Below are 57,671 nucleotides of genomic sequence, written 5' to 3' on the forward strand. Positions count from 1 at the left end.
CTTTCAACCGCATTTGTTGTGTACATAATTTTTCTAACAGCACTTCCGTAATCGAAAAGTTTAGCTTTTAATTTACTTTGTGCCCGACCGAAAGCCGGCTAAACCCAAAATTAAAACAAACAAATCCGCTCCGTTGGATATTAGATAAAAGCAAAATAATTATCATCTGACACAAAAACAAAAAATACAACGCAATATTATAAAACAAAATTAAATATGCGTACACAATTCGACATACCATTTTTTGGTAATGTGATATTATAATGTCACAGGGACAAACCCCTGATGCTTAAAAGACACGGGATGGTAAGGTTGACTTTTTTATTTAACAATGATAACAAAATCACTGAAATACCTATAATAAGAATACGACCTAACAAGGCTCAGCCACGAAAGCAATTTGACGATGCAGCCCTTATTTCATTATCTCAGTCCATAACAGAGAACGGTATCTTGCAGCCGCTTACTGTAAGAAGGGCAAGTCAAACCGAATACGAGCTGATTGCCGGTGAACGCCGTCTGCGTGCGTCGGTTATGGCAGGACTAAAAAAAGTCCCCTGCATAATCGTTAAGTGTTCTGACAAAGAGTCTGCGATCTTTGCTCTCCTTGAAAATCTACAGCGTAGCGACCTCGGCGTGTTCGAGGAAGCTCGCGGGATTTCAAGACTTATCCGAAGATTTGGCCTTACTCAAGAGGAGGCGGCTCAGAGGCTTGGCAAAACGCAATCTACCATTGCAAATAAGCTAAGACTTTTGCGCCTTACATACGAAGAACAGGAGCTTATTATCAGTGCAGGTCTTACGGAGCGCCATGCCAGGGCATTGCTCCGCATAGATGATGAGGGCAAAAGGCGAGAAGTCCTCAGCAAGGTAATAGCGCTTAATCTTAACACCCAGCAAACCGACACTCTTGTAAGCGAAGTTTTGAATGACTGCCCTAAGCATATTAAAAGTATGGGACAAAGCAAAGCGGTGATAAAAGATGTGAGAATTTTTGTAAACACCATCAACAAAGCGGTAGATACTATGCGTCTTGCAGGCATTGATGCTAAGGCAGTTAAAAGTGAAAACCCTAACTATATCGAATACACAATTAAAATCCCTAAAAAAAGTGCAAGCGATAATAAATCCGCTTAAATTTTCTAACAAGAGGGTGCGAAAGCATCCGTTCCACTCATACCCATTTCCTTATCTAAACCCCTTGCAAACAGCCGTACAGCGTAAAAACTGTACGGCTGTTTGCGTGTGTAAATATTTGAGCTATTAATTAAAAGTTTGGGTAAATTATGTTTTAGCTGAACTTTCGGTCGGGCAACAAAGTAAAGTAAAACCTAAAGTTTCTGTACCGAATATAAAAGTTTGGTCAACCTTTTCAAAGGTTGTGGGTGTGGGCAACGCACACAGAACAGTAAAAATGAACTCATTTTAATAAAAATAAACGGTTGAATTTATATCATAGAATAACTAAACTTTAGATTGTGCAAGACTTTAAAACAAAGGTTAAGACTAATGAGTGGCAGAAAGTAAGAAAGTCGCATTTTAGTAGTCTTAGAGAAAAGATATTCTAAAGAATGCGAAAGTTTTTGTGTGTTGCTAATTTGCCCTTGAAAAGAGGCAAATTAGTAGTTTAGTAGCGTGTCTTTCCTTTTTGTTGCTGTCGCATTGGCTATTGCCATTATGTTCAAGTAGCCAAACGGCAAGGCATTTGGCTATTGTTAGATTGCGTAAAAGGAAAGCATTTATGGCTCTTTCCAAACCCGCAACCCTTTAAAAAGGGTTGACCTAAATTTTGAATTTATTAAACAAAACTTTGTGCGCTAAACCATATTTAGAACATAAACATTTTTTGACATTATTATAAGTCGGTGTTAAAATTATATTAATTAATAGAAAAGGAATGATTTGTATGTCTAAGGGTGATATTGCTAAGCAAAATTTTTTGAACGGATACAACTGCTCACAGGCGGTTTTGCTTGCGTTTTGCGAGGATTTCGGACTTGAAAAGGAAACAGCATTAAAAATTTCCGAACCGTTTGGCGGCGGTATGGGCAGAATGAGAGAGGTTTGCGGCACTGTTACGGGTATGTTTATGGTGCTTGGTCTTGCCATGGGAAACTCAGATGCCAAGGACGGCTCAACAAAGAAAAACGTTTATAAATCGGTTCAGGAGCTTGCAGAAAAATTTAAACAGGACAACGGCTCGATTATTTGCAGAGAGCTTTTGGGTATTCAAAAAGCCAATAAAGAAAGCTATGTGCCGTCGGAGCGAACTACCGAATACTATAAAAAGCGCCCTTGTCCCGAACTTTGCAAGTATGCGGCAGATATTCTTGAAGAATATCTGAAGGAAGAAGACCTCATTTAAACAACTGTTATTATATAAAATATATGATTTTGTGAATTGTCAACCAAAATTCAATTGTAGGTTGACAATTCAGCAAAACCGAGTTATAATATTGTCAACTTAATAAACCAAATAGGTTGACAGTAAGGAGAAAGAACAATGTTAGAGGTAAAATCAAAGGCAACATCAAAAAGCAAAGCCGCTTTGCTTGATTTAGTATTTGTGGCACTCTTTGCCGCTGTAATGACAGTTTGTGCGCAAATTCAGATTCCGTTCGGAGAAGTTCCGTTTACACTTCAAACTCTCGGTGTATTTATTGCAGCGTCATTACTCGGTTGGAAAAGAGGTACACTCAGCGTACTCGTTTATGTACTCCTCGGTCTTGTAGGTGTTCCTGTGTTTGCAGGTTTCAGCGGAGGTATAGGTGTACTTTTCGGACCGACAGGCGGATATATTATCGGCTTTATTTTTACAGCTTTAATTGTAGGTCTTATGACAGAAAAACTCGGCAGAAAACTTTGGGTTGAAATTGTGGCAATGATTGCAGGTCTTGCTGTTTGTTATGCATTCGGCACAGTATGGTATATGTTCCAAATGAAAATGGGACTTGTTGAGTCACTTTTACTGTGCGTAGTTCCTTATCTTATTGCTGACGCACTCAAAATTGCATTTGCGTCTGTATTGGTGAATCGTCTTGACAAGGTTATCAAGCTTTAATCTGCGACCGCACCATAGCCTTTGCATACAGTATTTTGTAGGCAAGGGGTACAGTGCCGAATTTGTGGAGAATATGACGGCTGTTATTGAGTATCTCAATAGTGAAAATCCGCAGGTGACATTGACCGAAACCTGTAATGATATTCTTTGCAGTAAATGCCCGAATAACAAAGCTCAGCTTTGCGCCGATAATAAAAAGGTGGCTGGCTTCGACAGAGCGTGCCTTGAGGAATACGGCTTGAAATTCGGCGATAAAATAGAGTGGCTTACACTTAAAGATATGGCAAAAAACAGGATAATTGCACAAGGAAAACTTGGCGAGGTCTGCAAAAATTGTCAATGGAAATGTTATGATATTTAATTAGCTTACAACATCCCCATATAAAAAATTCCCTGCTCGGTTTGGGCAGGGAATTTTGTCGTTTGTGTGGGTTTTAACTTTTGTGTTGTGGTAATTATGGTTTAGCGGACTTTAAGTCGGGCAACAAAGTAAAGCAAAGGTCAAACTTTCTGCCCGAAATGAAAAGTTTGGTCAACCTTTTCAAAGGTTGTAGGTGTGGGCAACGCCCACAAAACTTTATGCTACCGCAAATTTTGATAGCCAAACGGCTTGCCGATTGGCGACTTGCACACAATAGCGTGAGCTTTTAAAATTTCGAAAGAAATAAAGAGAAGATATTATTATTTACTCCGTCAGCGCATAGCAATGACGGAGTTTCTTTCATTATTTCCTATATTTAAAGGCTATTGCCTGTTTTTCAAACTTAGATTTAGCACGCAACCCTTTAAAAAGGGTTGACCTAAATTTTATTAGCCTTAGCGGTAAGTCTTTCAATTTCCACTGCAAACACATCTGTGCGTTCAAAACCGCCTTTTATATAGCTTTCGCCCTCATTTATAAAATCGGGTGAATACTTCTTTACCAATAGTCGCAGAGCTTTTTCTTTGTCTCTAACAATTTTTGATGCAATGCCAAAAGCAACGGCGCTCTCGTATCCTGTTGTGAATTTTTCGGAAATCACATCGGATTTTGTAACAACAGTGAATGAAACCTTGCCCGAAAAGCGCATATTTTCCTGCTTGTGACCTTCATTTTTGGCGCAGTGAAAATAAATTTTTCCGTCATCGTAAACATAGTTTACAGGCACACCGTATGGGTAGCCGTCAGCACCGACAGTAGATAAAACTCCGTAACTGCCTTTCTTGAGTATTTCAACGGCTGTGCTTTCAGACTGCGCCCTGTCAGACCTGCGAATATCATAAGCTTTCATAATCAATCAACTCCGAGATTGTTCATTACCATACCTGTAATCATTTTTGGATAAAAATAAGTTGACTTTTGCGGCATTTTTTCGCCTGCGGCGGCAACATCTCGAATCTCTGTTACTCGTGTTGGGTTGAGCACAAACGAGCATTGGAACTTGCCGTTATCTACGCCCGAAATAGCCTCTGAGAAGAGTTTTGTGTATGTGAGGTTAATTTGCTTTGCCATATTTTCTTTGTCTATGCCAAAGATTTTTTCAAGAATAAGTGTGTGCAGAACCGAAACATCGAGCGACTGCGAGGCTTTACTTACATCAGGGAGCATTTGGCTCATTACATTAATATCCTTGAGGGTGAGCAAGAACCATTCGCCCTTGCCGCAGTAAAAGCCGAATGCCTTTTCGCCCTCGTCATACAGCTTTTTCAAATCCTCCTCCATGGTGTCTGTGCCCTCTTTTTCGTCAATGTAGAAAAATTCAGAGCATTTTTCAAGAACAGCCTCTTTGTCAAAATTCGGAAGATCTCTTACAAGGCGGTGGGTAGGGAATACCACTAGTCCCGGATGCTCCATATCCACAAGGTAAATCATCTGGAAATCCTGCGGGTCGCCCGGCTTTGAAATGCCGTTTTCTCTGCAATAATTTCTGTAATTAAGTGCAGTTTCATATCTGTGGTGGCCGTCTGCAATGTATAGCTTTCTGTCGGCAAAATCATTAACAAGTTTTGCAATAATATCGGGATCGGTTTCAATCCAAAGTCTGTGTGTAACGCCCGTTTCGTCGGTAAATTCCATGTCTGCTTTCGACTTTGACTGTTCGTCAATGGTAGCGAGGGTGGTGTGCTTTTCGTCCATATAAAGGGCGTAAATCTGACTGAAATTGCAGTTTGTGGCTTTCATAAGATTTAAACGATCCTCTTTAGCCTTAGAAAGAGTAAATTCATGCGGTAAAATAATGCCCTTAGAAAATTCCTCAAGCTGAACTCTCGCAATAATGCCCTTGATGCTTTTGCGTGAGTTTCCGACAGAAAATTCCTCCTCATAAATATAGATAGCAGGCTTGTCCTCAATTTTAAGAATACCCTTTTCCTGCCACATTTTGAGAATGTCGTTAGCGCAGGCGTATGGATTTTCGCCCTCTTTTGGGAGTTCAAGACGAATAATGTTGTATTCGTTTTCCTTTATAAAAGAAAGTCTTTCCTGCTCGCTTATAATGTCGTATGGAGGACAGCAAAGAGAAGAAATTTCGCCTGCCTTTGCTGTGTCGTATCGCATACCTTTAAACGCTTTAATAACTGCCATGGCTGTTACCTCCGATTAATTTTATTTTATCCTTAATAGGAAAACAGATTTTGTGTGTATAATTACTACATTATAATATATTGTATCACTAAAATGTAGAAGTTTCAATAATTTAGTTGCAAAAAGGAGAATAATTATATACTGATTGAATAATACCGTATCAATAATTTGTGTAAAATAGCGCAAAAATATTGACAACCCCAATATCATATGGTATAATATCAATTGCGTAAAAAGAATATGCGCCAATAGCTCAGTTGGTTAGAGCTACCGGCTCATAACCGGTCGGTCCGGGGTTCGAGTCCCTGTTGGCGCACCATAAAAAGAACACCTTTCGGTGTTCTTTTTTTATTATACAAGCAAAGCGACAACAGGGACTCGAAGGCGAGCGTAAAGAAAACAGTCCGGTGGACTGTTTTTAGCGAGAGCGTTGATGAAATTATAACTAAGAACAAGCCGCATAAAACGAGGTAGAAATTTAGAATAAAACAAGAATACTGTTGGCGCACCATAAAAAGAACACCTTTCGGTGTTCTTTTTTTATTATACAAGCAAAGCGACAACAGGGACTCGAAGGCGAGCGTAAAGAAAACAGTCTGGTGGACTGTTTTTAGCGAGAGCGTTGATGAAATTATAACTAAGAGCAAGCCGCATAAAACGAGGTAGAAATTTAGAATAAAACAAGAATACTGTTGGCGAACCATAACATTAATAAAACAGCAAAAGGGCTGTCCCATTACGGGACAGCCCAAAATATTACGTTATATAATATCAATCAAAGATGACTGAATTACATCTCAGCAATAGCAGCCTGAGCAGCAGCAAGTCTTGCGATCGGCACACGGAATGGTGAGCATGATACATAGTCAAGACCAATCTTGTGACAGAACTCAACTGATGATGGGTCACCGCCGTGCTCACCGCAGATACCTACGTGGAGCTTGTTGTTTACTGGCTTACCGAGCTTAATAGCTGTTTCCATGAGCTTGCCAACACCTGTCTGGTCGAGCTTAGCAAATGGATCGTTCTCGAAGATCTTTGCATCATAGTAAGCATTGAGGAACTTACCTGCGTCATCTCTTGAGAAACCAAATGTCATCTGTGTAAGGTCGTTTGTACCGAAGCAGAAGAAGTCAGCCTCTGTTGCGATCTCATCAGCTGTAAGAGCAGCTCTTGGGATCTCGATCATTGTACCAACTTCGTACTCAAGCTCGATGCCTGCAGCTGCGATTTCAGCGTCAGCTGTTTCAACAACCATCTTCTTAACATACTTAAGTTCCTTAACCTCGCATACGAGTGGAATCATAATTTCAGGCTTAACTGTCCAATCAGGATGAGCCTTCTTAACATTGATAGCAGCACGAATAACTGCCTTTGTCTGCATCTTAGCAATTTCAGGATATGTAACTGCAAGACGGCAGCCACGGTGACCCATCATTGGGTTGAACTCGTGGAGTGAAGCAATGATAGCCTTGATTGTGTCAACGCTCTTGCCCTGAGCAGCTGCGAGCTTTTCAATGTCAGCTTCCTCAGTAGGAACAAACTCGTGGAGTGGCGGATCAAGGAATCTGATTGTAACCGGGTTGCCCTCAAGAGCCTCATAAAGAGCCTCAAAGTCGCCCTGCTGGTAAGGAAGAATCTTCTCAAGAGCAGCTTCTCTCTCTTCTACTGTATCTGAGCAGATCATCTCTCTGAATGCAGCGATTCTGTCCTCTTCAAAGAACATATGCTCTGTACGGCAAAGACCAATACCCTCAGCGCCAAGCTCACGAGCCTTTTTAGCGTCAGCTGGTGTATCAGCGTTTGTTCTAACCTTAAGCTTTCTGTACTTGTCAGCCCAGCTCATAATTCTGCCGAACTCACCTGCGATTGTAGCGTCAACAGTTGGAATAACACCGTCATAGATGTTACCTGTTGAACCGTCGATTGAAATGTAGTCACCCTCGTGGAACTCTTTGCCTGCGAGTGTAAACTTCTTGTTAGCCTCGTCCATGTTGATGTCGCCACAACCTGATACGCAGCAAGTACCCATACCACGAGCAACAACAGCAGCGTGAGATGTCATACCACCACGAACTGTGAGGATACCCTGTGAAGCCTTCATACCTGTGATGTCCTCAGGTGAAGTTTCAAGACGAACGAGAACAACCTTCTCGCCCTTTGCGTTCCAAACCTCAGCATCTTCAGCTGTGAATACAACCTTACCGCAAGCAGCACCCGGTGAAGCACCAAGACCCTTGCCGATTGGTGTAGCAGCCTTAAGAGCAGCAGCATCAAACTGTGGGTGGAGAAGTGTGTCGAGGTTACGAGGGTCGATCATAGCAACTGCCTCTGCCTCTGTTCTCATGCCCTCGTCAACGAGGTCACAAGCAATCTTAAGAGCAGCCTGAGCTGTTCTCTTACCGTTTCTTGTCTGGAGCATATAGAGCTTCTTGTTCTCAACAGTGAACTCCATATCCTGCATATCTCTGTAATGATCCTCAAGAGTCTTGCAAACAGTCTGGAACTGAGCAAATGCCTCCGGGAATGTTTCAGCCATCTGAGCGATTGGCATTGGTGTACGAACACCTGCAACTACGTCTTCGCCCTGTGCGTTTGTAAGGAACTCACCCATGAGCTTCTTCTCACCTGTAGCAGGATCTCTTGTAAATGCAACGCCTGTACCGCAATCGTCACCCATGTTACCGAATGCCATTGACTGTACGTTTACTGCAGTACCCCATGAATATGGAATATCGTTATCACGGCGATATACGTTAGCTCTTGGGTTATCCCATGAACGGAATACAGCCTTGATAGCGCCCATAAGCTGCTCCTTAGGATCGTCAGGGAAGTCAACGCCGATTTTAGCCTTGTACTCTGCCTTGAACTGTGAAGCGAGCTCCTTAAGATCGTCAGCGTCAAGCTCAACGTCCTGTGTAACGCCCTTCTTAGCCTTCATTTCGTCGATAAGCTCTTCAAAGTACTTCTTACCAACTTCCATAACTACATCAGAATACATCTGAATAAATCTTCTGTAGCAGTCCCAAGCCCAACGAGGATTGTTAGACTTCTTTGCAATAACTTCTACAACTTCTTCGTTAAGACCGAGGTTGAGGATTGTATCCATCATACCAGGCATTGATGCTCTTGCACCTGAACGAACTGAAACGAGGAGTGGGTTCTCTAAATCGCCGAACTTCTTGCCGGTGATCTCTTCCATCTTGCCGATGTACTCGTTGATCTGACCCTGAATTTCTTCGTTGATCTCTCTGCCGTCCTCATAGTACTGAGTACAAGCCTCTGTTGTAATTGTAAAGCCCTGTGGTACAGGAAGACCTAAGCTTGTCATTTCTGCAAGGTTAGCGCCCTTACCGCCAAGGAGCTCACGCATGTTAGCATTACCTTCTGAGAAAAGGTATACCCATTTGTTTGCCATTTTGGTAATCCTCCTAAAATAATAATTATACGGCTGTGGCGAAAGTTGTGTTTAAAATATCAAAATTCGCCCGCTTGTATAAGCCTACACATAATTATAACAAAGTTTGTTGAAAATAGCTATACATTTTTTAAAATTTTTTCCTATAAAATTCAATTTTATACTTCATCAATATTGTATAAATCGTTTAAATTTAGCCATAATGTTGTTTTTTTGTAAAATACTCTTGAAATTTGTATTTTTTATGCGATAATATTAATATGCCTTGTTGTGCGTGCATATTACGGCAGGTGTGGCAAATAACAGAATAACAAGGAGATTACATATGAGTAATTGTGCGATTATTCTTGCGGGTGGCGAAGGCAAGCGCATGAAGAGCGACAAGCCAAAAACACTTTCACTCGTACTTGGTAAGCCTATGCTTGAGTGGGTTATTTCTTCCCTCAAAAAAGCAGGTATAGATGATATATGCATCGTAAAGGGCTTTAAAAAAGAATGTATTGATGAATTTGTGTCAACACTTGATTTTAAGGTTGAAACGGTTTATCAGGCTGAGCGACTCGGCACGGGTCACGCAGTTATGATGGCAAAGGACTTCCTTGAGGCTCACAAGGGCGACAGCGTGGTAATCCTTAACGGTGACGCACCGTTTATGGACAGCAAAACTATTGAAAAGTCACTTGCGCAGCACACAGCAACGCAGTCAAGCGCAACAGTAATTTCCGCAATGGTTGATGACCCGACAGGTTACGGCAGGATTGTTCGTGACGAAAACGGCAATGTAAAGTCAATCGTAGAACAGAAAGACGGCAGTGAAGAAATCCTTAAGATTAAGGAAGTAAATTCGGGCGGTTTCTGGTTTGACGCAGAAAAGCTTTTGTCTGTGCTCGGCAGAATTTCATCCGATAACAATGCAAAGGAATATTATTTGCCCGACGCATTAAAGCTTTTGCTTTCTGACGGCTGCAAGGTAGGCGCATACACAGCAGAGTGCAGCGACACAGTGCTTGGCGCTAACGATCCGGCTCAGCTTGATGAGCTTAATAATATTGCAAAAGACAGGGGATATACCTGTTAAGTAAATAGAGAATATAACTTATAGAGTAAAAAGGAGCGATTACAATGAATTTTCACGGAAAAGACATTAAAATCTTTACCGGAAGCTCAAATGTAAATGTAGCCAAAGGAATTGCAGGCAGCCTTGGAGTTCCGCTTGGTAAGAGCGAATGTACTCAGTTTTCTGACGGTGAAATTGCTGTTTCTCTTCAGGAATCTGTAAGAGGCAGCGACTGCTTTATCGTTCAGTCAACCTGCACTCCGGTAAATGACAATTTAATGGAAATGCTCATTATGATTGATGCTATGAAGCGTGCGTCTGCTGCAAGAATTACAGCAGTTATGCCTTACTTCGGTTATGCAAGACAGGACAGAAAAGCTAAGGCAAGAGATCCGATTTCGGCAAAACTTTGTGCGGACATCATCACAACAGCAGGTGCCGACCGTGTGCTTACAATGGATCTTCACGCAAATCAGATTCAGGGCTTCTTTAATATCCCTGTTGACCACCTCTATGGTTCTCCTATTCTTGCTAACTATATGAGAGAGAAAATCGGCGGAAACTTTGACGAATACATCGTTGTTTCTCCTGACCTCGGTTCGGTTACCCGTTCAAGAAACTTTGCGTCTAAGATTGGCACAGGTCTTGCTATTATTGATAAGAGAAGACCAAAGGCAAATGTTTGCGAGGTTATGAACATTATCGGTGACGCAAGAGGCAAAAAGGTTATCCTTGTTGATGATATGATTGACACAGCAGGCACACTTTGTAACGCAGCAAACGCTATAGTTGAAAAGGGCGGTGCTACTGAAGTTTATGCTTGTGCTACACACGCAGTTCTTTCAGGTCCTGCTATCGAGAGAATTAAGAACAGCGCAATCAAAGAGGTTGTTCTTCTTGATACAATCCCTGTACCACAGGAGAAGATGATTGACAAGTTCACAATTCTTCCTACTGCTCCTACATTTGCAGAGGCTATTGCAAGAATTTACAATGACAAGCCGTTTACACCTGCATTTGGTTAATGAAATAAAAATTAAATAGCGATTATACAGGCGGGTTTCAAACAACCCGCCATTTCGCCGTTAAAAAGGTTTTGGGCTGTAACGACAAACAAACTAAATTTATATATAAACACAAACCATAGTTTATTAGCAGTTATTCAGACTGCACGAGGTATGATAAGAAAATGAGTTTTTTTAATTTAACATTTAACAATAACGAAAATACAGAAATCGTTGATAAATTTATTGACGAATACGCTCAATGGCACAATACGGGAAAAACTCCCGATATGGGCTCTCTTGATGTAAACTACACTCTTGAACTTCAGAAAAAAAGACTTGATGAAAATAATGTCAGAAAAGAAGTTGTGTTTGATACAAAAGAAAGCTCGTTTAAGCAGGCGATCAAATGCTTTACCGTCACCGACAGAGGCGACTACAAAAGTGATGTTGCCTGTAAAGACTATAAGGTAACAGAAACCTTTTTTGTAAATAATAAAAAGAAAAAGAAAAGAAAGAATAAACGCAACTTTTATGCTACCATCACAAGACTTTTAAATCAAAATGCAGGCGGTACGGTTGCGTGCCCAAACTGCGGCGCTATCAGTGATGTGCAGGACTTACTTACAGGCTGTAAAAGCTGCGGAACAAGATTTATTATTGACGACTTATTTCCTAAGGTTACAAACTTTTATCACATTAAAGACGAGGTAGACCCAATCAGAAAAATACTAAAGCCGTCAATGCTTATATGCGTTCTTGGTATGATAGCCACCGTTATGAGCTATTCTTTGATTTCTAATATTAATAACGGAAACATAGTGCAGGGCAGCGATGACTTTGTATTTCAGATTGTGCAGTGCGTAATTGTAGGATTGATTTATGGCACTGTTTCGGGTTATATTTTGTGGGCGGCTTTTATATTCATATGGATGATGATTGGCGCAATAAAAAGCCTGTTTTTGCTCGGCCCTCATGTAAGGGCAAAAACTCAGCTGCCAAAGGTTATGCGACAGATTGACCCTAACTTTTCGTATGAGTTTTTCATAGGTAAGGTTATAAACCTTATGAAACTTATGATATTCAGCGATGACTACACCAACCTTGCGGCTTATGACGGCAAGCCTATGCAAAACACCTTTAAAGACATTGTGGACATTAGCTATGACGGTACGGTAAGGTATAATACGCTGAAAACAGACGGTAACTACTGCTATGTAGATATTACCGTATATACAACAGTAACAAAGGTTGACGGCGGCGCTCTCAAAAGTTCAAAGGAAAAATTCAGGGTTGTTGTTTGCAAAAATATACACGCAATAGCAAATGCAGGTTTTTCTATAAAGAATGTAAACTGTCGCAGTTGTGGCGGCAGCTTTGATGCCACAAGAGAGCATAATTGCCCATATTGCGGCACACCGTATCACCTTGGCAATGACGATTGGGTTGTTGTTGATTTTAAGCGAGAATAATAATTTTATATAAGGAAGGTATTTATGTTTGGTAAGAAAAAGAGTTTTGGCGGCGGAGTTGAGCTTTTAGTAGTAGGACTCGGAAATCCCGACAAAAAGTATGAAAACACCCGTCACAATGCAGGTTGGCTTGCAATAGACGCAATAGCCGATAGCCTTGACTGCAAGGTTGACAGGGTAAAATTTAAAAGCTATGTAGGCGAGTGCAATATAGCAGGCAGAAAAGCAATGCTTATGAAACCTACCACATATATGAACAACAGCGGTCAGGCAGTGGTAGAGGCGATGAATTTCTACAAAATTTCGCCTGAAAATGTGATAGTATTATTTGACGATATATCCCTTGATGTAGGCAAAATGCGTATCCGTTCAAAGGGCAGCGACGGTGGTCAGCGAGGTATGAAAAGCATTATTTACCTCAGCGGAAGTGATATGTTCCCACGCATCAAAATAGGAATCGGTGCAAAGCCTACACCGGAGTGGGATTTGGCAGATTGGGTACTTTCAAGATTTTCCGACGATGAACAGAAGAAACTTGCGCAGGTATTTGAAAATTCCGCAAAAGCCGTTGAGCTTATGGCAGACGGAAAAATTGACAGAGCAATGAATTTGTTTAATTAAGTTTTCAACATTTTTATAATAAAATGTTGAAAACTCGGGTCTTATCACGCCTTTAAATTAAAAGGTTCTATGTAAGATGGGATAATATTAATAAATTATGGTTTAGTGAAATTTAATTCGGGTAAGAAAGTTAAAAGTTTGGTCAACCTTTTCAAAGGCTGCAGGTGTGGACAGAGTCCGCAAATACTTTATGCTAACGCAAATTTTGACAGCCATACGGCTTGCCATTGGCGGCTTAAACACAACGGCGAAAGCCTAAAAATGCGACAGCAACAAAGAAAATCCACGCTACTAAGCTACTAATTTGCCACTTTTCAAGGGCAAATCAGCCACACACGAAAACTTTTGTATTCTTTAGAATATCTTTTCTCTACTGATACTAAAGAGCGACTTTCTAACTTTTTGCCACTCATTAGTCTTAACCTTTGTTTTCTGCTAAAGTCTTGTTTAATCTAAAGTTTAGCCGTTCTATGGTATAATCACAACTGCTTGTTTATATTGCAAATCAGTATATTTTTATCATATTATGGGCTCTGCCCAAACCCGCAACCCTTTAAAAAGGGTTGACCTAAATTTTAAATTTATAAAAATTAACTTTGGCAATAAACCCAAATCCCCCTAACTTTTGACAAATAACAAATTAAAATAAGCAAAATAAAGCAAGATGAATTATGAAATTTTTAGTTGATGTTTTTAAAAACAGTGAGGTTTTTAACTCACTTGAAAAAGCCGTTGTGCGTGGCGGAAGTGTTTGTGCTACGGGACTTTCTGCAATTCACAAGGCACATATTATCTATTCTCTGTGCTGTCGCAAGAACACTACTGCCTTTTGTGTTGCCTCCGATGAGCGAGAGGCGCAAACCATTTGCAATGACCTTGCAAGTATGGGTATGCGTGCATATTTTTATCCCGAAAGAGATTTTAATTTCAGAGATATGCAAAGTGCATCGAGAGAATACGAACACGCAAGACTTAAAGTTCTGTTAAAGCTGATTGACGGCGAGTGCGATGTTGTAGTGAGCTGTATTGACGCCGCATCACAATTTACTGTTCCAAAGGACTTTTTGGCAGAATGCGTTTTAACGCTCAAAGAGGGGCTTGAAATCAGCATAGAAAAAGCCGTTCGCACCCTCACCCTGCTTGGATACGAGCGTTTTGATGCGGTAGAGGGCAGCGGTCAGTTTTCCGTAAGGGGCGGCATACTCGATTTCTTTATGCCCGATGCCGAAAACCCTGTTCGTGCGGAATTTTGGGGCGATGAAATAACAGACCTTTCCTTTTTTGATATTGATACTCAGCGAAGAGGAGAAAAAGCAGGCGAAATTCGCCTTTCACCGTCTGCCGAAGTAATTATTGAGGACAAAACGGCACTTGCCGATAAAATAGAAAATTTTGCAAAGGGTGTGCGAGGTAAAAAAGCGCCGCAGGTTAAAGAAACCTTGCTTTCCGAGGCGGACAGCATAAGGTCGGGCGCAATGCTTTCTGATACCGACAAATATATTCCGCTTATCTATGATAAAGCCGAAACGCTTTTTGATTATTTGAGCCGAGATACACTCATTTTCACTTCTGAATACAACAACATTGCCGAGCGAGGCAGAGCAATGGATTTCAGAAACGAAGAAACCGTAAAAGCCGCCTTTGAAGACGGTGTGCTTTGCCGAGGTCTTGATAAGTATTCGCTCACCTTTTCTGAGTGTGTAGATATTTTTACCTCTCATGGCATTGTTATGCTTGAGGGATTTGTGCATGGTTCAACCACAATTCCGCTCAGAAAAATAGTATCATTTTCTACAAAACAGCTGTCTGTATGGAACGGCTCATACAAACAGCTTGAAGAGGACTTAAACGGAATGCTTACCGCCGAAAGCTGCGGCGTTGTGCTTGCAGGAACAGATAAGGCGGCAAAAAATCTTTGCGAGTCGCTCAGAAATGACGGTATTCCTGCTCAGTATGCCGACAAATTATCGGAAGTCAAGAAAAACGCTTTGTTTGTACTTCCGGGTACGCTCAGCGCAGGCTTTGAATATCCGCTTGAAAAATTCTTTGTTATTACTCAAGGTCACATTTCATATGTGCCGAAAAAGAAAGCCCGCAAAAAAACACCAAAGGACAGTCAGGCTATTTACAGTCTTGCCGAGCTTTCGCAGGGTGATTATGTAGTTCATAGCGTGCATGGAATCGGTATTTTCGGCGGTATCCGCAAGATAGACACCCATGGCATTGTAAAGGATTACATCAAGATTGAGTACGCAAAGGGCGATGTTCTCTATGTGCCAGTAACTCAGCTTGATATGGTAGCAAAATACATCGGCCCGTCAGAGAATAACCGAGTTCGACTTAACAAGCTCGGCTCGCAGGATTGGCAGAAAGCAAAGTCGAGGGTAAAAGCCTCTGTAAAGGACATAGCAAAAGAGCTTATTGCACTTTATTCGGCAAGAATGAAAGCAAAGGGTTATGCTTTTTCGCACGATAATGAGTGGCAGCACGATTTTGAGGCTAAGTTTGAGTACGAAGAAACTCCCGACCAGCTCAGATGCTGCGAGGAGATTAAATCCGATATGCAGAAAACCTCGCCGATGGACAGACTTTTGTGCGGCGATGTTGGCTTTGGCAAAACAGAGGTTGCGCTCAGAGCGGCTTTTAAATGCATAGCGGATTCCAAGCAGTGTGCTTTGCTTTGCCCGACAACCATTCTTGCGTGGCAGCATTACCAAACCGTTTGCAAGCGCTTTGAGGGCTATCCGATAAGAATTGAATTGCTGTCACGATTCAGAACGGCAAAACAGCAGAAAGAAACCATTGAAAAGCTCAAACGAGGCGAGGTGGATATGGTTGTAGGCACACACCGCCTTGTGCAAAAAGATGTGGAGTTCCGTGACCTCGGACTTGCGATTATAGATGAGGAACAGCGCTTTGGCGTGGCACAAAAGGAGCGCTTTAAGGAGCTTTGCAAAAATGTAGATGTTCTTACTCTTTCGGCTACACCTATTCCACGAACCCTCAATATGGCAATGAGCGGTTTGCGAGATATGAGCGTCATTGAGGAAGCACCACGAAACCGACAGCCTGTGCAGACCTATGTTCTTGAGCACGATGACGCAGTCATAAACGAGGCTATCCGCAAGGAGCTAAGGCGAGGCGGACAGGTGTTTTATCTACATAACGATGTTGCCACCATTGAATCGTGCGCATCAAGAATACTTGACGCAATACCCGAGGCGAAAATCGCAATAGGACATGGCAAGATGAAAGAGCACGAACTCAGCGAAGTATGGCGAAAAATGCTTGAGCAGGAAGTAAATGTTCTTGTTTGCACTACTATAATAGAAACAGGAGTTGATTTGCCGAACGCAAACACGCTTATCATAGAAAACGCCGACAGAATGGGACTTTCTCAGCTCCACCAGCTCAGAGGCCGAGTGGGCAGAAGTAACCGTCGAGCCTATGCGTATCTTACCTTCCGCAAAAATAAGGTGCTCACTGAAATTCAGCAAAAGCGACTTGCCGCAATTCGTGAGTATACGGAGTTTGGCAGCGGCTTTAAAATCGCTATGCGAGATCTCGAACTCAGAGGCGCAGGCAACATTATGGGCGCACAACAGCATGGACATATGGAATCTGTCGGATACGATATGTATCTTAAATTGCTCGGTGAGGCTGTAAGCGAAGAAAAGGGCGAAGCACCCGAGTCGGCAGATCTCGATTGCCTTATTGATATTTCAGTTAATGCACATATCCCCGAAAGCTATGTGGAAAGTCTTACGCTCCGCCTTGATGTGTACCGCAGAATTGCCGATATACGCAATAAAGAGGACAGCTTGGATGTAAAAGACGAGCTTAGAGATCGTTTTGGCGAAATCCCCGAATCTGTGCTCGGACTTATTGACATTGCGCTTATCAGAAATTGCGCCAATGCAATGGGCATTTATGAAATAAGGCAGACGGAAACCAATGTGCTGTTGTTTGTTAAAGAGATAAAATCGCCTAAGGTAATTGAGCTTTTGTCAAGGCTCAACGGCAGGGCAATGCTTTCGGCAGGCAACAAACCGTACATAACAATCAGGTGCGGCGGCGGTTCGTCACTTGAAATGCTTAAAAAAGTATTTAAAATCTGATAGTTGGCTGAAAATTTTGCTGAAAAAGCAATAAATTTTAGAAAATATATGGACAATGCAAATTTTTTTGTGTATAATCATAAGGTACGCACCCTATCGTTTTTTTGGGTGAAATAGAATATTTTAAGGACGGTAAATATTATGAAACCATATGCAAAGATCGGTTCATTATTGCTTGCACTGATTATTGCCGTTGCAGCGGTTGGCTGCACCCCAATCAGCCTCAATGCAGAATGGGCTTACAAAACAGATAAAGTAGAATTGCCAATCGGCGTTTACAGCTACTCACTCAAAACAGCTTACTCACAGGCTAAAAACTATGCGTCAAAGCTCGCATCTTATGACGAGGCATCTGATTCATGGCTTGACCTTGAAATCACAGACGATGACGGTGACAAGGCTGTTGCAAGAGAGTGGATTAAAAACGAGGCAGACAAAATGTGCTTAAACTACATTGCTGTTGACAACCTCGTTGAGGAGCTCGGCATTGATATGAGCGGCGCTACTGCCGACTCAGCAAAGAAATCTGCCGAGGAATATTGGACAGTAGGCCCTTACGCATCTTACGGCTACTATATGCCATACAAAGACGAGTACGAGCCTTACGGTGTATCTTTTGAGAGCTTTGAGTACTGCACAACACTTTACAACACAAAGTATTCCGCAATCTTTGACAAGATTTATGGCGAGGGCGGCTCAAAAGAGGTAAAGGACGATGAATTTATTTCATACTTTACAGAAAATTATACAGACTATAAGTACATAAAAGCAAATCTTTATAAGTCAACAACAGACGAGTCAAATAAGAGCACAGATGTAGCGCTTTCTGACGAGGACGCAAAGAAGATTACAGACGAATTTGACGGTTACGCAAAGGAACTTAATAACGGCACTTCATTTGACGATGTTGTAAATAAGTATAAGACAGCAAATTCAATTACAGATGACCCTGTAACAAAGGCTGTTGAAAACCTTAAAAGCAGTTCACTCGGCGGTGAGCTTAAAACAGCTCTCGGCGAAATGAAAGCAAACGAGGCAAAGACCGTTAAGGTAGGTACAGGCAATACAGCAGTTTATTACCTTATCTATAAGGGTGACATCAACTCAGACATTGACAGCTATGTTTACGATTCAACACAGCGCAACAAATTGCTTGCAGATATGAAAAAAGACGAGTTTGCAAAGTATGTTGATGACCTTGCTCAAAAGACAGATTGCGAAAAGAACCAGTCTGTACTCGACCAGTACAAGCCTGAGCTTTACTTTGTAAAACCTGAAAGCTCATCAGCAAGCTCAAGTTCTTCAAGCTCATCTTCTTCAAAGTAAAAGTTTAAAAATCAAAATGCCACACAGCCTTTGTGTGGCATTTAGTGCAAATATTTACACTGATTAATATAACTTCTTTAATTTTGCGAAAGGAGTCGACAGTATGAAAAGAAAAATAATTGCTTTAGTATCAATACTTGCGCTCAGCTTTTCGGCATTCGCATTTTCTGTAAATGCGGTGGGCGAAGAGGAAAGCGGCGGCGAAATCATTGAAACCGAGCCTGCGCCTGACCCTGAGCCGACATACGAGCCTGAGCCCGAGCCCGAGCCGACATATGAGCCTGAGCCTGAACCAACATATTATCCCGAGCCGGAGCCGACTTATTATCCTGATCCAGAGCCGGAACCGACAGAGCCATATGTTGAGCCGACATACAGCTACTCGGATACAGACGATAAGCCATATTACAGCAATGACGGCAGTGAATATGTGGGTGGCGGACAGTCAACCTATACAGTGCCCGAAACCACAGCACCGCCTGCTCAGATGTACTCGGTAAGCAGAGATACTATTGATGATAAAACTCTTTCAAAGAACGATTGGAACGATATTTCTGCAAACCTTAAAAACGCATCTTTGCAAGACAGTGACGGCGATGACTTCAGCTTTATTAAAAAGAACACAAGCAAGTCGGACAACGGTCATTGGATGTTATATGTGGGTATTGCTTGCGTAGTGCTCAGCATTGCAGGCATAGTATTCTTTATTGTGTCAACGGTAAAGAGTCGTGGCAGATATAACTTTGCCGGTGCGACAGGCAAGGCAGTCAAATCACTTAAAAGAAAATTTGATACCGCAGATGTAGAATTGCCAAAGCATACTACTCAGAAAGCAAATAAGGGCGGTACAAGATTTAAACATTAATAAAATTTAAGCCGATACTGCATTTTAGCGGTATCGGCTTTTTAGTTTGTTTTTTATTAAAAGTTGTGGTGAATTATGGTTTAGCCGACTTTCGGTTGCGCAACAAAGTAAAGGAAAAGCTAAAATTTCCGTCCGAAGTTAAAAGTCTGGTCAACCTTTTCAAAGGTTGTGGGTGTGGGAAAAGCCCACAAATGCTTTAAATTGTTGCAAATTTTTGATAGCCAAACGGCTTGCCGTTTGGCGACTGAAACATAACGGCGAAAGCCATTAAATTGCGACAGCAAAAAGGAAAGATATTCTTAAAATTAAAGCCGTCATCGCATAGCGTTGACGGCTTATTTGTTGATTATTTCTTTTTAAAAGGCTGTCGCTTATTTTTCAAACTTAGTTTTAGCACGCAAACAGCTTTGCTGTTTGCGTCCGATAATTTGAAGTAAGGGAAACTTTTTATGGGCTCTGCCCAAACCCGCAACCCTTTAAAAAGGGTTGACCTAAATTTTAAATTTATTAAATTAAAATTGCAGGTTTTCACATACTTTTATAACTCACTTTTACTTACTCAGATTTTTCTCCAATTCATCAAGGCTTGAGTTGAATTTTACAGTATCGCTGTTACTGAATGATAAATTAAGCTCAAAGCGGTCGCTTTCCTTTTTTACAGGTACCAATATATGTACGGTATCGGTAGTTTTGGGATTGATAAAATGATAAAGCGAAGCGTCATCTTCAAGATAGGTAGAGTATATGTAATCGCTCGGCGTGAGAACCAAAGCGTGGTTTATCTCGTAACTTATGCCGTCAGAGCTGTTGAGCGAATATTTGTCGGTTATTTCCCTTAATGTGCATTGCTGTTCGGTATTATTGCAAAGCTCAAGTGTAAAATCATAAAGGTTGCAGTCCTCATAATCACTTGCATTAAACTCGGCATCAACATATTTGTCTTCATAAAAGTGTTTGCGTATTTCACTTTCACTCGGCTTTGTGATTTTTGTAATTTTCGCATAGCCAAAGTCTGTTTTTGCCTCGCCAAAAAGGTCTGCCTGACTGCTTTCTCCGCCCTTTATAAATATAATCGAGCCGTATTTTCCGTCTGCCGTACTGTATTTGTAGGTGATTTTTATCGGAAGTAAGTCCTCGTAATTCTCACTGTATCTGAAAATCTTAAAAGTTTCTGTACTGTGCGGATTAATTGTTATGCTTGACGGGGAATTTCCGTCATTAATGTTAGTAAATGTGTTATTATTAATGTCGCTGTTTGAGGTAACATTAAAGTCCGAAAAGGATACTTTCTGCTCATTGTCGGACGAATTTTCAATTTTAAATGTCAATGTATATTTGCCGTATACTTCAGTTGTGTCAATACTTCTGTCGAACTCATAACCCGTCAGCATAATATTGCCAAAAAAGGTTTCTGCATTTTCGTTTATATGGTAGTTGTTGTAATCGTAATTATAATCGCTTATGTTAATCACATCTGTTTTCGGTGAGTCCATAGAGTTGGCGATTGACGAGATTATTACAATTACAATACCTGCAAGAATAATTGTGCCGATTATGCAGGCAAGCACAATTTTTCCTGCTTTTCCGCTTTTGTTTTTAGGAGCATTTTGTGTCGGTATTTTTGCATAGACATTTCTCATTTGAGGATTGACAAAACCGCCCTGCTGAGGTGGAATAGGAGTATTGTAAAAATTACCCTGTTGTGGCGGAACAGCGGCATTAGCAAAATTATCTTGTTGAGGTGGAATAGCGGTATTATTAGTATCACCCTGTTGTGATGGAACAGGAGCATTGGCAAAATTATCCTGCTTAGGCGGAATAGAAATTGCGCCGTTTTGTGGCCCCGCTGTCGGCTGAGCAGTTGCTTGGCTTCTGTTTGTATTTACTATGTAAGGATTTTGAGCCTGAGCGTTTTCGGTTGGTTGTGGCTCGGCAGGAGCACCGCACATATTGCAGAACTTGCCGACAAATTCAAAACCGCAGTTTTTGCATTTCATAACTGTATTCTCCTTAAAATTTTTAAACATTATATAATGCTATAATAAATCAAATATAAACAAAAGTCAATGTAATTTTAGAATATTTTGCTGTCAATTTTACAAAATTATTGTTGAAATATTTTGCCCGCTGTTGTATAATTTTATTGAAATGTATTTTATAAAAATGCAAAATCGTTAAGTTTTTGCATTAAATAACAGAAAAAATATGAAATAACGGGAGTTTTAATTATGAGAGGATTGTATTCTTCAAAAACTAAAATTCGTCAGCAAATATTCACCGAAGTTGCCCGATTTGCATACGAGGGCGGAGATTACTCAAAATTTGAGAGCCTGCCTTATAAAATCATTCCGGGCGAGATTTCCACTTACAGAGAAAGCGTTTTTCTTGAGCGAGCTATCGTGGGTGAAAGACTGCGCCTTGCAATGGGACTTAATCTTCTTTCGGCAGACGAGCAAGCGCCTATTTCAACAGGCGTTGAGGAGAGTATGATAGACGAAAAGGTGTACGAGCCGCCGCTTATCAATATTATAAAGTTTGCGTGCCACAGCTGTCCCGAAAAGCGTGTGTTCGTAAGCAACGGCTGTCAGGGCTGCCTTGAGCATCCTTGCACCGAGGTTTGCCCTAAGGGCGCAATTTCGATTGTGCATGGAAAATCTTTTATTGATGAAGAAAAGTGCATTAAGTGCGGCAAGTGCCAAAGTGCGTGCCCTTACAATGCCATTATTAAGCAGGAGCGCCCATGTGCGGCGGCGTGCGGAATGAAAGCTATTCATAGTGACGATCATGGCAGAGCAGATATTGACTATAATAAGTGCGTCAGCTGCGGTATGTGCCTTGTAAGCTGTCCGTTCAGCGCCATTGTTGACAAAAGCCAGATTTTCCAAACAATAAAGGCTTTACAGAGTGATACTCCCGTTTATGCCGCAGTTGCACCTGCCGTTGCAGGTCAGTTTGCAGGCTTGCCGTCAACCAAAATCAGAAACGCATTCAAGGCGCTTGGCTTTACAGATGTAGTAGAGGTTGCTGTCGGCGCTGACCTTTGCACTGTTGAAGAGGCAAAGGACTTTATGGAAGAAGTGCCGGAAAAACAACCGTTTATGGCTACTTCGTGCTGTCCCGCATGGAGCGTTATGGCAAAGAAAACTTTTCCCGATATTGCGCCGTATATTTCTATGGCGCTCACTCCTATGGTACTTACAGGCAGACTTACAAAACAGGATCATCCGGGTTGCAGAGTAGTATTTATAGGCCCTTGTGCGGCTAAAAAACTTGAGGCGAGCCGCAGAAGTATAAGAAGTGACATTGATTTTGTACTTACCTTTGAAGAGGTTGCAGGAATGTTCACCGCCAAAGAGGTGGATTTTGCGGCACTTGAAAACGATGAAGAGCCGCTTTCTTTCTCAAGTGCAGACGGCAGAGGCTTTGCCGTAAGCGGCGGTGTTGCAAAAGCGGTTGTAAATGCAATACACAGAATGAACCCCGAGCGTGAAGTAAAAATTGCAAACGCACAGGGACTTGACGAGTGTATGAAATTGTTAAGAATGGCAAAAGCCGGCAAGTATAACGGCTATTTGCTTGAGGGTATGGCGTGTCCGGGCGGTTGTGTGGCAGGTGCAGGCACAATAAATGTTCCCGAAAAATCCGCCGCAGAAAATCTGAAGAGTAAAAAGAGCAGTCCATTTGAAACCGCCTGCGAATCTCCGTATGTTGACATTTTGCCTGAGCTTGAAAACCTTTATAATGAATTTTCGCATAAAAATAAGGAATAATTTATGGCAGCGCACCAAACTTTAGATTTATAAATTTAGGTCAACCTTTTTTAAGGGTTGACCTAAATTTTGAATTTATTAAACTAAACTTTCTGCACTAAACCATAATTTATCCCAACTTTTGATAAAGAACCTTTAATTTTTAATAATAAATTTATCAAAAGCGCAGTAAAGCACATAAATCATTGCGATTGCTATGCTGAACAGCAGAATAAATACAGGTGTAAATGCGGTAATTGAGTTCAGCGATTTTTCAATGAGAAACCATGGGCGAACGATATCCCACGAATTTACTCTTGCGTATCTGCCGATATAAATTGCAAACGAACTGAGTAAAATCGTAATTGTACAAAAAGCAACACCCGTCACCTTTCCGAAACGCTTATTTATTATTTTATGAATAATTCGCATTGACATCATTCCGAACAGCAACCCGAGTATAACCGTAACCGTCAAGTTCAGCACCATAAGCCAAGCGGTCACATTCGTTCCGATTTTTTCATATTCAAGATAAGCGGAGTCTTTAAAATAGCTTGTATATTTTAAATCCGTCATCATATACGGCGAATTTGGAAAGAATAATAACCACAAAAATCCAAATATTACAGCAGGAACAGCTTTTTTCTTACTGTAATAATGTTCGCAGAGCATTGCCGCAAACAGTGGAATTACAGCAAGAATATCATTCCATACAATATACCACCGATGCGGTTCTTTGGCATAAAATGTATACATAGCCGTTGAAATTATTATAAATATAAAGGAAAAATAAGCAAACTTCGCTTTGTTTCCCACAAATACAGACTTCATATTGTCACCGCCTTGCATAATAAGTTATTATATCACGTTTTCACTGCGGTATCAATAAAATTTTGCAAGCAAAGTTAAAAGTTATTGTCTTTCGGTGTTTTATATGCTAAAATAATTATAATTATTTACGAAAAGAGCTGATAAGCTGTGAAAAAAGAAAACAAAGCTTTTAAAATATTCAGAGTTATAATTACCTTAATTGCCATTGTATTTTTGTTGTTGTTTGTATCGTGCGCTCCGTGGGGAATTGTCAACATCGGCAATCTTGTGGGCGGATTGCTGTGTGTATGGCTGATTTTTGTATTCGGCACACGCAATAAATACAAATCATTAAAAGAAAAACTCAAGAAAAATATATTCGGCAAAATTGTTCTGTACGGCATCAATTTTTGCTTTACAGCACTTCTTTGCTACGGTTTGATTGTTACGGGTCTAATGACATTTGCCTGCATACAACAGCCAAAACAAAATGCAACCGCAATCGTACTTGGCGCTCAAGTTACCGAGAACGGCCCGAGTATGATGCTTACAGGCAGAATAAACAGCGCCGTAAAATATTTGCAGGAAAATCCTGATGCAAAAGCTGTGCTGACAGGCGGACAGGGCAGCAACGAGCCGATAAGCGAGGCTCAGGCTATGTACGATTATATTGTCGGTGCAGGGATTTCGCCCGACAGACTTTATATAGAAGACAAAGCGGTAAATACAGGCGAAAATATTGCATTTTCCGAAGAAATAATTAAAGCAAACGGACTTAATGAAAACAAAGCTATAGTTACAGACGGTTTTCACCAGTTGAGGGCGCAGATAATTACAAAACAACAGGGACTGAGCGGAAGTGTCGGCTCGGTAAATGCCGACACCTTCCCGCTGTTTGTCCCTACATTTGCCGTTCGTGAATGGTTTGCCCTGCCGAATCAGGTTCTATTTCGGTAGCCACCACTTCTGAAATGTTCTCACTTGGCTGATATACTGCATTTCTGCGTGAATTTACCTCATATGGATAGATTTCGCTATCCGTAACATCTACAATCGGCGAATGTTCAAAGCCGTTGTTGCGTGACGGCAGTTCAATAGGGTAACGCTCGTTGCGCTTGCTTTCCTTTTTGTTCATAAAAAATAACCACCTTTCTCAGGTGGTTATATTTTTTGCAGTTTTTTAAATTTTATGTGTTAATTATTCGGAGCGTCAAGGGTAATAGTCATACTATCATCATCTTCGCTATATGAAATAGTTAAATCATAGCCGTCTTTATCCTTTGCAGAGTAGTGAGTATCATATTCGCTTACATCTTCTGTAAAGCCAAGTTCTTTGCATTTATCTGCATATGAATTGAAATAATCTGAAGATACACCAAATGCCTCAACACCAAATGAGTCTTCATCATCAGAGAGGTATTTCTTGACTATCTTAACATCAGGTTTTGGAATTTTATTGCCAAGCTCAGTTGTTGTCCAATAATATGCATCCTCAGCGTCTTCTTCCTCAGAATATTTTTTGCTCGAAAAATCATAATATACAGTATAAATTTTTTGGTCATCACCTACATATTTTATGGTAGCGATGTCAGGTTCTACAAGATTATAGTGATTTATATTTGTTACATAAGAATAACCTTGATAATAGTAACAATTTATATTCTTAGCCATTTCACCGGAATCAACAAGTTTGTTGCTTTCGGCGTGCATAGATATATCTGTTCCTTCTAATTGCTTCATATCGTCATCACTGAATGAAAATTGTTTTTTTACATCAGAGAAGAAGGTTTCCTTTTGTTCATTGGTTACAGAATTCTTCTGTTTAAAAGTAATTTCAAAGTCACTAATCAGAAATTTAGAATTGTTGGTGTAATTAAGCAAGACATATTTCTTGCCACTTACAATTCCCTCGTCAACATTCCAGTCGATGTCTTCAATTTTAATAGTTTCTTTGCTTTGTGTCGGTTTTTCTGTTTCAGAAGCGACAGAGGCACTTTTGTCAGCATTACTTGTGCTGTTTTGTGATGTTCCTGTTTCTCCATTATTGGAACAGCCTGTAAAAATCATTGTACTTGATACCGCTGCAATAACGGTAATGAATGTGCATAAAGCCTTTTTAACGGTATTTTTCATAATTATTTCCTCCTTAATGTAAATCCGTTGCCATTATTATATAAAAACTGAAACGAAAAAGTGTATGCTGTCAGCATACACTCAAAACTTTTTAAATAAACTTTTCACATTTTAAATAGCAATTAAACCAAACGGTCTGAAAAGCACAATACTTTGCAGACCGTTTTTATATTGAAATATTAAATTCAAACTCACATACTCTCCGGACAAGAGATATTGAACATTGTGAGAACATTCTTGATTACAACCTTTACGCTTTCGCAAAGTGCAAGTCTTGCCTGAGTGAGGGCCTCGTCCTCGCCCTTAACTCTGCAAGCGTTGTAGAACTTATGAAAAAGTGTAGCAAGCTGTGTTACATAGCGTGTAATCTTTGTTGGGTCATAGTCCTTTGCGGCGCTTTCAATCTCATTTGTATAAGATGCGAGGTGGTGGATAAGCTCCTTTTCCTCCGGTGCGGTAAGAAGTGCAAGCTCCGCATTTGTGCATTTGCGTGGTGTAATGCCGTCTTTTGCGAGTGCCTTAATAATACTGCAAATTCTTGCGTGTGCGTACTGAACATAATATACAGGGTTTTGGTTGTCCTGCGCAACGGCAAGATCAAGGTCAAAGTCCATCTGAGTGTTAGCCTCACGAGTGTTAAATAAAAATCTTGCGCTGTCAACAGGTACTTCTTCGAGCAAATCGCCAAGCTGAATTGCCTTGCCTGTACGCTTGCTCATTCTTACGATTTCACCGTTTTTAACGAGCTTTACAAGCTGCATAAGCACAACATTGAGCTTGCCGCCGTCATAGCCGATAGCGTCCATTGCACCCTTCATACGCATTACATGGCCATGGTGGTCTGCGCCCCATATATCAATAAGAGTTGTAAATCCTCTGTCAAATTTATTCTTGTGATAAGCAATGTCGGCGGTAAAGTAGGTCGGATTGCCGTTTTTACGAATAAGCACATCGTCCTTAAGCTCAAGGTTGTCAATGTATTTCTGAGTTTTGCCCTGCTTTAAGAGCTTTTCTGTAAGCACCTGCTTGTTTTTGTACCAAACAGCGCCGTCCTGCTCATAGGTGAGTCCCTTTTCTGTGAGCGTGTCAACAACCGCCTTTACAGCGCCGCTTTTGTGGAGTTCGCTCTCAAAGAACCACTTGTCATAGGTAATGTTGTATTTTGCCATATCACTCTGCATTTTGCTGATGTTCTTAGGAAGAGCAAAGTCTACAAGAGCCTTTTTGCGCTCCTCAGCCGATACATTTACAAGGCTGTCGCCGTTAATGTCGGCGTACTCCTGCGCAAGCTCTGTGATATCTGCGCCCTGATAGCCGTCCTCCGGAAATACAATTTCGTCACCCTTAAAAATCTGAAGATAACGAGCCTCAAGTGAACAGCCGAATTTCTCAATCTGATTTCCTGCATCGTTTACATAAAATTCACGCCATACATTGTATCCTGCCTTGTCAAGAACAGCGGCAAGACAGTCGCCGAGTGCGCCGCCTCTTGCGTTGCCCATATGCATAGGGCCTGTTGGGTTTGCCGATACAAATTCAACCATTACCTTTTCGCCCTTGCCAAAGTCGGAGCTGCCGTAGGTTTCGGGATTTTCGAGAACACTGTTTACAACAGCCGAGTAAAACTCCGAACCGAGGAAAAAGTTGATAAATCCGGGGCCTGCTGTTTCAAATTTCTCACACATTGTACCCTCAAGGTCAAGGTGCGAGGTGATAGCCTGTGCAATTTTGAAAGGAGGCATACGAAAAGCCTTTGCGCCAGCCATTGCGGCATTTGTAGCAAAGTCGCCGTGAGATCTGTCGGCAGGGGTTTCTATAATAAAATCGGGCAAATCAGCCTGTGGAAGGTCGCCCTCTGAAATTGCCTTTTCAATGGCAGAATTTATCGCAAGTTTCAGCTTGCTGACTGCTTCAGCATATATGTTCATTGTTTTCTACCTCTTTCTTTTTTTCAATGTCTATTTTAAATCGGTTTTCACTCACAAGGTCTGAGTTAAAGTCAAGAGTGTAGATAACCTCAAGTGAGCCACCGTTTTCATTAAGATTATTGTTGAGCGTTTTTGTAAACACACCGATAGAAAGCGTACCTGCAATCGTTTGGTACATACATTGGTGCCTTTTGCCTTTTTCAAGTATCAGTTGTGAGCTTAAAGGCCCTTTTCGTGAAATCGTAACGGTTTCGTCCTCCACCTTGACAAGGTTGTTAAAAAACTTATCGGGCAAATCCTCGTCATATTCCTTGTAATTTATAAAGAAATGACCGTTTTTCATCATATATTTGCCCTCGGTAAGCACCTCTATGCGGTCGTCCTGACCGTCAACTCGCTGTTCGCCGACAATCGAAATCATATAGGGATTTTTATCTTTTTCCATAAATTCCTCCGATTATCAGTATTTCTCAATGTTTATCTGAGTTACCGTGTGCTCCATATCCTTGCCGAGGAAAAGTCCTGCGATGTTTTCAAAATCATCGGGGGTGTCGCTCACATAGAATGCCGAAGTGCCCTTTTCTGCGCTGTTGTTTAAAAGATTTTCTTCCTTGAGCACTTTTTGCGCATAAATGGCGGTTTCGTAGCCTGAATCAATAAGCTCAATGCTGTTGCCTATAACGCTTGAAATTGCCTCTGCAAGCAGCGGATAGTGAGTACAGCCCAAGATAAGCGTATCAATATCGTTTTCAACAAGCTCAAGCAGGTAGCGCTTTATTGTAAGGCGAACAATTTGGTCGTCTTTATGTATAAGTCCGTTTTCTACAAGCGGAACAAAGAGCGGACAAGCCTTTTCAAACACCTTAAAATCGGGGTTGAGCCTTTCGAGGCGAGCCTTGTAGCTGTGGCTGTTTATTGTTGCGGCTGTGCCTATTACGCCGATTCTGCCCGACTTTGTCTTTTTGGCTGTGGCAAAGGCTGTGGGATTTACAACGCCGGTGTAGGGAACAGGCAGCTCACTTTCAAGCCTTTTGCCTGCAACAGAGCTTACTGTGCCGCAAGCGGCAACAATCATTTTTACATTGTTTTCAAGTAAAAAGTGAGTATCCTGAAAAGCATATCTTGTAATGGTTTCACGGCTGCGGTTTCCGTAAGGAACTCGTCCCGTATCGCCAAAGTAAACTATATTTTCATTTGGAAGAATGTGCAGAAATTCTCTGACCGCACTCAGTCCTCCAAGCCCGGAGTCAAACACTCCTATGGCGTTAGCTGAAGACATATTAAAACCTTCTTTTCATTATTACATAAAAGTATACTTGTTAATAATAACATATTAGGGCAACGGTTTCAAGTTAAAAACCAAAAATAATGCGTGTTATTGCCCTTTTCTCTGATTGACAAGCGTGCATATTACTTGTATAATATATTGGTGAATACATTTAGAAAGGATGTATGACTTTGGAAATAAGAAATGCGTTTGACTATATTGCAGGTAAGGTTGAGGCTCAGCTTGCTCCTGCCGGATATACAAGACAAAAGGTTGCTGCCGATGACAAACAGGAAATCGTAGCACTTTTTACAAGTGAAAATGTAGCGTATTCAGTGGTCTATTATGTTGAAAAATCACATATGGTTCTCCGCACCTGTACTATGACAGAGGAAGGCCCTGACAACGAGTGGAAAACTCTTGCTACATGGATGCTTGACGAAGAGAGCACTCAGAAAGATGTTGAAAGTATCGCAAACGACTTTTTAGAGGGCGTTTCAGGCACTGTTGCCGTTAAGCGTGCAAAGCAGATTAAGCAGAAAAAGAAAAAGGATGATGACGGCAACGCAGATCCAAAATTCCTTGCTAAGCGCTTTGTAGCTGTTTTTCCTGAGCTTAAAGAGGAAATTAAGTACGAAGAGGACGGCTATTTTCCTTTCAGAGGCGCAACTTTTGCAAAAGAAAAGATTGCTCCTAAGATTGTAAATTACTTAAAGTCGGCAACAAACCAGCAGGTAGAAAAACTCGTTGGCATTTTCAATTTGCAGTACAACAACGGTGATAGCGATACTCGCTCAATTATCACAATTATTTTGCTCAACTCACTTGATGACGAGCAGTTTAATACAGTCTTTGAGTATCTCAGTGATGACCTTAAAAAAGCAGGAAAGGCTGCCAGAAAATATAAGGGCAAAAAGGTTAAACCCGAAAAGCCAAAGAAAAAGAATGTTTCTAAAGCATCTACACTTAATGACTGATTATAATTAAATGCAGAAATACTGCGATTTTTTGCGTAAAAACACTTGACTTAGTGTTTTGTATATGATAAAATAGTTATACCTCTGAAAGGGGCTTTATTTTTCTGCCCTATTGAGGGAGGCTAAAATATTCCGAAAAAACCGGGAGGTGCCGTTATGAGAGTTAAAATCACATTGGCCTGCACAGAGTGCAAACAGCGTAATTACAACACAATGAAAAACAAGAAGAACAGTCCGGACAGACTTGAAATGAACAAGTACTGCCGTTTCTGTAAGAAACACACTCCGCACAAGGAAACAAAATAATGGAGGTTTAAAATGGCTGACAAAAAGGTTGAAGCTAAAAAGGCCGATGCTAAAAAAGCAGACGCCAAAAAACCTGCGAAGAAAAACAAGCAAAATGTTTTTCAGAAGCTTATTAAGTACCTCGGTGCGTGTAAGGGTGAGCTCAAGAAAATTACTTGGCCTACTCCAAAGCAGACTACAAAGAACTTCGGTATTGTTATCGCAGTTATCGTAGTTGTGGGATTGTTCATTTTCGGCCTTGACAGAGGACTTTATGCTTTGCTTGGCTTAGTTATGAACACATCAGCTTAATCTCTGTTGTTACTAACTTACGAAAGGAAGAGAGTAAATGGCAGATCAAGAAGCAAAATGGTATGTAGTGCATACTTATTCGGGCTACGAAAATAAGGTTGCAGCTGACTTAATGACAACTGCTGAAAACAGAAACCTTCAAGATATGATCGTTGATGTTAAAGTACCTACTGAAATCGTAACCGAAACCGTTGGCGACAAAACAAAAGAGGTTGAAAATAAAATTTACCCTTGTTATGTTTTTGTTAAGATGATTTATACAGACGAAACCTGGTATGTAGTACGCAATATCAGAGGATGCACAGGATTTGTTGGACCGGGATCTAAACCTGTTCCGCTTACAGATGCTGAGGTATACAGAATGGGTGTTGAAACCCGCTCTGTAAAGGTGAACTATTCGGTTGGCGATTCAGTTCGTATTATCGATGGTCCGCTTGATGATTTTGTCGGTGTTGTAGAAGAAATTGATGCCGATAAAAACTATGTCCGTGTCATTGTATCAATGTTCGGACGAGAAACTCCGGTTGAGCTTGAGTTAGGTCAGGCTGAACTGCTTGAGGAATAATCGCAGATAATTTGCCTAATGGCTTATTATTGGGAGCATAATGTTCCCTGTGGGAGGGAACCTACATAGTGGTGTCCCGCAATTTACCACGAATTTTGGAGGTGCAAACACAATGGCTCAGAAGGTAGTTGGCTTAATTAAGTTACAGATACCTGCCGGAAAGGCTACTCCGGCTCCGCCTGTTGGACCTGCTCTTGGTCAGCACGGCGTAAATATCGTTGCGTTCACAAAGGATTTTAACGAGCGCACAAAGAATGACATCGGTCTTATCATCCCAGTTGTTATTACAGTGTATGCAGACCGTTCATTCACTTTCGTTACAAAAACTCCACCGGCAGCAGTCCTTCTTAAGAAGGCTTGTGGCATTGAGAGTGGTTCTGGCGTACCAAACAAGACAAAGGTTGCTCAGATTACTCGTGAGCAGATCACAAAGATCGCAGAGCAGAAAATGCCTGACCTCAACGCAGGTTCTCTTGAAGCAGCAATCAGCATGGTTGCAGGTACTGCAAGAAGCATGGGTATTACAGTAGTTGACTAATTATCCGGGTGGGAGGGAAATCCCGATTGACCACCTATCAATGGAGGAAAACTGATGAAACACGGTAAAAAATATGTTGACGCAGCTAAGCTCGTTGACAAATCAAAATTATACGAACCAGGCGAGGCTCTTGAAACTGTTATCAAGACAAGCACCGCTAAGTTTGATGAAACCGTTGAGCTTCATGTAAAGCTCGGTGTTGACAGCCGTCACGCTGACCAGCAGGTTAGAGGCGCTGTTGTACTCCCTAACGGTACAGGTAAAGATGTTAGAGTTCTTGCTATTTGTAAGGGCGCTAATGAGGAGCTTGCAAAGGAAGCAGGTGCTGACTTTGTAGGTGCTGAGGATATGACTCAGAAGATTCAGCAGGAAAACTGGATGGACTTTGATGTTCTCATTACAACTCCTGACTGCATGGGTCTTGTAGGCCGTTTAGGTAGAATCCTTGGTCCTCGTGGTCTTATGCCAAACCCAAAGGCTGGTACTGTTACTCCTGACATTGCTAAGGCTGTTAAAGAGGCTAAAGCAGGTAAGATTGAGTACCGTCTTGACAAAACAAACATCATTCACTGCCCAATCGGTAAAGTAAGCTTTGGCGCAGACAAGCTCGGCGAGAACTTCGATACACTTATGGAAGCTATCGTAAAGGCTAAGCCGGCTGCTGCAAAGGGTCAGTACATTCGCTCAGTTGCTGTTGTATCAACAATGGGACCAAGCGTTCGTATTTCACCTGCTAAGTTTGGTGTTTGATTATAATTAATTTAATGTTTACACCTTTTGGTGTGAATATAAATTCGCTGTTCTAAAGACAGCAGGTGCATTATGCATAAAGGTTATACCGCCTGCCGAGGAAGATGCAATTTTACATTATTTTGTATTTTTGCGGCAGTCCGAGGTTTAATCGGACTGCCTTGTTTTTTATGAACTTTAGATACTGCGTTTAAAAAATTTTGGAGGTGAAATAATTGCCAAGTCAAAGTGTTTTAGAGCAGAAGAAAGTCATCGTTGAAGAACTTACAGCAAGACTTAAGAACTCTGTTACAGGTTTAGTTGTTTCATACGAGGGTATCAACACTGAGGACGATACAAAGCTCAGAAAAGAACTTCGTGAAAACAATGTTCACTACTCAGTAGTTAAGAACACACTTTTATCTCGTGCCTGTGACCAGGTAGGTCTTGAGGAGATGAAGCCTGTTCTCGAGGGTACAACAGCTCTCGCAACAAGCGACAGTGAGTATGCTGCTGCTGCAAGAATCCTCTGCAACTATGCTAAGGATCACGATAACTTTAAGGTTAAGTCAGGTTACCTTGATGGCGCTGTTATTGATATGGATACAATCACAGCACTTTCAAAACTTCCTACAAGAGATGTACTTCTCGCAAATGTACTTGGTGCATTCCAGGCACCAATCGCTTCTTTCGCAAGAGCTATGCAGGCTGTTGTTGATAAGGGTGGTGTTGAGGCTTGCTTAGCAGCCGCAACAGAAGAGGCTCCTGCTGAGGAACCTGCTGCAGAATAATCTGCAAAATTAATTTAAATTTTACAACTTATTATATCGGAGGTAAATTAAAATGGCATCAGAGAAAATTACTGCTATTATTGAAGAATTAAAAGGCCTCACAGTTCTTGAACTTTCAGAGCTCGTACACGCTGTAGAGGATGAGTTTGGTGTATCAGCTGCTGCTGCAGTTGCTGTTGCAGGCCCTGCTGAGGCTGCATCTGCTGCTGCTGAGCAGACAGAGTTTGATGTAATCCTTAAGAGTGCCGGCGGCAACAAGATCGCTGTTATCAAGGTTGTTCGTGAGATCACAGGTCTTGGTCTTAAGGAAGCTAAGGCTCTCGTTGACGGCGCTCCAAAGGCTCTCAAAGAGGCTGTATCTAAGGACGAGGCTGATGAGATCAAGTCAAAGATCGAAGCAGCTGGCGCTGAAGTTGAAGTTAAGTAATTTAATTTCCAAAATTTTTATCCCGACGGAATTTTCCGTCGGGATTTTTTGTTGTGTGCGATGATGGTTGAAAATTATGGTTTAGCAAATTATCGGTCGGGCAACAAAGTAAAGCAAAAGAAAAATTTTCAGTCCCGAATATAAAAGTTTGGTCAACCTTTTCAAAGGTTGCGGGTTTGGGCAGACCCACAAATGCTTTATGCTATTGCAAATTATAATAGTCAAACGGCTTGCCGTTTGGCGGATTGAACAACATAATGGCGAAAGCCTCATAATTGCGAAAGCAACAAAGGAAAGGGCACACTACTAAAACTACAATTTGCCGCTTTTTAAGGGCGAATTAGCCACACACGCAAACTTTTGCGTCCTTTAAAATATCATTTCTCAACTGATACTCAGGTGTAACTTTCTTACTCACTGCCACTTATTAGTCTTAACTTTTGCTTTTTACTAAAGCCTTAAGTAATTTAAAGTTAAGTTATTCTATAATACAATTATAACTGATTATTTATATTTTAATTCAGTGCGTTTTTATTGTTTTATGGGCTCTGCCCAAATCCGAAACCCTTTAAAAAGGGTTGACCTAAATTTTAAATTTATTAAACTAAACTTTGTGCGCTAAACTGTAATTTACACAAATTTTAGCAACAATATTTACAGCAAAAAAGCTCCTCAATAGAGGAGCCTTTTATAATGCAATAAATATAAATTAACCAAAGAACTTAGCGTGGATAGCCTTAACAGCCTTATCTGCATCGTTCTCATCAATAAGAACAGAAACCTTGATTTCGCTTGTGCTGATCATCTGAATGTTTACCTGCGCATCGTAAAGAGCCTCAAACATCTTTGTAGCAACGCCTGCATGGCTTTCCATACCTGCGCCTACGATAGAAATCTTAGCAACGCTCTCGTCTACGAGGATTTCTGTACCGTCAAAGTTCTCAATGTAATCCTTGAGTGCCTCGGCAGCCTCAGAACCTCTTGACTTTGGTACTGTAAAGCTGATGTCCTTCTTGCCATCGTGACCGATTGACTGAAGAATAATATCTACATTGATATCCTTAGCAGAAAGTTTTGAGAAGATTTTGAAAGCAAGACCCGGCTCGTTTGGAATACCTGTTACAGAAATTCTTGCAACATCTGTATCTTTAGCAACGCCACTGATTAACATTTTTTCCATTTTAGTTTTCTCCTTTACTATTGTACCCGATGCTCTTGTCATACTTGAGAGGACTTCAAGCTCGATGTTATATTTCTTAGCCATTTCAACTGAACGGTTGTTGAGTACCTGTGCGCCGAGTGTAGCAAGCTCGAGCATTTCGTCGTAAGAAATCTCTTTAAGCTTTCTTGCGTTCTCAACCTTTCTTGGGTCAGCTGTATAAACGCCTTCTACATCTGTGTAGATCTGGCAAAGGTCAGCGTGCATTGCTGCTGCAATAGCTACGGCACTTGTGTCTGAACCGCCTCTGCCGAGAGTTGTAATATCGTCGGTCTTAGCAAGACCCTGGAAACCTGCAACAACAACAATTCTCTTCTTGTCGAGTTCGTGACGAATACGGCTTGGGTCAACCTTTTTGATTCTTGCACTTGTGTGAATGTTGGTTGTTTCAAAACCTGCCTGCCAGCCAAGAAGTGATACAGCAGGATAACCCAGCTTTTCGATTGCCATTGCAAGAAGTGAAATAGAAATCTGTTCACCTGCTGCAAGCAGCATATCTTTTTCTCTCTTTGAACCATTTGGATTAATTTCTTCGGCTTTTGCGATAAGATCGTCTGTGGTGTCGCCCTGTGCAGATACAACAACTACAACATCGTTGCCCTGTGCGTAAGTATCAGTAACGATTTTAGCCACATTCATTACACGCTCAGCATTTGCTACGGAGCTGCCGCCGAATTTCTGAACTATCAAACTCATGTCCTTTTACTCCTCTTTCAATTATAAATCACCTATGCGGATTTTTGAAATTACCTTTGCGCCCTTGCTTTCAAGTGCAGAGATTTTCTCAAGAATTTCACCATAGGGTAATTGCGCTGTTACAAAAGCAATTTCGCCCTCCGGGCTGTCTGCCTTTTCAATTTTATCTACACAGCCAAATACCTCCTGAGCAAGCTCCATAGTAGCGTTTGCTCTGATATACATAGCTGTAACAGAGTCCTCATAAGGAAGAATATTGTCGCCGTTGCCGTCTGCCCAGAACAAGAACTTTCTTGTCTTTAAGTGCTTGCAGCAGTCAACTACATCGGCTACAACAGCGCTTGCGGTTGGAAGTTTGCCTGCGCCCTTGCCGTAGAATACTACATCGCCTGTGCAGTCGCCTCTTACCATAATGCCGTTGAACTCGTAGTCAATGTTTGCGAGCTGGCTCTTGTTTGGTACAAACATAGGAGCAACAATAATATCAATCTTGCCATCATCAAGGCGCTTTACCTTGCCGATGAGCTTAATAACGCAGTTGTAAGCCTCAGCATATTTTACATCTTCAAGAGTAATTTCTGTGATACCCTCTGTATGTACTGAGTCAGGATATACATGCTTGCCAAAAGCAAGGGATGCAAGAATACAGATTTTACGGCAAGCGTCATGACCTTCAATGTCAGCGGCAGGGTTTCTCTCAGCAAAGCCGAGGTCCTGAGCGAGCTTTAAGGCTGCGTCAAACTGCATACCGTCCTCAATCATCTTTGTGAGGATAAAGTTTGTTGTGCCGTTTAAAATACCTGCAATTTCATCAACAATATTTGCTACAAGGCACTGGCTGATTGGACGAATAATCGGAATACCGCCGCCAACTGATGCCTCAAATAAGAAGTTTACATTCTCGTCTTTTGCAATCTGTAAAAGCTCTGCACCATGAGCGGCAACCAACTCTTTGTTAGAGGTTACAACGCTCTTGCCTGATTTAAGGCATTTTTTTACAAAGTCATAAGCTGGGTTAAGACCGCCCATAACCTCAACAACAACTCTTACTTCTCTGTCGTTTAAGATGTCGTTAAAGTCCTTTGTGAATCTGTCAGCTAAAGGACTGTCGGGAAATTCACGCAAGTCAAGAATGTGCTTTACATAAATTTCCTCTCCGATGCTTGCAAAAAGCTTCTGTTTGTGTGTTGTAAGAATTTCGGCTACGCCTGAGCCTACAACGCCGTGGCCCATTATTGCTACTGAAATCATATTCTAAATCCTTTCCTTTCAGTTTGGAATTTATAACTCCCTTATGTATTTAATGAAGAACTGCCTGTAAGCAGACAGTCCTTCAAGATAAACTGACTTAAGCTGCCGAAGCAGATGCATCTCCGCCGCTTTCTTCCGGCTTTGGCTCTTCGCCGCCGCCCTGACTTTCGGCAGATGAGGTATCGCCGCCGCCTTGGCTTTCGGCAGATGAGGTATCGCCGCCTTGGCTTTCGGCAGATGAAGTATCACCGCCGCCTGAGTGGCTTTCGTCACCGCTGTATGAGCTGTCTGAACCGCCCGATGAAGTATCGTAATCGTAATCGTCATAATCCGGATTGCTTGAGTCGTAGTAACCGTCCCAACCGCCGTTTGAAGGCATATTGTCCTCGGTGTAATAACCTACATATTTGCCCGAAACATTTTCGGTTGATACGATAAGTCCTGAATACGGACTGTACTGGGCCTCAATAAGGTTGGACGGGAATTTGAAGTCCTTGTGCTCCATACCGCTTAGGTATGAGCTCATAACCTTGTTAAAGGTGTTTGTTGCAACATTTGTATTTGAAATTGTGTGTGGGTAGTCAAAACCTGTCCAAATAGCAAGTGTAGCGTATGGTGACATGCCGCAGAACCATGAGTCTTTATCGGCATCGGTTGTACCTGTTTTACCGATAATATCCCAACCGCTGATTCTTGCAGAGCCTGCGGCGGTATTCACTGAGTTTGTTACATTGTAGTGGAGAAGTCTGTTCATAATAGCGGCTGTTGTTGGTGAGTAAGCCTGCTTTGGAACAGCGTTTCTGTTATCAATAATAATGTTGTCCTCTGAGTCTGTAATGTAGTAGTAGGTGTAAGGATTGTAGTAAAGACCGCCGTTGCCCATATAGTTGTAAGCAGCAGCCATTTCACGAACTGTTACACCGCCTGTAAGACCACCGATTGAAAGTCCGCCCGAGTTGTAAGCGTCCTGCTCGTCAAGGTGAGAAAATCCCATTTTTGTTACTACCTGCTCGTAAGCCACGCTCGGACCGCCAATCATTTTCATAGCCTGAGCGGCTGTACCGTTTGAAGAAATTTCGATAGCGTCAGGCAGAAGCATTGTGCCCCTGTAGCCTGCGTACCAGTTCTTAGGGCCTGAAACAAGCTCGCCGTACTCGTTAGTTTCGTACTTTTCGAGCGGTGCGTCCTCAATCTGAGATGAGAAGTAGAGCATTTTATTGTCGATTGCGTATGGATAAACAACAACAGGCTTGATAGAAGAACCCGGCTGGAGAGATGACTCTGTCGCTCTGTCCCAGCTTAAAGCCCCTGTCTTTTTGTTTGAGCTGCCTACGGTAGCGATTACTCTGCCGTCAAACCCCATAAGCGTCATAGCTATCTCTAATTCGGGGTCGCTGCTCTTGTCAATGTTCTGAGCGGCATTTTCTATCATTTCCTGCGCTCTTACATCCATTGCGCAGTAGATTTTAAGACCCTCTGTGTAAAGTTTATCAGATGCTGCGTCCTCGCTGATGTTGTAGTACTGAGCAAGGTCTTTCTGAGCGTCATAGAAAAGCTCGTCGATGTACCAGTTCTGAACATAACCGTCGTCGTTGTCATCTTCATCGTCACGATCGCTTGTGTAGCCTACAAAAGTCATATTTGCAGACTCTTTCATAGCGGCATCGTATTCGTCCTTGGTGATTTTGCCCTGGTCATACATTTCGTTTATGATGATTTCTCGTCTGATTTTGTTATTTTCGGGATAAGTAAGAGGATTCCATTTTGACGGGTTCTGAGTAATGCCTGCAATAGCCGCACACTCGGCGATAGAGCAGTTCTCAATGCTCTTGTCAAAGTAAAGCTGAGCCGCCGACTCAACACCCTGACAGTTGTTGCCGAAGTTTACAACATTGAGGTAAGCCTCAAGAATTTCGTCCTTTGTATATTCGTTCTCAAGCTTGAGCGCTTTGCAGATTTCACGCATTTTTCTTGTGAGAGAAACTTCGTTGTCGTCTGTTATATTTTTGATAAGCTGTTGAGTAATTGTAGAACCGCCGTAAGAATCTGTGCCCGAGGCAAGACTTACTACGGCAGAGAGGGTTCTCGTCCAGTCAACTCCGTGGTGGTCGAAGAAACGCTTGTCCTCAATGGCAACAACGGCGTCTTTCATAGCCTGCGGAATTTTCTGGTTGTCTACCCAAATTCTGTTTTCCGTGCTGTAAAGAGTTTGATATTGCTCAAACTTGCCGTCGGCATTCTGCACCATAATAAAGCTTGTCTGGTTAAGCGACTTTGCCCTCAGGTCAATTCCCGTAGGCTCGGACGCAAGACTTGCAATGTAAATTCCGAGAGATATAACGGCTATAAGACCTGCCACCACGCAAACGGAAAAAACGGTAAAAAGGAATTTTCCTATTGCCTTAAAAAACCGCTTTGCAGGGCTAACCTTATGCACAGGTGTGTTAATCTCGGGTTGAATATCTTTGTATTGACTGATGTCTGTTTCACGCTTGTTACGCATAATTTCTCCTTCTTTGACAAAAACAAAGTTAATCTCTTAAAATTCATATCAAAATAAAAAATACTAGTCAACAGTTATTATACCACCAGAGAATAAAAAAATAAATATATAAAGCCAAATTTTTCTTAAAAAATACGCCTTTTTACAAGGAAAATTTTATATAATATAATGTGATATATGTATAATAATACAAATAAGAGGAAATATAAAGTAGAAAGTGTATGAAACCGAAAATAACCAAAGGCGTTTTATAGCACAAAATTTTCAAAAAAGCAGGGAGTTTTGAAAGTGAAAAAGCTTATTTGTATTACAGGCATAATACTCATTGCGTGCACAGTAACCGGGGATTTGTTTGCGGCGGAAACGGATACCGCTCAGACCGCAGAGCTAAGCCACACTGAGGACAAGCGAGAGGAAGATGTTTTTATTCTGAAAATAGAAAACGGCTATCTTAATGTGTATTATAAAGAAACAGGTAATATTTACCTAAAAACGGGTACTTTGTCGGGTAATTTGCCGAAAAGCGATGTAACACGCCTTGAAAAAGGTGTAGAAATAAGGGGTAAGGAAGAACTTAGGAGAGCAGTAGAGGACTATTGCAGCTGAAGTTTTTTGAAAGTTATTAATAAACTATGTGGATTGCCAATAAAAATAAAAAATTTTGTTCGTGATTGTTGATGTAAACTACACTATTTTGAATTATGTCTATTGACAATTTATGTAATTTGCGGTAGTATTTAATTAATAGTGCAAAACTGCAATTATGAACAAATGTTGTTCTGCGTTATGCCGAAAAACACAAAGCATACGCAGAAATACAAAGAAGGAGAATGTACATATGATTTCTACCGTTATTGATAAATCACTCGGCCTTGAATTTCCTATTTTTCAGGGCGGTATGGCTTGGGTAGCAGACGCATCCCTTGCAGCAGGTGTTTCCAACGCAGGCGGACTCGGTCTTATTGCCGCTATGAACTCAAACGGAGAGCAGCTTCGTGCCGAAATCAGAAAGTGCAAGGAGCTTACAGATAAGCCTTTTGGCGTAAACATTATGCTTATGAGCCCATTTGCAGAAGAGGTTTCCGATGTTGTTGTTGAAGAGGGCATTAAGGTAGTTACAACAGGCGCAGGCAACCCCGGCAAATATATGAAAAAATGGCTTGAGGCAGGCATTAAGGTTATTCCTGTTGTTCCAAGTGTGGCACTTGCAAGAAAAATGGAAAAAGACGGTGCGTTTGCCGTAATTGCCGAGGGCGGAGAATCAGGCGGTCATGTAGGTGACCTCACAACTATGGCACTCGTTCCTCAGGTTGTTGACGCAGTAAAAATTCCTGTTATTGCGGCAGGCGGTATTGCAGACGGCAGACAGATTGCGGCAGCATTTATGCTCGGCGCAGTGGGTGTGCAGGTAGGCACAAGATTTTTGGTTGCAACAGAGTGCACAATCGCTCAGGAATATAAGGACAAAATCATTAAGGCAAAGGATATTGATACAGTAGTAACAGGCAAAAGACTCGGTCACCCTGTTCGTGCTATCCGCAATTCCTTTACTCGTGAATATACAAAGGCAGAGTACAACTCATCTGAGGTAAGCGATGAAGAGCTTGAAAAGATGGGTATCGGCAGATTAAGACTTGCTGCAAGAGAGGGCGATGTATCGCACGGTACAGTTCTTGCAGGTCAGGTTGCCGCAATGGTAAAGAAAGAACAGCCTGCAAGAGAAATCATTACAGAAATGTTTGCTCAGGCTGAAGAAGTATTGAATGGAGCTACAAAATGGGTAAAATAGCATTTGTTTTTTCAGGTCAGGGCGCACAGTACAGCGGAATGGGCAAGGAGCTTTACAATAATTCTCCTGCCGCAAAGAGCGTTTATGATATGGCAGACAGTATCCGCAAGGGTACTTCGGCACAGTGCTTTGAGGGCACAACAGAGGAGCTTTGCAAAACTGTAAACACACAGCCTTGCGTATTTACAGCTGACCTTGCAGCGGCAAGATTCCTTGAAGAAAAGGGTATCAAGGCTGACTGCGTTGCAGGCTTTTCACTCGGCGAAATTGCGGCTCTTGCTTTTTCGGGTATTCTTTCAGATGAAGAGGCTTTCAAACTTGTTTGCAAGAGAGGCGAGCTTATGGATAAGGCAGCAACCGAAAATCCGGGTGCAATGGCTGCCGTAATGAAGATTACTCCCGAAAAGGTAGAAGAAGTTTGCAAAGGTTTTGACAAGACATATCCTGTAAACTACAACTCACCTGCTCAAACGGTAGTTGCTACCACAAGCGAAAACGCAGAGCCTTTCTGCGAGGCTGTAAAGGCTGCCGGCGGCAGAGCAAAGTTGCTTGCGGTAAGCGGCGCTTTTCACTCACCGTTTATGGCAGACGCAGCAAAGGGACTTGCAGAGTATATGCAGGATGTTGAGTTTGCACAGCCGAATGTAACAATTTATTCAGACTATACAGCAAAGCCATACGAGGGCGACTACAAGGAGCTTGTAAGAGCGCAGGTAGAGAATCCCGTAAGATGGCAGACAATTGTTGAAAATATGATTAAAGACGGTGTTGACACATTTATCGAAATCGGTGTCGGCAAGACTTTAACAGGACTTATTAAGAGAATTGACGACAGCGTTAAGGCTTTCAAGGTGGAAACACCCGCTGATTTTGAAGCACTTGACCTTTGATTTGGAGGATATTATGAATTTTGAAAACAAAACAGCCGTAATCACAGGCGGTTCAAGAGGTATCGGTCTTGCTATTGCTAAAAAGCTCGCAAGTCAGGGCGCAAACATTGCTATTCTTTATGTTGGCAGCGAGAGCGAGGGCATTGCCGCAAAAGAGGCTCTTGCAGAGTACAACACAAAGGTTGAGCAGTATTTTTGCGATGTTTCCGATTTCAACGCATCTAAAGAGGTTGTTGACAAGGTAATCGAGGACTTTGGCGGAATCGACATTCTTGTAAACAACGCAGGCATTACTCGTGACAAGCTCGTTCTTAATATGGACGAAAAGGATTTTGACGCAGTAATCGGCGTAAACCTCAAGGGTACATTCAATATGATTAAGCATACCTACAAGCATTTTATGAAAAAGCGTTACGGCAGAATTGTAAGCACATCTTCTGTTGTAGGTATTATGGGTAATGCGGGTCAGGCTAACTATTCGGCATCTAAGGCAGGCATTATCGGTATGACAAAGTCAGTTGCCAAGGAACTTGCCGGCAGAGGTGTTACAGTTAATGCCGTTGCTCCGGGTTACATTGGTACAGATATGACAAACGCACTTTCAGACAAGGTTAAGGACGCTATGAAGGCCCAGATTCCTGCTAAGCGTATCGGTACTCCTGAAGATGTAGCAAATGTAGTTGCTTTCCTCTGCTCAGATGACGCAGCCTATGTAACAGGCGAGGTTATCAAGGTTGACGGCGGACTTGCAATGTAATCGGAGGTGCTTTATGAGAAGAGTAGTAGTAACAGGTATGGGTGCAATCACCCCGGTAGGCAACGATGTTGAAACTATGTGGGCAAATATGCTTGCAGGTGTAAACGGTGTTGAAAAAATCACAGCATTTGACACTTCCGACCTCAAGGTTCATCTTGCAGGTACTGTAAAGAAATTTGAGCCGGAAAAATATATTGAAAAAAGAGAATTGAGAAAGCTCGATATTTACTGTCAGTACGCTATTGCAGCCGCTCAGCAGGCTGTTGATGACAGCGGTATCCTCGGCAACATTGACGAGGAGCGCTTTGGCGTATACATCGGCACAGGTATCGGCGGACTTCACTCATTTGTAAACAATGTAACTGCACTCAACGAGGGCGGCCCGAGAAAGGTATCTCCTTTCTTTATTCCAATGATGATCGGCAACATTGCCACAGGTAATGTAGCTATCCGCTTTAATGCAAAGGGTGTTTCACTTTCGGTTATGAGCGCTTGTGCAACAGGTACACACTCAATCGGCGAGGCTTTCCACGCAATTAAGGACGGTTATGCAGACGCAATCATTGCAGGCGGTACAGAGTCGGTTATCGCTCCTCTTACAATCGCAGGCTTCCAGAATATGAAGGCTCTTTCCACAAACGAAGATCCCGAAACAGCATCACGCCCGTTTGATAAAAACCGTGACGGTTTTGTTATGGGCGAGGGCGCAGGTATGCTCGTCCTTGAAGAATATGAGCACGCAAAGGCAAGAGGCGCTAAGATTTATGCTGAATTTGCAGGTTACGGCAATACTTGTGACGCTCACCATGTTACAGCTCCCGACCCTGAGGGTGCAGGACTTGCAAGAGCAATCAAAATTGCTATGGCAGAGGCTGACACAACCGATGGCGATCAGCTTTATATCAATGCTCACGGTACTTCAACCCACTTAAACGACCTTACCGAAACAATGGCGTTCAAGTCGGCTCTCGGCGAAAAGGCTTACGATGCAAATATCAGCTCAACAAAGTCAATGACAGGTCATATGCTCGGCGCAACAGGCGCAATCGAAGCTATTGTTTCTGTTCTTACTCTCCGTGACGGTATGATTCCGCCAACAATTCACTTAAATGAGCAGGACGAAGAGCTTGACCTTAACTACACACCAAACAAGGCTGTAAAGCGTGATGTAACAGTTGCGGCATCTACAAACCTTGGCTTTGGCGGTCATGACGCTTGCGTAGTATTTAAGAAAATCTAATTCGGAAGGGCTGTACTTATGTATTCTAAAAACGATGTTAAAGAATTTATTGAAATGCTTGAAAGCTCATCACTTTCTGTGCTTGAAATAAAAAACGGCGACGGCTCTGCTATCCGTCTTGAAAAGGCTGCTTGCGCTGCTCCTGCTGTTGTAATGCAGGCAAATGCTCCTGCTGCCGCACCTGTTCAGGAAACTGTTCAGGCTGCACCTGCCGCTCAGCCTGCTCCTGCTGCTGAGGGCAAAACAATTAATTCACCTATCGTAGGTGTATTTTACGCTGCTCCGTCACCTGACAGCAATCCTTATGTTTCTGTCGGTCAGAAAATTGCAAAGGGCGACACAATCTGCATAGTTGAGGCTATGAAGTGTATGAACGAAATCCAGTCAGAGCTTGACGGTGAGGTTACTGAGGTTCTTGTAAAGGACGGCGACCTTGTTGAGTACGGTCAGCCTCTGTTCAAAGTTAAATAAGGAGTTACAATGAATCAGGAAGAAATCAAAAAGATATTACCGCATCGTGACAATATGCTGCTTGTAGAAGAGGCAGAGAAGATTGACGATGTAACCTCAAAGGGTAAATATACAATTAAGGGTGACGAGTTCTTTTTACAGGGACATTTTCCGGGCAATCCTGTTGTTCCGGGTGTTATCCTCTGCGAAATGATGGGACAGTCTGCCTGCTGTCTGCTCGCAGATAAGGTTAAGGACTGCACACCGTTCTTTACAAAGATGAACAATGTAAAGTTTAAAAATCAGGTTAAGCCCGGCGACACTCTTGAGAGCGTATGTACTCTTACAAAGAGCAGAGGTGCGTTCTACTTTATAGATGCAAAAGGCTATGTTGACGGCAAACTTTGCGTAAGTGCCGAGCTTTCTTTTGCACTTGTTCCGAACAATAAGTAATTTACTGCAAATTTTCTTTTGGAAGTGATAAAATGTTTTCAAAAATACTTATAGCCAACCGAGGAGAAATTGCAGTAAGAATTATTCGTGCTTGTCGAGAAATGGGTATCAGTACGGTTGCAATCTATTCTGAGGCTGATAAAAACGCAATGCATGTTCAGCTTGCAGACGAAAGCTATTGCGTTGGCGGCAGCAGAGTTGCCGACAGCTATCTTAATATGCCGGCTATACTTACCGTTGCCATAGAAAGCGGCGCACAAGCCATTCACCCCGGCTATGGCTTGCTCTCGGAGAATGCAAAGTTTGTATCTCTTTGTGAGCAGTGCAACATAAACTTCATTGGCCCTACATCGGATATGATTAAATTACTCGGTGATAAGGACAACGCAAGAAAAACTATGCGTGCCGCAGGTGTTCCCGTAACACCCGGCTGCGATATTATAGAAGACCCCGTAAAAGCCAGAGAAGAGGCAGAAAAAATCGGATTTCCTCTGCTTATTAAGGCTCGTTCGGGCGGCGGCGGAAAAGGTATCCGCAGAGTTGACTGCATAGAGCAGTTTGACGAGGCTTTTGCGGCTGCGTCTTCAGAGGCCCAGTCTGCCTTTGGTGACGGCGCTTGCTATATGGAAAAATTTATTCACCCGGTAAAGCACATTGAAATGCAGCTTTTAAGCGACAAATACGGCAATGTTATTTGCCTTGGTGAAAGAGAATGTTCTGTTCAGCGTAAAAATCAGAAGATGATTGAGGAAAGTCCAAGTCCTGCACTTGATGACAGAACCCGTAAGGAAATGATGAAAGCGGCCGTAAAGGCGGCAAAGGCTGTAAATTATGTCAATGCAGGTACGGTGGAATTTTTGCTCGATATGGACAATAACTTCTACTTTATGGAGATGAATACTCGTCTTCAGGTTGAGCATGGCGTTACAGAAATGGTAACGGGTCTTGACATTGTTCAGTGGCAGATAAGAATTGCGGCAGGCGGAAAGCTGACAAGAACACAGGACAGCATTTTTACACATGGAAATGTTATTGAGTGCCGTATAAATGCCGAAGATCCTGAGCATGGTTTCAGACCGAGCTGTGGCAGAATAAAGCGACTTCATATTCCGGGCGGTTCGTTTGTGCGCTTTGATACAGCTATATTTCAGGATTATTTTATTCCGCCTTACTATGATTCGATGATCGGCAAGCTGATTGTTCAGGCACGAAGCCGAGAGCTTGCTATAAGAAAGATGAAAATGGCTCTTTCTGAGCTTACCATTGACGGAATTGACATCAACCGTGACTTGCTTGCCGAGATTTTATCGGATGAGCAGTTTGTCAGCGGAGAATATACTACTGACTTTATGCTTGACTTTGAAAAAAAGCATAAGGACGGAAAGAAGTAATAGGCTATGGATTTATTTGCTTTTGTAAAACCGAAAAATGAGCTTGAAAATCAGCCTGAGGAGCAGACCAATGTGCCGTTTGTTCCTGAGGAGATGTGGACAAAATGCCCTAAGTGCGGCACTATGCTGCTCACAACAGATATGGAAGAGAATTTCCGTGTCTGCACAAAGTGCGGTCATCACTTTAGAATGAACGCTAAGCAGAGAATTGCACTCCTTGCGGATGACGGCAGCTTTTGCGAGCATGACGCTGATATGGAAAGCAAAAATATTCTCGATTTTCCCGGCTATGACCAAAAGCTTGAGAAAGCAAGAGCCACAGGCTCAAAGGAATCCGTAATGTGTGGCGAATGTAAGATCGGCGGAATTGAAGCAGTGCTTTGTGCAATGGACTCTGATTTTATGATGGGCAGTATGGGTACAGTAACAGGTGAAAAAGTTACTCGTGCTTTTGAATATGCTACCGAACACGCACTTCCGGTTATAGTTTGCACTGTGTCGGGCGGCGCTCGTATGCAGGAGGGTATCCTATCGCTTATGCAAATGGCTAAAACTTCGGGTGCGGTTAAGCGCCACAGTGATAACGGTCTTTTATACATAACTGTTCTTACAGACCCTACCACCGGCGGCGTAACTGCGTCTTTTGCAATGGAGGGCGACATTATCCTTGCCGAGCCGGACACACTTGTAGCTTTTGCAGGTCCGAGAGTAATTGAGCAGACGCTCCGCCAAAAATTGCCTAAGGATTTCCAGACCTCTGAATTTGTAATGCAGAAAGGCTTTGTTGATGCTGTTGTAAGCAGAAATAAGCTGAAGTCTACACTTGTAAAATTGCTTAAAATGCACGGATACGGGGAGGTGTCGGAATAATGACAGCATATGAAAAGGTTATGGCGGCACGAGATGCCAACAAGCTCACAACTGTTGATTACATAAATCATATGTTTGGCGACAGCTTTTTTGAACTGCATGGCGACAGAAGATATTCCGACGACAAGGCTGTTGTGACAGGACTTGCTATGCTCCATGATATGCCTGTAACTGTAATCGGAATTGAAAAGGGAAGAAACACAAAGGAGCGTATGGAGCGCAACTTTGGTCAGGCTCACCCTGAGGGTTACAGAAAGGCTCTCAGACTTATGAAACAGGCTGAAAAATTCCACCGTCCTGTTTTGTGCTTTGTAGATACCAGCGGTGCATATCCGGGAATCGGCGCAGAGGAAAGAGGACAAGGACAGGCTATTGCCGAGAACCTTATGGAAATGATGACTCTAAAAACACCTGTACTTACAATTGTTGTAGGTGAGGGCGGCAGCGGCGGTGCGCTTGCACTTGCGGTTGCCGATGAAGTGTGGATGATGGAAAATTCCGTTTATTCCGCAATTTCACCCGAGGGCTGTGCGTCTATTCTTTGGAAAGACAGTACAAAAGCTCCGCAGGCTGCCGAGGCACTCAGACTTACAGCTCAGGACCTTTTTGATTTGCATGTAATTGAGCGTATCATCAGAGAGCCGAGAGCCGAGGACGCAGCTATGTTTGAGAGTTTAAAGCTGTTGATTGAGAGAACTTTTGAGAAAAATCTTGCACTTACCGATGAAGAGCTTACAAATGCTCGCTATGAAAGATTCAGAAGAATCGGTACTAATCTGTAATTGCGTTTAACCGTCTGCTTTGCAGGCGGTTTTTTTTGTGGAAATTTTGAGAAGTTGTTTGAATGCAGGGGGTGTGGATTAACTTATTTTCGGTCGGGTAACAGAGGCAGAAAAGAGCAAAGTTTCTGTCACAAATATAAAAGTTTGGTCAACCTTTTCAAAGGTTGTGGGTGTGGGCAACGCCCATAAAACTTTAATCTATTGCAAATTTTAATAGCCAAACGGCAAGCCTTTTGGCGGCTTGAACATAATGGAGAAAGCCTTTTAATTGCGTAAGCAAAAATATGGCAGAAAGATTATTTTATAAGTTTGTTGCCTATAAACTACTTATGCACTATAATAAAATGCCTACCATTCCGCTTTTCTTTTGCGTGAAAAGAAAAGCTCCAAAAGAAAGCACGCTTAAGGGGAAAGGGATTTCGAGTCCCTATCCCTTTTCCTTAGACGACCAAGGTCAGTGACCTTGGAACCTCTGACTTTTATTTTCCTGATAAAATTTGTACTTGGCAAAATAAGTCTTTTAATTATTTCTCTTTCAAATTCCCTTTCAAAAATTATCACTTTTTTTAAACTAAACTTTATAACCTACGATGCACATTAATGGATTATATACCGACAATTTTTTGCTTATACTAATTTTATGCGATTTTATTTTGCAATTATTTTTATAATTACTTTATCGAAAAAAGAAAATTTGCTTTTGTGGTATTATTAAAATAATATGATTTTTACGGGAGGACGAGCTACTATGTCAGGCGTAATCAGAATTTTTGTAGAAAAAAGAGATGGCTTTAATGTTCTTGCAAAGCAGACTTTGTGGGACATTCGCCACAACCTTGGTATGAAAAATGTTACCGACCTTCGATACATTATGAGATATGATATTGAGGGACTTTCACTCGACGAGTACAATGCGGCAAAGGGCACTATTCTTTCAGAGCCTAATGCAGATGTTATTTACGAGGAAACACTTCCTGTTGAGGACGGTTGGAAGGTATTTGCTATGGAATATCTCCCCGGTCAGTATGACCAGCGTGGCGACTCTGCCGAGCAGTGCGTTCAGCTCCTTACTCAGGGCGAGCGCTGTAAGGTGCTTACAGCAAGAGTTGTTGCCGTAACAGGCGATATTTCAGATGATGACCTCAAGAAGATTGAGGATTACCTCATTAACCCTGTTGAGAGCCGTCTTGCATCTCTTGAAAAGCCACAGACACTCGACATTGCAACTCCTGTTCCTGCCGATGTTAAGCGTGTAGAAGGCTTTATAAAGTTTAACGACGAGGAAATGGAAAAGTATTACGGCTCAATGGGCTTTGCTATGACATTGTCAGACCTTAAGTTCTGCCGTGACTATTTCAGAGATACAGAAAAGCGTGACCCAAGTGTAACCGAGCTTAGAGTTATTGATACATATTGGTCGGACCACTGCCGTCACACAACATTCCTTACAAAACTCGAGAAAATCGAAGTTGAAAAGGCAGCGCTCGGTTCGGTAATTGAAGATGCGCTCAACGAGTATTATGCTACTCGTGATGAGGTTTACGGTAAAGATACAAAGAGAATTGTATCCCTTATGGATATGGCTCTTATCGGTATGAAGTCACTCAAGAAAAAAGGTCTTATTCCCGACCTTGACGAGAGTGAAGAGATTAACGCCTGCTCAATCGAAGTTCCTGTAACTATTGACGGCAAAACAGAGCAGTGGCTCGTTCAGTTTAAGAACGAAACCCATAACCACCCAACAGAAATCGAGCCGTTCGGTGGCGCTGCTACTTGTCTTGGCGGTGCTATCAGAGATCCGCTTTCAGGCCGTTCTTATGTATATCAGGCAATGCGTGTTACTGGTTCGGGAGATCCGACTATTCCTGTAAAGGACACAATGCCCGGTAAGCTCCCATCAAGAAAAATTACAACAGGTGCGGCTAACGGTTACAGCTCATACGGCAACCAGATCGGTCTTGCAACAGGTCAGGTTACAGAGCTTTATGACAGCGGCTATGTAGCAAAAAGACTTGAAATCGGTGCAGTTATCGGCGCGTCACCAAAGGAAAATGTAATTCGTGAAGTTCCGCTCCCTGACGATATTATCGTACTTTTGGGCGGCAGAACAGGTCGTGACGGATGCGGCGGTGCAACAGGTTCGTCAAAGGCCCACACAGAAAGCTCTATTGAAACCTGCGGTGCAGAGGTTCAAAAGGGTAACCCACCAACAGAGCGTAAGATTCAGCGTTTGTTCCGTAACCCTAGGGTTGCTAAACTCATTAAGAGATGTAATGACTTTGGTGCAGGCGGTGTGTGCGTTGCTATCGGCGAGCTTGCAGACGGTCTTGCAGTTGACCTTGACAAGGTAACTAAGAAGTATGACGGTCTTGATGGTACAGAGCTTGCTATTTCAGAGAGCCAGGAGAGAATGGCTGTTGTTCTTGACAAAAAGGATGTTGAAACCTTTATTGCCGAGGCAGAGAAAGAAAACCTTGAGGCAACAGCGGTTGCTGTCGTTACAGAAAGCCCAAGACTTACAATGACATGGAGAGGCGACAAGATTGTTGACCTCAGCAGAGAATTTTTGAATACAAACGGTGTAACTCAGCTTTCATCAGCTTATATTACAGCACCAAAGGCAGAGGATTGCTACCGCAACGCATGTCCGGCTGTATTAAAAGATATGCCTGCCGACAAGGCACTTGAAGAAAATATGGCTCGTCTTGAGGTTTGCTCACAGATCGGTCTTTCAGAGCGTTTTGACGCATCTATCGGTGCCGCAACAGTAATTATGCCGTTCGGCGGTAAGAACCAGCTTACTCCGCAGGAGGCTATGGCCGCTAAGATTCCGCTTGAAAAAGGCGAAACAGATGACGCTACAGCAATGAGCTACGGCTTTATTCCGGGTGTTTCACGCTGGAGTCCGTTCCACGGTTCGGCATATGCAGTAGTTGAGTCACTTTCAAAGCTCCTTGCTATCGGTGCAAACCCACTTACAGCCCGCCTTACATTCCAGGAATACTTTGAGAGATTAAAAGATGTACCGGAGCGTTGGGGCAAGCCGGCCGCCGCACTTCTCGGTGCTATGGAGGCTCAGCTCAGACTCGGTATTCCGTCAATCGGCGGTAAGGACAGTATGTCGGGTACATTTGAAACTATTGATGTTCCGCCAACACTCGTTAGCTTTGCCGTTGCTATGACAAAGGCAAGCAAGACAGTATCTGCCGAGTTTAAAAATGTAGGTTCAAAGGTAATTTATGTGCCTGTTCCTGAAAATAAAGAAACTCTTATGCCTGATTGGGACAAGCTTATCGCTATGTACAAGGCTGTTTATAAGCTCTTTGATGAGGGTAAGGTGCTTTCTGCATCTGTTGTTAAAGAGGGCGGTGCTGCCGCAAGCGTATGTAAGGCTTGTTTCGGTAACGGCTATGGATTTAAATTTACAAATAAACTCACAAATGACGAGCTTTTTGCTCCGCTTTCAGGCTCACTTGTTCTTGAACTTGCGGACGGTGCGGAACTTGACAACAGTGTAGTAAGTTATGACCTCGGTACAGTTACAGACGACGGCAAGGTTACAGTAAACGGTGCTGATGTTGATGTAAATACACTTATCGAAAAGTGGACTGCTCCTCTTGAAAAGGTATTCCCGACAAAGGCAGAGTGCCCTGAAATTGCAGTTGATATTCCACTCTTTACAGAGAGAAACACAAGCTCACCTGCAATTAAGACAGCAAAGCCAACAGTATTTATCCCTGTATTCCCGGGTACAAACTGCGAGGTTGACTCTGCAAGAGCTTTTGAAAAAGCGGGCGCAAATGTTGAACTCCTTATCGTAAAGAACCTTACATCCGCTCATATCGAAGAAACAATCAAGGCTATGGAGAAAATCATTTCCAAGTCACAGATGATTATGTTCCCGGGCGGTTTCTCAGGCGGTGACGAGCCTGACGGTTCAGGTAAGTTCATTGCTACCACATTCCGTAATCCAAGAATTGCGAACGCTGTAAATGAGATGCTCAAGAACCGTGACGGTCTTATGCTCGGTATCTGTAACGGTTTCCAGGCGCTCATTAAGCTTGGTCTTGTACCTTACGGCGAAATCAGAGAGCTTAAGCCGACAGACCCGACACTTACATTCAACACAATCGGCAGACATATCTCTCATATGGCTTACACAAGAGTTACTTCTGTTAAGTCACCTTGGTTTGCAAGTGTAAATGCAGGCGATGTATTTGCAATTCCTGTTTCACATGGTGAGGGCAGATTTATGGCTGATGAGGCAACCGTTAAGGCACTTGCCGAAAACGGTCAGATTGCTACACAGTATGTTGACCTTAACGGCAACCCAAGCGCAGACATTACATACAATGTAAACGGTTCTGTATGTGCCATTGAGGGTATTACTTCACCTGACGGCAGAATTTTAGGCAAGATGGGACACAGCGAAAGAAAGGGCGACAGCCTCTACAAGAATGTTCCGTTTGCAAAGGATCAGCTTATCTTTGAGAGCGGCGTTAAGTATTTTAAATAATTTGATTTAAAAAGTAAAAATTCAGGTCAACTCTTTTTAAAGGGTTGACCTGAAATTTATATTTATAAAACTCAACTTTGTGTGACAACAGCAATTCAGCAAATCATTGACATTAAAACCGAGCGGTTAAATCAAATTTCAGATTTAACCGCATTTTTTGTTATTTGCTTGACATATGGTGCAATATAATATATTATAGATGTAATAATTTGGCAATATGGCATTTAATAAAGGAGTAAATAATTATGGCTTATTGTAAAAAATGCGGTAAAAACATACCTGACGGCGCAACCTTTTGCTCGTATTGCGGTACACCTGTTTATGACACCGAGTCGCAGGCTCACACTCAGCAACACCAATATGGCACACAATACAACGGCTTTATGAATCCCGATGATTTAACAGCAGAGTTTGACCCAATGGATATAAAGCAAAACAAGGTTATGGCAGTGCTTGCTTATTTGGGCTTGCTTGTACTTGTACCTATATTTGCGGCAAAAAACTCAAAATATGCAAGATTTCACGCATCTCAAGGCTTAAATATTACGATTATTTATTTTGCTCAGCTCATAATTTATTATGTATTGTCTATAATTATAAGAATGATATATTTTGGTACAGGCATTTTCGGAATAGGCGGAATTTTCATTGCATTTCTCAATATAATAAATACAATTATTTTACTTATACTATGTGCGTTTGCAATTTACGGCATTGTAAACGCAGTGCAGGGCAAATGCAAAAAGCTCCCGATTATCGGAAAGTTTGACATCCTCGGCAAATTTATGAAATAATATTTTAGATGAATAAAAGCACCGCACAATTTGTAGTAAGCTGTTGTGCGGTGCTTTGATTATGTGGGATTTTAATAATTGTAGTTTAACGCAGAAAGTTTAGTTTTATAAACAAAAAATTCAGGTCAACCCTTTTTAAAGGGTTGCGGGTTTGGGCAGAGCCCATAAAAGTTTTCTTTATAACAAATTTGCAGGCGCAAACAGCTTTGCTGTTTGCGTGCTAAGAAAAATGTTTGAAAAACGGGCGACAGCCATTAAGAAGTAATAATCAAAAAAGCTCCGTCAGCGCTATGCGTTGACGGAGCAAATTTTATAAGAATTTTTCTTGTTGCTGTCGCAAATTTAAAGGCGAGCGCCGTTATGTTCCAGCCGCCAAAAGGCAAGCCGTTTGGCTATTAAAATTTGCGATAGCATAAAGTTTTGTGGGCGTTGCCCACACCCACAACCTTTGAAAAGGTTGACCAAACTTTTTTGATTTTTTGTGGACAGTTTTTTATTTTTCGGATTTTGCAACAAAACCTAAAATAAGTAAACCCCTAATATTATTTAATAATCATTCTTACGCAACCGTAAATACCTGCGTCATTGCCGAGGTCTGCGAGTTTAAAGAATGTGTTTTTGCAAGCGTGGAATGCAAATTCCTGATAGTATTCCTGTACCTTTGTGATAAGGAAATCGCCTGCCTTCGACATTCCGCCTCCAATAACAAATACCTGCGGATTTACTACACAAGCAACAAGTGAAAGTCCCTTTGCAAGAATTTTTGCTGTTTCGTCTACCATCTTGTTTGCAACTTCATCACCGAGCTTTGCTGCGTCAAAAATTGCCTTTGCTGTAAGTTCTGGGGTGTTTCTGAGTACAGTTTCGTCATCGTGCTCTTCAAGGTATTTCTTTGTTACTCTTGCAATACCTGTTGCCGACGCATACTGCTCAAGACAGCCATGGTTACCGCAGCCGCAGGTTTCGGTTTCTCTTTCTTTAACACGAAGATGACCAATCTCACCTGCCGCACCGTCACTGCCCGAAATAATCTTTTCGTTAATGATTACACCGCCGCCAACGCCTGTGCCGAGAGTTACCATTACAAGGTTTTTGTAGCCCTTACCGCCGCCTTGCCACATTTCGCCAAGTGCCGCAACATTTGCATCGTTGCCGACTTTAACTTTAAAGCCTGTTTTTCTTTCAAGCTCGATTGCTACATTAAATACGCTCCAACCGAGGTTTACGCACTTGTAAACTGTACCGTCATCACCGACAGGGCCGGGCACGCCAACACCGATACCCTCAACCTCTTTTTCGCTAATGCCCTCTTCGGCAAGCTTTGCGGCAACTGCCTCTGCAATGTCGTTGAGAATGTAAGTTCCGTTTTCCTCTGTTCTGGTAGGAATTTCCCATTTTGCAAGCAGCTTGCCTGTTGTTTCAAACAAACCGATTTTTATTGTTGTGCCGCCTATATCAACACCAAATGCATATTTTTTCATTTTTTGCTCCTTTCAAGTAGGTAAAATATTTAATTAGGTAGATATACTATAATTTTAGTATTTTAAGGGCTTTTTGTCAATATAAATTAACAGTTTTGATGAAATTCTTGCGAAATTAGGCATATACATTTGTGTAAATTTTGTTGTAATTTAAGGCTGAGGTGTGATATAATAACATTAATATATTTTTTAACAGGTGAGGTATAATATGGATAAAAAGCTTACCGTAATTAAGGTGGGTACTTCAACCCTTACATATGAAAACGGAAAAATCAATTACCGCCGCATTGAATCGCTCTGCAAGGTTATTGCAGATTTGCAGAACAGCGGCGAGCAGATAATACTTGTATCCTCGGGCGCTATCGGCGTAGGAATGGGCAAGGCGGGACTTTCAGTTCGTCCCACAGAAACCAAGAAAAAACAGGCTCTTGCGGCTATCGGTCAGTGCGAGCTTATGTTTATGTATGACAAACTTTTCGGCGAATACAACCACTCGGTTGCACAGATACTTTTAACACGCTATGCCGTAGAAACCGAGCAGAAAAGGCAGAATGTAATCAATACTCTTGATGAACTGCTTGATATGAATATTATCCCTGTAATCAACGAAAACGATACGGTTGCCATTGATGAGCTTGAGGGCAACAACTTCGGCGATAACGATATGCTTTCCGCCATTGTTGCGGGTCTTGTCGGTGCGGATAAACTTGTTATTCTTACAGACATAGACGGTCTGTACGACGATAATCCACGCACCAATCCAAGCGCTAACAAACTTGATGTTGTGGGCAGAATTTCTCCCGAAATTTTTGAAATGGCGGCAGGCACAGGCTCAAACAGAGGTACGGGCGGAATGATTACAAAACTGCACGCAGCGGATTATGCAACTAAGCGTGGGGTAGAGTGCCACATTGTAAACGGTGCAAATCCGAATGTACTTTACTATGTATTTGACGGAATGAATGTGGGAACAAAGTTCCTTGCAAGAAAGGAAAACTGATATGACACAGCTTGAAATTATGGGTGCAAATGCAAAAGCCGCATCAACATTTTTGCGTACGGCAGGCAGTAAAAAGGACAATGCGCTTTTAGCCATTGCAAAGGCACTGAGAGATAACGCAGATGAAATTATAAAGGCAAATCAAATTGACCTTGAAAACGGCAAAAACGCAGGTCTTACCGATTCGCTCCTTGACAGATTAAGGCTTACTTCTGAGCGTATTAACGGTATGGCAGAGGGAGTGGAGCAGGTAGCCGCACTTGCCGACCCTATCGGAAATGTGCTTGAGGGCAGAACCTTAAAGAACGGACTTGCTATTGAAAAGGTAAGAGTACCGATGGGCGTTATCGGCATTATATTTGAGGCTCGTCCTAATGTTACCTCAGACGCTGCGGCGCTTTGCCTAAAGGCTGGCAGTGCGGTAATTCTGCGTGGCGGTAAAGAGGCTATAAATTCAAACCTTGCAATTTCAGAGATTATGAGAAATGCCATTGAAAGCGTTGGCTTTCCAAAGGATTGCATCGCACTTGTTAAGGACACTTCAAGACAGAGCGCAACCGAGCTTATGCAGCTTTCGGATTACCTCGATGTGCTTATTCCTCGTGGCGGCGCAGGTCTTATTCGCTCCGTTGTTGAAAATGCGAAAGTGCCTGTAATCGAAACAGGTGTGGGCAACTGCCACATTTTTGTTGACGAAAGTGCAGATGTTGATATGGCGGCAAGCATTATTTTTAATGCCAAAACCTCTCGTCCGTCTGTATGCAATGCGATAGAAACTATACTTGTTCACAAGAACATTGCCGAAAAGGCTTTGCCTGAAATTAAAAAATTACTCGACACAAAGAATGTAGAGCTTAGAGGCTGTGAAACCACAAGAAAAATCCTCGGCAACAGCGTTATACCTGCCACCGAGGAGGACTATGCAAAGGAATTTTTAGACTATATTCTTGCGGTTAAGGTTGTAGACAGCATTGATGATGCTATAAATCACATTGCAAAATACAGCACAGGTCACAGCGAAAGCATAATTACAAATGACTACAACAATGCAAATAAATTTACCGCCTGCGTTGACTCGGCAGCAGTGTATGTAAATGCGTCAACCCGTTTTACAGACGGCGGAGAGTTCGGCTTGGGTGCGGAAATCGGAATTTCCACACAGAAACTCCACGCAAGAGGTCCTATGGGCCTTAATGAGCTGACAAGCTGTAAATTTATTATAAGAGGCAACGGTCAGATCAGATAATTACATAAGCAAATACATCAATGCAAGCAAAAGCGACGGGTCGGCTTTTTCGCCTGAAAGCAGCAGCAACAACAGGAGTATTAAACTTTGCTCCTTGTCGGCGAGCAGAAAATCTACAAGGCTTTTTTGCGTACCCTGCGGTTTAATTTCTCCTTTTGGCTCGGTCTTTGGAGGAATGTTATCGGATTTTTGCTCAGGCGGTTTAGGCTTTTTTTCTCGCTCATATGGCTCGGAGCGTGTGCGCATTTGCTTTGCTCGGCGCAAAGCCTCTTCTTCAAAAGACGCCATATAATCATCACCTCCATGGGTGGCAGTTTGCAAATAAAG

General features: G+C 42.1%; 50 protein-coding genes, 1 tRNA gene and 1 other annotated feature. Of the genes, 36 read left to right on the forward strand and 15 right to left on the reverse strand.

The features are described 5' to 3' along the window. Positions 1 to 312 precede the first annotated feature (312 nt). The 4 genes from DXC23_RS10270 to DXC23_RS10285 all read left to right on the forward strand — a co-directional run bounded on the left by DXC23_RS10270 (position 313) and on the right by DXC23_RS10285 (position 3,422). Complete coding sequence (locus tag DXC23_RS10270) at positions 313 to 1,137, forward strand: ParB/RepB/Spo0J family partition protein (protein WP_242997497.1); 825 nt, start codon at positions 313 to 315, stop codon at positions 1,135 to 1,137. A 769-nt stretch (positions 1,138 to 1,906) separates the two neighbouring features. After that, positions 1,907 to 2,365, forward strand: coding sequence for a C-GCAxxG-C-C family protein (locus DXC23_RS10275; RefSeq protein ID WP_117706131.1), 459 nt, complete (start codon positions 1,907 to 1,909; stop codon positions 2,363 to 2,365). Between the two features lie 138 nt (positions 2,366 to 2,503). Beyond that, positions 2,504 to 3,061, forward strand: a complete 558-nt coding sequence (locus tag DXC23_RS10280; protein WP_117706133.1) for a biotin transporter BioY — start codon at positions 2,504 to 2,506, stop codon at positions 3,059 to 3,061. Beyond that, complete coding sequence (locus DXC23_RS10285) at positions 3,039 to 3,422, forward strand: DUF1284 domain-containing protein (protein ID WP_147329139.1); 384 nt, start codon at positions 3,039 to 3,041, stop codon at positions 3,420 to 3,422. The genes DXC23_RS10280 and DXC23_RS10285 overlap by 23 nt, the downstream gene beginning before the upstream one ends. A 439-nt stretch (positions 3,423 to 3,861) precedes the next feature. Here DXC23_RS10285 and DXC23_RS10290 read toward each other — a convergent pair whose 3' ends face one another. Both DXC23_RS10290 and DXC23_RS10295 read right to left on the reverse strand, forming a co-directional pair. Then, the gene (locus tag DXC23_RS10290) at positions 3,862 to 4,332 is read right to left on the reverse strand and encodes a pyridoxamine 5'-phosphate oxidase family protein (RefSeq protein WP_117706137.1); all 471 of its coding nucleotides are present in this window, start codon (positions 4,330 to 4,332) and stop codon (positions 3,862 to 3,864) included. A gap of 2 nt (positions 4,333 to 4,334) precedes the next feature. Then, complete coding sequence (locus DXC23_RS10295) at positions 4,335 to 5,624, reverse strand: DUF1015 domain-containing protein (protein ID WP_117706138.1); 1,290 nt, start codon at positions 5,622 to 5,624, stop codon at positions 4,335 to 4,337. 242 nt (positions 5,625 to 5,866) lie between these two features. Between DXC23_RS10295 and DXC23_RS10300 the strand changes: the two genes are divergently transcribed. Next, positions 5,867 to 5,943, forward strand: a tRNA-Ile gene (locus tag DXC23_RS10300). Between the two features lie 471 nt (positions 5,944 to 6,414). Here the strand turns inward: DXC23_RS10300 and ppdK are convergent. Further along, positions 6,415 to 9,042 (reverse strand): pyruvate, phosphate dikinase, encoded by a 2,628-nt coding sequence (ppdK, locus tag DXC23_RS10305; protein ID WP_117706140.1) that lies wholly within the window; start codon positions 9,040 to 9,042, stop codon positions 6,415 to 6,417. A 325-nt stretch (positions 9,043 to 9,367) separates the two neighbouring features. Between ppdK and DXC23_RS10310 the strand changes: the two genes are divergently transcribed. The 7 genes from DXC23_RS10310 (at position 9,368) to DXC23_RS10340 (ending at position 19,505) form a co-directional block, all read left to right on the forward strand. Then, positions 9,368 to 10,120 (forward strand): sugar phosphate nucleotidyltransferase, encoded by a 753-nt coding sequence (locus tag DXC23_RS10310; RefSeq protein ID WP_117706142.1) that lies wholly within the window; start codon positions 9,368 to 9,370, stop codon positions 10,118 to 10,120. A 44-nt stretch (positions 10,121 to 10,164) separates the two neighbouring features. Continuing rightward, a complete protein-coding gene (locus DXC23_RS10315) occupies positions 10,165 to 11,124 on the forward strand; it encodes a ribose-phosphate pyrophosphokinase (protein WP_117706143.1) in 960 nt (319 codons plus the stop codon). Between the two features lie 164 nt (positions 11,125 to 11,288). Next, entirely contained in the window at positions 11,289 to 12,575 is a 1,287-nt protein-coding gene (locus DXC23_RS10320) for a hypothetical protein (protein WP_117706145.1), read from the forward strand. A 24-nt stretch (positions 12,576 to 12,599) separates the two neighbouring features. Beyond that, positions 12,600 to 13,196: an aminoacyl-tRNA hydrolase gene (gene pth, locus DXC23_RS10325; protein ID WP_117706147.1), complete on the forward strand. Its 597-nt coding sequence runs from the start codon at positions 12,600 to 12,602 to the stop codon at positions 13,194 to 13,196. A gap of 671 nt (positions 13,197 to 13,867) precedes the next feature. Continuing rightward, positions 13,868 to 17,314, forward strand: a complete 3,447-nt coding sequence (gene mfd, locus DXC23_RS10330) for a transcription-repair coupling factor (RefSeq protein ID WP_117706148.1) — start codon at positions 13,868 to 13,870, stop codon at positions 17,312 to 17,314. Positions 17,315 to 17,455: 141 nt separating this feature from the next. Next, the gene (locus DXC23_RS10335; protein WP_117706150.1) at positions 17,456 to 18,640 is read left to right on the forward strand and encodes a hypothetical protein; all 1,185 of its coding nucleotides are present in this window, start codon (positions 17,456 to 17,458) and stop codon (positions 18,638 to 18,640) included. 103 nt (positions 18,641 to 18,743) lie between these two features. Next, a complete protein-coding gene (locus tag DXC23_RS10340; RefSeq protein ID WP_117706152.1) occupies positions 18,744 to 19,505 on the forward strand; it encodes a hypothetical protein in 762 nt (253 codons plus the stop codon). Positions 19,506 to 20,056: 551 nt separating this feature from the next. Here the strand turns inward: DXC23_RS10340 and DXC23_RS10345 are convergent. Continuing rightward, entirely contained in the window at positions 20,057 to 21,502 is a 1,446-nt protein-coding gene (locus DXC23_RS10345; protein ID WP_117706154.1) for a hypothetical protein, read from the reverse strand. A gap of 231 nt (positions 21,503 to 21,733) precedes the next feature. On the opposite strand from DXC23_RS10345, the gene DXC23_RS10350 reads away from it, so the two are divergent. Further along, positions 21,734 to 23,275, forward strand: coding sequence for a 4Fe-4S dicluster domain-containing protein (locus DXC23_RS10350; protein WP_117706156.1), 1,542 nt, complete (start codon positions 21,734 to 21,736; stop codon positions 23,273 to 23,275). 135 nt (positions 23,276 to 23,410) lie between these two features. Here DXC23_RS10350 and DXC23_RS10355 read toward each other — a convergent pair whose 3' ends face one another. Then, complete coding sequence (locus tag DXC23_RS10355; RefSeq protein WP_158552561.1) at positions 23,411 to 24,085, reverse strand: DUF1361 domain-containing protein; 675 nt, start codon at positions 24,083 to 24,085, stop codon at positions 23,411 to 23,413. 147 nt (positions 24,086 to 24,232) lie between these two features. Here DXC23_RS10355 and DXC23_RS10360 point away from each other — a divergent pair, with 147 nt between their 5' ends. Then, a complete protein-coding gene (locus DXC23_RS10360; RefSeq protein WP_117706159.1) occupies positions 24,233 to 25,021 on the forward strand; it encodes a YdcF family protein in 789 nt (262 codons plus the stop codon). Here DXC23_RS10360 and DXC23_RS10365 read toward each other — a convergent pair. From DXC23_RS10365 to murI, 5 genes are all read right to left on the reverse strand, one after another. Then, complete coding sequence (locus tag DXC23_RS10365) at positions 24,966 to 25,199, reverse strand: hypothetical protein (RefSeq protein ID WP_117706160.1); 234 nt, start codon at positions 25,197 to 25,199, stop codon at positions 24,966 to 24,968. The genes DXC23_RS10360 and DXC23_RS10365 overlap by 56 nt on opposite strands. A 59-nt stretch (positions 25,200 to 25,258) precedes the next feature. Next, positions 25,259 to 26,197, reverse strand: coding sequence for a DUF6591 domain-containing protein (locus DXC23_RS10370; RefSeq protein WP_117706162.1), 939 nt, complete (start codon positions 26,195 to 26,197; stop codon positions 25,259 to 25,261). Positions 26,198 to 26,388: 191 nt separating this feature from the next. Next, on the reverse strand, positions 26,389 to 28,125 hold the full coding sequence (gene argS, locus DXC23_RS10375) for an arginine--tRNA ligase (RefSeq protein ID WP_117706163.1): 1,737 nt from the start codon (positions 28,123 to 28,125) through the stop codon (positions 26,389 to 26,391). Further along, positions 28,109 to 28,570 carry a DUF1934 domain-containing protein gene (locus tag DXC23_RS10380; RefSeq protein WP_117706165.1) on the reverse strand — a complete coding sequence of 154 codons (462 nt, stop codon included), beginning with the start codon at positions 28,568 to 28,570 and terminating at the stop codon, positions 28,109 to 28,111. Before DXC23_RS10380 ends, argS begins: the two co-directional genes overlap by 17 nt. 15 nt (positions 28,571 to 28,585) lie before the next feature. Next, on the reverse strand, positions 28,586 to 29,404 hold the full coding sequence (murI, locus tag DXC23_RS10385) for a glutamate racemase (RefSeq protein WP_117706167.1): 819 nt from the start codon (positions 29,402 to 29,404) through the stop codon (positions 28,586 to 28,588). Between the two features lie 179 nt (positions 29,405 to 29,583). On the opposite strand from murI, the gene DXC23_RS10390 reads away from it, so the two are divergent. From DXC23_RS10390 to rplL, 8 genes are all read left to right on the forward strand, one after another. Continuing rightward, on the forward strand, positions 29,584 to 30,369 hold the full coding sequence (locus DXC23_RS10390; RefSeq protein WP_117706169.1) for a hypothetical protein: 786 nt from the start codon (positions 29,584 to 29,586) through the stop codon (positions 30,367 to 30,369). A gap of 156 nt (positions 30,370 to 30,525) precedes the next feature. After that, on the forward strand, positions 30,526 to 30,675 hold the full coding sequence (gene rpmG, locus DXC23_RS10395) for a 50S ribosomal protein L33 (protein WP_022235557.1): 150 nt from the start codon (positions 30,526 to 30,528) through the stop codon (positions 30,673 to 30,675). A gap of 12 nt (positions 30,676 to 30,687) precedes the next feature. Further along, positions 30,688 to 30,966 (forward strand): preprotein translocase subunit SecE, encoded by a 279-nt coding sequence (gene secE, locus DXC23_RS10400; protein ID WP_117706171.1) that lies wholly within the window; start codon positions 30,688 to 30,690, stop codon positions 30,964 to 30,966. Between the two features lie 37 nt (positions 30,967 to 31,003). Continuing rightward, positions 31,004 to 31,531 carry a transcription termination/antitermination protein NusG gene (gene nusG / locus DXC23_RS10405; RefSeq protein ID WP_117706173.1) on the forward strand — a complete coding sequence of 176 codons (528 nt, stop codon included), beginning with the start codon at positions 31,004 to 31,006 and terminating at the stop codon, positions 31,529 to 31,531. A 112-nt stretch (positions 31,532 to 31,643) separates the two neighbouring features. Next, positions 31,644 to 32,069 (forward strand): 50S ribosomal protein L11, encoded by a 426-nt coding sequence (gene rplK / locus DXC23_RS10410; RefSeq protein ID WP_022235554.1) that lies wholly within the window; start codon positions 31,644 to 31,646, stop codon positions 32,067 to 32,069. A 54-nt stretch (positions 32,070 to 32,123) separates the two neighbouring features. Then, positions 32,124 to 32,819 (forward strand): 50S ribosomal protein L1, encoded by a 696-nt coding sequence (gene rplA, locus DXC23_RS10415; protein ID WP_117706174.1) that lies wholly within the window; start codon positions 32,124 to 32,126, stop codon positions 32,817 to 32,819. Between the two features lie 34 nt (positions 32,820 to 32,853). Next, positions 32,854 to 32,995: a sequence feature (ribosomal protein L10 leader region), on the forward strand. A gap of 39 nt (positions 32,996 to 33,034) precedes the next feature. Beyond that, on the forward strand, positions 33,035 to 33,589 hold the full coding sequence (gene rplJ / locus DXC23_RS10420) for a 50S ribosomal protein L10 (protein ID WP_117706176.1): 555 nt from the start codon (positions 33,035 to 33,037) through the stop codon (positions 33,587 to 33,589). A 52-nt stretch (positions 33,590 to 33,641) separates the two neighbouring features. Beyond that, positions 33,642 to 34,016 carry a 50S ribosomal protein L7/L12 gene (gene rplL / locus DXC23_RS10425; protein WP_117706178.1) on the forward strand — a complete coding sequence of 125 codons (375 nt, stop codon included), beginning with the start codon at positions 33,642 to 33,644 and terminating at the stop codon, positions 34,014 to 34,016. Positions 34,017 to 34,725: 709 nt separating this feature from the next. Here rplL and DXC23_RS10430 read toward each other — a convergent pair. The 3 genes from DXC23_RS10430 to DXC23_RS10440 form a co-directional block, all read right to left on the reverse strand. After that, a complete protein-coding gene (locus tag DXC23_RS10430; RefSeq protein ID WP_117706180.1) occupies positions 34,726 to 35,931 on the reverse strand; it encodes an aspartate kinase in 1,206 nt (401 codons plus the stop codon). Between the two features lie 21 nt (positions 35,932 to 35,952). Continuing rightward, on the reverse strand, positions 35,953 to 37,182 hold the full coding sequence (locus DXC23_RS10435; protein WP_117706183.1) for a homoserine dehydrogenase: 1,230 nt from the start codon (positions 37,180 to 37,182) through the stop codon (positions 35,953 to 35,955). A gap of 97 nt (positions 37,183 to 37,279) precedes the next feature. Beyond that, positions 37,280 to 39,685: a transglycosylase domain-containing protein gene (locus tag DXC23_RS10440; RefSeq protein ID WP_117706184.1), complete on the reverse strand. Its 2,406-nt coding sequence runs from the start codon at positions 39,683 to 39,685 to the stop codon at positions 37,280 to 37,282. 288 nt (positions 39,686 to 39,973) lie between these two features. Here DXC23_RS10440 and DXC23_RS10445 point away from each other — a divergent pair, with 288 nt between their 5' ends. The 12 genes from DXC23_RS10445 to DXC23_RS10500 all read left to right on the forward strand — a co-directional run bounded on the left by DXC23_RS10445 (position 39,974) and on the right by DXC23_RS10500 (position 53,617). After that, positions 39,974 to 40,291, forward strand: coding sequence for a hypothetical protein (locus DXC23_RS10445; RefSeq protein WP_117706186.1), 318 nt, complete (start codon positions 39,974 to 39,976; stop codon positions 40,289 to 40,291). A gap of 232 nt (positions 40,292 to 40,523) precedes the next feature. Continuing rightward, the gene (fabK, locus tag DXC23_RS10450; RefSeq protein ID WP_117706188.1) at positions 40,524 to 41,474 is read left to right on the forward strand and encodes an enoyl-[acyl-carrier-protein] reductase FabK; all 951 of its coding nucleotides are present in this window, start codon (positions 40,524 to 40,526) and stop codon (positions 41,472 to 41,474) included. Beyond that, positions 41,462 to 42,364, forward strand: coding sequence for an ACP S-malonyltransferase (fabD, locus tag DXC23_RS10455; protein ID WP_117706190.1), 903 nt, complete (start codon positions 41,462 to 41,464; stop codon positions 42,362 to 42,364). Before fabK ends, fabD begins: the two co-directional genes overlap by 13 nt. 13 nt (positions 42,365 to 42,377) lie before the next feature. Continuing rightward, positions 42,378 to 43,121, forward strand: coding sequence for a 3-oxoacyl-[acyl-carrier-protein] reductase (fabG, locus tag DXC23_RS10460; protein ID WP_117706192.1), 744 nt, complete (start codon positions 42,378 to 42,380; stop codon positions 43,119 to 43,121). A 13-nt stretch (positions 43,122 to 43,134) separates the two neighbouring features. Further along, positions 43,135 to 44,361 carry a beta-ketoacyl-ACP synthase II gene (fabF, locus tag DXC23_RS10465; protein ID WP_117706193.1) on the forward strand — a complete coding sequence of 409 codons (1,227 nt, stop codon included), beginning with the start codon at positions 43,135 to 43,137 and terminating at the stop codon, positions 44,359 to 44,361. A gap of 18 nt (positions 44,362 to 44,379) precedes the next feature. After that, a complete protein-coding gene (accB, locus tag DXC23_RS10470) occupies positions 44,380 to 44,832 on the forward strand; it encodes an acetyl-CoA carboxylase biotin carboxyl carrier protein (protein WP_117706195.1) in 453 nt (150 codons plus the stop codon). A 9-nt stretch (positions 44,833 to 44,841) separates the two neighbouring features. Further along, a complete protein-coding gene (locus DXC23_RS10475; protein WP_117706197.1) occupies positions 44,842 to 45,264 on the forward strand; it encodes a 3-hydroxyacyl-ACP dehydratase FabZ family protein in 423 nt (140 codons plus the stop codon). A gap of 32 nt (positions 45,265 to 45,296) precedes the next feature. Continuing rightward, positions 45,297 to 46,655 (forward strand): acetyl-CoA carboxylase biotin carboxylase subunit, encoded by a 1,359-nt coding sequence (gene accC / locus DXC23_RS10480; RefSeq protein WP_117706199.1) that lies wholly within the window; start codon positions 45,297 to 45,299, stop codon positions 46,653 to 46,655. Positions 46,656 to 46,661: 6 nt separating this feature from the next. Continuing rightward, entirely contained in the window at positions 46,662 to 47,525 is an 864-nt protein-coding gene (gene accD / locus DXC23_RS10485; protein WP_117706201.1) for an acetyl-CoA carboxylase, carboxyltransferase subunit beta, read from the forward strand. Next, positions 47,525 to 48,307, forward strand: a complete 783-nt coding sequence (locus tag DXC23_RS10490) for an acetyl-CoA carboxylase carboxyltransferase subunit alpha (protein WP_117706204.1) — start codon at positions 47,525 to 47,527, stop codon at positions 48,305 to 48,307. Before accD ends, DXC23_RS10490 begins: the two co-directional genes overlap by 1 nt. 748 nt (positions 48,308 to 49,055) lie before the next feature. Further along, positions 49,056 to 52,823, forward strand: coding sequence for a phosphoribosylformylglycinamidine synthase (locus DXC23_RS10495; protein ID WP_117706206.1), 3,768 nt, complete (start codon positions 49,056 to 49,058; stop codon positions 52,821 to 52,823). Positions 52,824 to 53,068: 245 nt separating this feature from the next. Further along, positions 53,069 to 53,617 carry a zinc ribbon domain-containing protein gene (locus DXC23_RS10500; RefSeq protein ID WP_117706208.1) on the forward strand — a complete coding sequence of 183 codons (549 nt, stop codon included), beginning with the start codon at positions 53,069 to 53,071 and terminating at the stop codon, positions 53,615 to 53,617. A 542-nt stretch (positions 53,618 to 54,159) separates the two neighbouring features. On the opposite strand, the gene DXC23_RS10505 is transcribed toward DXC23_RS10500, so the two are convergent. Then, on the reverse strand, positions 54,160 to 55,098 hold the full coding sequence (locus DXC23_RS10505) for an ROK family glucokinase (RefSeq protein ID WP_117706210.1): 939 nt from the start codon (positions 55,096 to 55,098) through the stop codon (positions 54,160 to 54,162). A 208-nt stretch (positions 55,099 to 55,306) separates the two neighbouring features. Here DXC23_RS10505 and proB point away from each other — a divergent pair, with 208 nt between their 5' ends. Both proB and DXC23_RS10515 read left to right on the forward strand, forming a co-directional pair. After that, on the forward strand, positions 55,307 to 56,098 hold the full coding sequence (proB, locus tag DXC23_RS10510) for a glutamate 5-kinase (RefSeq protein WP_117706212.1): 792 nt from the start codon (positions 55,307 to 55,309) through the stop codon (positions 56,096 to 56,098). Position 56,099: 1 nt separating this feature from the next. Further along, positions 56,100 to 57,344, forward strand: coding sequence for a glutamate-5-semialdehyde dehydrogenase (locus DXC23_RS10515; protein WP_117706215.1), 1,245 nt, complete (start codon positions 56,100 to 56,102; stop codon positions 57,342 to 57,344). Here DXC23_RS10515 and DXC23_RS10520 read toward each other — a convergent pair whose 3' ends face one another. Further along, positions 57,345 to 57,632 (reverse strand): hypothetical protein, encoded by a 288-nt coding sequence (locus DXC23_RS10520; RefSeq protein WP_117706217.1) that lies wholly within the window; start codon positions 57,630 to 57,632, stop codon positions 57,345 to 57,347. Positions 57,633 to 57,671: the final 39 nt, after the last annotated feature.

The organism is Eubacterium sp. OM08-24, from assembly GCF_003438075.1.
In the GTDB taxonomy this organism is placed as follows: Bacteria; Bacillota; Clostridia; order Oscillospirales; family Acutalibacteraceae; genus Ruminococcoides.

Bases quoted from the DNA above. Each gene is read 5' to 3' on its own strand.
- DXC23_RS10275 (WP_117706131.1), top strand. From the start codon at position 1,907: ATGTCTAAGGGTGATATTGCTAAGCAAAATTTTTTGAACGGATACAAC.
- DXC23_RS10280 (WP_117706133.1), top strand. From the start codon at position 2,504: ATGTTAGAGGTAAAATCAAAGGCAACATCAAAAAGCAAAGCCGCTTTG.
- DXC23_RS10290 (WP_117706137.1), bottom strand. From the start codon at position 4,332: ATGAAAGCTTATGATATTCGCAGGTCTGACAGGGCGCAGTCTGAAAGC.
- DXC23_RS10295 (WP_117706138.1), bottom strand. From the start codon at position 5,624: ATGGCAGTTATTAAAGCGTTTAAAGGTATGCGATACGACACAGCAAAG.
- ppdK (WP_117706140.1), bottom strand. From the start codon at position 9,042: ATGGCAAACAAATGGGTATACCTTTTCTCAGAAGGTAATGCTAACATG.
- DXC23_RS10310 (WP_117706142.1), top strand. From the start codon at position 9,368: ATGAGTAATTGTGCGATTATTCTTGCGGGTGGCGAAGGCAAGCGCATG.
- DXC23_RS10315 (WP_117706143.1), top strand. From the start codon at position 10,165: ATGAATTTTCACGGAAAAGACATTAAAATCTTTACCGGAAGCTCAAAT.
- DXC23_RS10320 (WP_117706145.1), top strand. From the start codon at position 11,289: ATGAGTTTTTTTAATTTAACATTTAACAATAACGAAAATACAGAAATC.
- pth (WP_117706147.1), top strand. From the start codon at position 12,600: ATGTTTGGTAAGAAAAAGAGTTTTGGCGGCGGAGTTGAGCTTTTAGTA.
- mfd (WP_117706148.1), top strand. From the start codon at position 13,868: ATGAAATTTTTAGTTGATGTTTTTAAAAACAGTGAGGTTTTTAACTCA.
- DXC23_RS10335 (WP_117706150.1), top strand. From the start codon at position 17,456: ATGAAACCATATGCAAAGATCGGTTCATTATTGCTTGCACTGATTATT.
- DXC23_RS10340 (WP_117706152.1), top strand. From the start codon at position 18,744: ATGAAAAGAAAAATAATTGCTTTAGTATCAATACTTGCGCTCAGCTTT.
- DXC23_RS10345 (WP_117706154.1), bottom strand. From the start codon at position 21,502: ATGAAATGCAAAAACTGCGGTTTTGAATTTGTCGGCAAGTTCTGCAAT.
- DXC23_RS10350 (WP_117706156.1), top strand. From the start codon at position 21,734: ATGAGAGGATTGTATTCTTCAAAAACTAAAATTCGTCAGCAAATATTC.
- DXC23_RS10355 (WP_158552561.1), bottom strand. From the start codon at position 24,085: ATGAAGTCTGTATTTGTGGGAAACAAAGCGAAGTTTGCTTATTTTTCC.
- DXC23_RS10365 (WP_117706160.1), bottom strand. From the start codon at position 25,199: ATGAACAAAAAGGAAAGCAAGCGCAACGAGCGTTACCCTATTGAACTG.
- DXC23_RS10370 (WP_117706162.1), bottom strand. From the start codon at position 26,197: ATGAAAAATACCGTTAAAAAGGCTTTATGCACATTCATTACCGTTATT.
- argS (WP_117706163.1), bottom strand. From the start codon at position 28,125: ATGAACATATATGCTGAAGCAGTCAGCAAGCTGAAACTTGCGATAAAT.
- DXC23_RS10380 (WP_117706165.1), bottom strand. From the start codon at position 28,570: ATGGAAAAAGATAAAAATCCCTATATGATTTCGATTGTCGGCGAACAG.
- murI (WP_117706167.1), bottom strand. From the start codon at position 29,404: ATGTCTTCAGCTAACGCCATAGGAGTGTTTGACTCCGGGCTTGGAGGA.
- rpmG (WP_022235557.1), top strand. From the start codon at position 30,526: ATGAGAGTTAAAATCACATTGGCCTGCACAGAGTGCAAACAGCGTAAT.
- secE (WP_117706171.1), top strand. From the start codon at position 30,688: ATGGCTGACAAAAAGGTTGAAGCTAAAAAGGCCGATGCTAAAAAAGCA.
- nusG (WP_117706173.1), top strand. From the start codon at position 31,004: ATGGCAGATCAAGAAGCAAAATGGTATGTAGTGCATACTTATTCGGGC.
- rplK (WP_022235554.1), top strand. From the start codon at position 31,644: ATGGCTCAGAAGGTAGTTGGCTTAATTAAGTTACAGATACCTGCCGGA.
- rplA (WP_117706174.1), top strand. From the start codon at position 32,124: ATGAAACACGGTAAAAAATATGTTGACGCAGCTAAGCTCGTTGACAAA.
- rplL (WP_117706178.1), top strand. From the start codon at position 33,642: ATGGCATCAGAGAAAATTACTGCTATTATTGAAGAATTAAAAGGCCTC.
- DXC23_RS10430 (WP_117706180.1), bottom strand. From the start codon at position 35,931: ATGAGTTTGATAGTTCAGAAATTCGGCGGCAGCTCCGTAGCAAATGCT.
- DXC23_RS10435 (WP_117706183.1), bottom strand. From the start codon at position 37,182: ATGATTTCAGTAGCAATAATGGGCCACGGCGTTGTAGGCTCAGGCGTA.
- DXC23_RS10440 (WP_117706184.1), bottom strand. From the start codon at position 39,685: ATGCGTAACAAGCGTGAAACAGACATCAGTCAATACAAAGATATTCAA.
- fabK (WP_117706188.1), top strand. From the start codon at position 40,524: ATGATTTCTACCGTTATTGATAAATCACTCGGCCTTGAATTTCCTATT.
- fabD (WP_117706190.1), top strand. From the start codon at position 41,462: ATGGGTAAAATAGCATTTGTTTTTTCAGGTCAGGGCGCACAGTACAGC.
- fabG (WP_117706192.1), top strand. From the start codon at position 42,378: ATGAATTTTGAAAACAAAACAGCCGTAATCACAGGCGGTTCAAGAGGT.
- fabF (WP_117706193.1), top strand. From the start codon at position 43,135: ATGAGAAGAGTAGTAGTAACAGGTATGGGTGCAATCACCCCGGTAGGC.
- accB (WP_117706195.1), top strand. From the start codon at position 44,380: ATGTATTCTAAAAACGATGTTAAAGAATTTATTGAAATGCTTGAAAGC.
- DXC23_RS10475 (WP_117706197.1), top strand. From the start codon at position 44,842: ATGAATCAGGAAGAAATCAAAAAGATATTACCGCATCGTGACAATATG.
- accC (WP_117706199.1), top strand. From the start codon at position 45,297: ATGTTTTCAAAAATACTTATAGCCAACCGAGGAGAAATTGCAGTAAGA.
- accD (WP_117706201.1), top strand. From the start codon at position 46,662: ATGGATTTATTTGCTTTTGTAAAACCGAAAAATGAGCTTGAAAATCAG.
- DXC23_RS10490 (WP_117706204.1), top strand. From the start codon at position 47,525: ATGACAGCATATGAAAAGGTTATGGCGGCACGAGATGCCAACAAGCTC.
- DXC23_RS10495 (WP_117706206.1), top strand. From the start codon at position 49,056: ATGTCAGGCGTAATCAGAATTTTTGTAGAAAAAAGAGATGGCTTTAAT.
- DXC23_RS10500 (WP_117706208.1), top strand. From the start codon at position 53,069: ATGGCTTATTGTAAAAAATGCGGTAAAAACATACCTGACGGCGCAACC.
- DXC23_RS10505 (WP_117706210.1), bottom strand. From the start codon at position 55,098: ATGAAAAAATATGCATTTGGTGTTGATATAGGCGGCACAACAATAAAA.
- proB (WP_117706212.1), top strand. From the start codon at position 55,307: ATGGATAAAAAGCTTACCGTAATTAAGGTGGGTACTTCAACCCTTACA.
- DXC23_RS10515 (WP_117706215.1), top strand. From the start codon at position 56,100: ATGACACAGCTTGAAATTATGGGTGCAAATGCAAAAGCCGCATCAACA.
- DXC23_RS10520 (WP_117706217.1), bottom strand. From the start codon at position 57,632: ATGGCGTCTTTTGAAGAAGAGGCTTTGCGCCGAGCAAAGCAAATGCGC.